Below are 57,671 nucleotides of genomic sequence, written 5' to 3'. Positions count from 1 at the left end.
GGGATGCAGCTTGGCTATCTCCTGGGAGGAGCAGTAATTGTTGAGACAATATTTTCCTGGCCGGGGCTTGGAATGCTGCTTGTGGATTCCATCTTTGCACGGGACTTTGCCCTGGTCCAGGGATGTGTGCTCTTTATTGCCGTTTTGTTTTCGCTTTCCAACCTGGCAGTGGATATACTGTATGCAGTGCTCGACCCGAGGATAAGGTATGGCAAACATGACTGAAGCAAGCAGAATGATAGAAACGGGCAGAATGACTGAAGTGGGAGGAAGTGCATAAATATGACAGGAAAAAGACTCAATATCCGGGAATTCCGGAAAAACAGGCTTGCAGTGCTTGGAGTCCTGCTCATCATCCTGCTCTCTTTTCTTGCGATCTTTGCCCCCTTTGTGTCCCCCCATGACCCTCTTGATCTAAAGCTTGATCGGCGGCTTGAGGCTCCCTCTTTCGAATATCCTTTCGGGACGGATGACCTGGGGCGCTGCATTTTTTCAAGAGTAGTCTATGGAACAAGGTTTTCCCTCGGGATCGGGGTCCTGGTAGTCGCTGCAACCTCAATTGCAGGTACGCTGCTCGGGGTGCTTTCCGGGTACAGGGGAGGCCTGTTTGACGAAATCGTAATGAGGGGCGTGGACATAGTCCTTGCGTTTCCCAACATAATTCTTGCCCTTGTTATTGCAGGGCTGCTTGGTTCCGGTTTTACTAATGTCGTACTTGCCCTTTCCCTTACCCAGTGGCCGGTCTACACAAGGCTTGTCAGGGGGCAGGTCCTGTCCCTGAAAAAAAGGGCTTTCGTGGAAGCTGCAAAGGCGCTTCGGGCTTCGAACTTCTATATCATGCGCCGGCATATCCTGCCAAACTGCCTGGAAAGTGTGGTCGTGCTCGGGACGCTGGAGATAGCCCATGTGATCATATTTGCGGCAGCCCTTAGTTTCCTCGGACTCGGGATCCAGCTCCCTGATCCCGAATGGGGCGCGATGCTCAAAGCCGGGATCCCGTACCTCCGTAGTGCTCCCCACCTGACCTTTTTCCCGGGTTTGATGATCATGCTCACGGTCATGGCCTTCAATTTCGCCGGCGACGGGCTCCGGGACTGCCTTGATACGGAGACGGACCGGGAGGTGATGGCTGGATGAGCCTGCTTTCGGTAGAGGACCTTAACGTCTCTTTCAATACAACCAGGGGTCCCGTGAAAGCCAATGAGGGCATTTTCCTGGAGGTTAAAGAGGGAGAAATCCTTGCTCTCATCGGGGAAACCGGGTGCGGAAAAACGACTTTTGGAAAAGCTCTTCTGAGGCTGCTTTCGAGGAATGTGAAGCTCGAAGGCAAAATCCTTTTCAAGGGGCGGGATTTGCTGGACCTTTCCGAAAAGGAAATGAGGCATCTGCGGGGCAAAGAAATCGGGATCATGCTCCAGAACCCTTCCCTTTCCCTGAACCCAGTGCTTTCGGTAGGGGATCAGATAGCCGAAATCTACCGCTGCCATGAAAACTGCGGAAAAAAGGATGCCGGAAAGAAAGCCGGGGAGCTGCTCGAACTCGTGGGGATCGACCCTTCGAAAAAATCCGAATACCCGCATCAGTTCAGTGGGGGAATGCTCCAGCGGGTCATGGTGGCTATGGGGCTTGCCCTGCACCCCGGACTCCTGATTGCTGATGAGCCTACCAAAGGGCTCGACCCGCAGACAAAGCAGCAGATTGCAGACCTGATTTCCGGGCTTGTCCGGCGGGAGGGTTCTTCCCTGCTCCTGATTACCCATGACCTGGAAGTTGCGGAGAGGGTTGCGGACAGGGCTGCAGTCATGTATGCCGGGGAAATCGTGGAAACCGGGGATGCCGGCGAAGTATTTTCCAGCCCTAAACACCCCTACACCCGTGCCCTCCTGGAGTCCCTGCCCGGAAAAGGGCTTCGTGCCGTCCCGGGCCAGAGCCCGAGTTTTGTTTCTCCTCCTTCCGGCTGCAGATACCATCCCCGCTGCAAATTCCGGATAGAAGCCTGCCCGAAAACCCGGCCCGAGCTCCTGGAACTTGAAGGAGGAAGGCAGGTCAGGTGCCTGCTCTATGAAAAAGATGCAGGACGAGAGATGGGACAAGAGACAGGGCAAGATGCATGGCAGGAGACAGAGCAAGATACTGGAGTGGATACGCAGTGACGCTCTTAAAAGTCGAGAACCTGAAAAAGTATTACAATTCCGGGCTCTTTCGCAGGCAAGTGAACCGGGCTGTAGACGATGTGAGTTTTGAGCTTGAAAAGGGCAAAACCCTGGGGCTTGTCGGAAAAAGCGGCTGCGGCAAATCCACACTCGGCAGAACGGTCCTGAGGCTGATGGAGCCCACGGGGGGAAAGGTCTTTTTCGAGGGCAGGGACATTTCCGGGCTGAAGGGCAGGGAACTTAAAAAACTCGGGACCGAAATGCAGATTATTTTTCAGCACCCGGAATCCACCCTCAACCCCAAGATGAAGATTTACGACTGTATTGCCGAGCCCCTGAGGATCCACGGGCTCTGCGGAAAAGAAGCCGAAGAAAACAGGATTCTGGAACTGATTGATGCTGTTTCCCTGAACAGGGAACTGCTTTTTCGTTACCCCAGGGAACTTAGCGGAGGACAGCTCCAGAGGGTTGCAATTGCCCGGATCCTGGGGCTGAGGCCCAAATTCATTGTGGCGGATGAGCCCACTTCCATGCTCGATCCCCTTGTCCAGGCCCAGATCCTCTCCCTGCTAAAAAGCCTCCAGGAAGACTACGGGATCAGCTTCCTGTTTATTTCACATGACATGGAAGTCGTTGAGTGGATGAGCGATGAGATCGCGGTTATGGAGGGAGGAAAAATAGTTGATTTCAGGTGACTTTTTATTGATTTCCAATAAATTTACATTAATTTCCAACTTATTTCCAATAAATTTACATTAGTTTCCAACTGATTTCCAACTTATTTACAATAAATTTACATTAGTTTTCAACAGATTTCCAACTTATTTCCATAAATTTCCAGTTGATTCTTTCATATTGGGATTTACTTGATGGTAATTACGTTACATCAGGCAATTATGTTAAAGGCGAGGACGAAAAAAGCGTTAAAAGGAGATTGAACTTGAAAGTAAATGATGACATAATGGAAACTCCGGTTCTGGGTGCAGACCGTTTCTTCAAGCTCATGGACGACTCGATCAGGGGACTTAGAGAGTACAGGCTAATTGAAACGGCTCTTGAACTTGGAGTTTTTGAAGCCCTGAAAACCCCTCTACAGGCAGGGGAACTTGCCGAAAGGCTGGGGTGTGACCCTGTGTTAGTTCCCCATTTCTGTGAAGCTCTCGTCAGGCTCGGGCTTCTGGACAGTTTTGAGGAGATAGGTGAGGCTGAGGAAGAGTTGCAGGTGGAAGAGAGCGACGAAAAAGCTGAAAAAGCTGAAAAAAGCCCGGTTTCACCCTGGTATGTGAATTCGGAACTTAGCGCTGCATATCTCCTTAAGGAAAGTCCGTTTTCCCAGCAGCATTACCTTTCCGAAAAGTTCAGGAACGTTGCGCTCTGGGCTCGTTTGCCCGAGCTTATGAGGAAGGGTCCGGAACTTGTCGAAAAAGGCCCGTTTTTTGGGGAGGTTATCAGCTGTATGGCTGAAAATGCCCGTTGTGGGCTGCTCCAGGAAACCGTCAGGACGGTCATGGAAAATGTTGATTTCGGAAATGTTCGGAAACTTCTGGACCTGGGAGGAGGGCACGGGCTCTATGCCATTGCTTTTGCAAAAATTAACGAGCAGCTTGAAGCTTTCGTATTCGATCTTCCCCCGGTAACCGTAAAGACGAAGCAGTACATTGAAAAATACGGGGCTTCCAACGTGGACGTAATTCCAGGGGACTTTTTCAAGGACGAACTCGGGACCGGGTACGACCTGGTTTTCTCATCCTTTAACCCGGGCGGCAAGGTCCCGGAACTTATTCCGAAAATCGCTTCAGCCCTGAATGAAGGAGGAGTTTTCGTAACCCGGCAGGTCCCGGAAGAAAATACGGAATCAAATCCCCTCTTCAACCTGGACTGGAACCTCTGGACTTTTGAAGACACAAAGAAAGGAGGGACAGGATACTGCTTTGAAAACAGCGTACCTTTCAATGAATATGTTGGAATGCTGGGTGATTACGGGCTTGAAGTCTTCAGGACCCTGGATATGAAAGAAGGGTCAAGGATGGTGTTTGCAAGGAAGGTCAATAAATCCAATTAATAAATCCAATTTCAATTTTTTTTCATAAAAATAGGTCATCGTCGCGAACGTAAAAGATGATGTCTTAGCTCAAGGAGTAATTCATATTTTATGGAGAGGCTTCTTGTTGAAGTGCAAACTAAGTGAAGAAAGAAAATACCTCATTTTTCCTTGCCGTGAACCGGACATTTATCCCGTTTTTCGGGGTTGCATTCTACATATTCTCCAGTCCGGGTGAAATGCCTGAAATGTTCAATCCAGATTTTTGATTCGCCTTTGGCATTAACGAATTCGACAAATTTTTCCAGTGTTTCTGCTGTTTTTGGGTCCAGGATATGCTCGATTCTGCAGGCATCTTTTTCCGCGGTTTTTTCGTCAAGACCCAGGCTGGTGAGGAAGGCTTTGAGCATGCTGTACTTTTCCCTTGTCTTCCTGGCGATTTCCTCCCCTTTATCAGTAAGGGTTACTCCTCCGTATTTTTCATAATTTATGTAGCCTTCTTTGTCAAGTTTTTTGAACATGCCCGTTACGGTAGAAGGACCAAGGTCCAGTTCTTTTGCCACATCTTTGACTTTGGCATATCCTTTTTCTTCTACAATTGAAGCTATGATTTTCAAATAGTCTTCATCTCTTTCCGTTGTCATAAAAATCGAACCTTTTTTGGGATGCCGAATCATATTCGATTATGCATGAAAGAAATATAAATATAACTGTTTATTTCAGCCGAATACCCCGTTGCTTGCAGCGGGGTGCGCCAGCGCAACTTTGATTACAGTTACTAATTACTATTTGTTGCAGAGTCCTGAAAAGAAAAATCGAAATAGAAAAGCTGAAATCAAGCCTTCACAAAGGAACAGGTTCACAAAAGAGCAGAAACTCTTTAAGCTACTTTCAAACCCGCCACTACGAAGAAAAATATAATAAAAGTTTCAAATCCTGCTTTCAAGCTTATTTCTTTCATGAAATACGCAGCTCCAGGATCCGTAAATGCTGAAAAAGCAAGTGATGCCATAAGTCCGTATTTCTGGAATATAAGTACCATTGCCACAATTAGTGGAAGAGAAATAAGAGTTCCTGCCACAGCCAGGTAAACGGCATTTATCTGTGAGGAATTTGTGATTATACCTGTCATGCCTGCCATCCGCGGGCAGACTATGAAGAATGAAATGCAAGTGATGAGAGTAAGAAAGTGTTCATTTTCCCGCCATCTCCGGGCATTTTCATTTATTTCACCTTTATATTGGTATTTTTTGGAAAGAAAGGCAGAACCGGGAGTTTTTCAGTTTTCAGTCCGTATAATTTCCCATTAAAGATGGATTTTCATCCAGATAGGAGTTACTCTTTTCTCTGCTCTTTCTTTCCATTGATCCGGAAATTTTCAAAAGCCAGGGACTTTTCTCCTGCACCTTAAAGTTTTACATCGTTTTCGATGCCAGTTCTTGCTATATGAGGTCGTTTTTCTTTGGTCGTCTGTTTTTTAATTTGTTTGCTGTTTGATCTGTTTGTTGTTTGGTCTGTTTGCTGTTTGATCCGTTTGCTTTTATCTATTTACAAAACTTTATGAACAGGTGCGACTGGCCTCAACATTTGAGATTTCCGGCTTTCATTTATCATGTCTACCACCAGAGGGCAGACTATGAAGAATGAAACGCAAGTGATGTAAGCAAAAAGTGTTACTTTGCCTTACATCTCTGGATATTTTTTATTTGTTTCAATTGTTTTATTTTTGTTATGTAGAAAGAAAAGCAGACCAGGGAATTTTTATGTTTTCAGTTTCATGAATTCTATTAAAGCTGGAATTTCATCCAGATAGGAGTTACTCTTTTCTCTGCTCTTTCTTTCCATTGATCCGGAAATTTTCAAAAACCAGGGACTTTTCCCTTCCTGTACCTTAAAGTTTTACATTGTTTGATGCCAGCTTTTGCTATACAGAGGTCATTTTTCATGGTCGCAAGATTTTTGATCCATTCGCTATTCAGTCTGTTTGTAAAACTTTATGGGCAGGGAAGGTTGACCATAGCATTTGAGATTTCCAGCTTTTGTTCATCATGACTTTTTAAAGCTCAACCCGTCTGCTTATTACAGACTCTCCTTCCTTTTTCAGTCAACCTGTAAATCGTGCCGCTAGAAACGGCGTTTCTTCCGCACTGCCCACAGTTTCCGCAAAGAACGCAGGTCCTGAAGGAACCTGAACATGCAGGCTGAGATGAAACAGAAAGGGTGCCGGCATTTTTGTCAACCAGCTTTTCAATGTGCCCTGCTCTTTCCATAATTTCAAACAAGTCTTTAAGCTTCTGAGTACTTGTATTCAATTGCATGGAGAGCTCTTTTAAGGAAATCCCTCCATTCTTTTCCATTTCCACCATCTGTTTTAATGCATACATGTATCCAAGAACCATTGTTTGTATCCCCTTCATCCCCGGAGCCCGAACTTCCCATTCCAGCTCGTGTATGCTACAAGAGAAAGTATGCCCAGGTACAGTGCGGGTTTGAAGCCTGCAAGCAGTGTCCACTTCTCATACCCCTCCGCAAGCAGCAGCCAGGCATGCTGTTGTCCTGACTACCGAAACTCCCAGGAATTTTTCAAACATGGGAATGTCTATTTTATCGCCCCTTTTGTCCGCAAGGTCCGACATATTGAGGGCAAGCACCAAGTTGCTGCCCATTTCCAGAAGCTGGGTGCTCAGGTAGAGGTTGCGTTCCAGATTTGTGGAGTCAATAACCTGCACAACAACATCCGGTTTTTCCTCAAGGATACAGTCCCTGGCAACAACTTCGTCCGCCGAATAAGCCGTGAGGCTGTAGGTTCCCGGAAGGTCCACTATTTCAAGCACGTGCACTGAATATTCCTTTGTGCCTACCTTATTCTCCACTGTTACCCCGGGCCAGTTTCCTACTTTTTGCCTGGCTCCGGTAATGGCATTGAAAACAGTCGTCTTTCCCACGTTCGGGTTTCCGGTAACTGCAACCCTTATCCTGTTCTCAGTCAATTTTTGCCCCCTGATCAAAGTCAGGATTTGCTCTCTGATCAAAGTCAGGTTTTATTTCCCGATCAAATTCGGATTTTATTCCCTGATCAAAGTTGGGTTCTACCATAATTTTCATCGCCATACCTCTGCCAAGGGCATAACACACGCCGTTCACAATCACAAGTAGGGCACCCCTTTCTCTTCCGACAAGCCGGACAGAGGATGAGGGTGTAAAGTCCATCTCTGAGAGTCTTCTTTTGAGACTCCTGCCTGCCGAACATCCCTAACCCTGCAGCCTTCTCCTTTAGGGAGCATTGTACGCGGCATCTGTGCAGCCAAATTCAGCTCTCCTTTACTCATCCATCACTTCATTCATCACTTCATTTATTACTTCAACAATTACCATTTCAGCTTCCTGCTTTCGAAGAGAGAGGTTGTACCCTTTTAACTTGAAATCCACAGGGTCTCCCAGGGGAGCTTTTTTAGTTACCTCCAGAAAGGTTCCCGGGACCATGCCCATCTCAAAGAGCCGTTTTAGGGAACTTCCCTGGCCTTTTACCTGAATAACACGAGCTCTACGGCCTGTTTCCAGCATGTTCAAGGTTTTTTCGATCGTCTCTCTTTTTTTCATTTCACCATAAAATATTCGTAATAACGAAATTTTTTCTATTTTACTAGATGTAGTAGCAATTATTTAAAAATTTCGGATTGACGAATATATTTTCTTTGTGCGAAATAGGTTCGTGAAAATTCACTATCATAAAAAATTTTATTGAAAATATGGCCTCTCTAATGTTTTTTTGTTAAAGGAAAAGGAAAGTTTGAAGGCAACCGTTATTACTCAAAAAAACAATCTCTAACTGGGGATTGCTGTGATTCGTGAAGCCATGTTCTATGAGAAACTCGATGCTGATAAGGTCCAGTGCAAACTCTGCGCCCATAGGTGCAAAATAGCACCCGGAAAAAGGGGCTTTTGCAGGGTCAGGGAAAACCGGGGTGGAGACCTTTATACCCTGATCTACGGCTCCGTATCCAGCGAAGCTGTTGATCCTATTGAAAAAAAGCCGCTATACCATTTTTACCCGGGTTCCTTTGCTTATTCCGTGGGGACAGTCGGGTGCAACTTCCGCTGCAAACACTGCCAGAACTGGACGATTTCCCAGACCTGTGTGGAAGATTCCTTTACCAGGGACATTCTTCCCGAAGACCTGGTGGAAAGGGCGCTGATGTCAGGGTCGAAGTCCATTGCCTGGACCTATAACGAGCCCACGATCTGGCACGAGTACAGCTATGAAAGCGCGAAACTTGCAAAGGAAGCGGGTCTGGGAACGGTGTACGTGACAAACGGGTACATGACCCCTGAAGCCCTTGAAAATATTGCTCCTTATCTCGATGCCGCAAACATTGACATCAAAGCGTTTACCGAAGAATTCTACCACGATGTCGTAAGTGCTAAACTGGCTCCGGTGCTCGAGTCTTCCGTGCTTGCAAAGAAGCTGGGGCTTCATGTGGAAATCACGAACCTTGTCATTCCCACCCGTAACGATTCTCCTGACGAGCTCCGGGAACTCTCCCGCTGGGTCTACAAAAACCTGGGTCCCGACACCCCCCTCCATTTCACCCGCTTCCATCCTCAGTACCAGATGCAGGACCTCTCCCCTACCCCAGTGGAGACCCTCGATACGGCCTACAAAATAGCAAGCGAAGAGGGGATGAATTACGTCTATGTTGGAAACGTTTTCGGGCACAAGTACGACAACACCTACTGTCCGAACTGCGGAAAAATGCTTATTCAGCGCGGGCTCTTCGAGATCGAAAAATACGAAATCACCCCTGAAAAGACCTGTCCGCAGTGCGGGGAAAAAATCCCGATAACGGGAGAATACGCGGGTTCGAGATACGAACTCTAAAGGTGCGGGGAAAAAATTCCGATTACAGGAGAATAAGCGGGTTCGAGATACGAACTCTGAAGGTGCGGGGAAAAGATCCCGATTGTCTGTGAGTATGCGGGTTCGAGGCACGAACTCTGAAAGTGTGGGATTTGAAAGCCTTGACCCCGTGTTCTTGCGTATTCCGGGCCGTGCGTAAAAGAGATAAAAAACTCCGGGATTTCAAAAAGAAATCCGGCTTTTTTTACTTGCAGTTTACAGTTTAATGTTTTCAGTTTAAAGTTTCTTTATTCAGGGCTCTGCGACCTCTTTGGGCTTTTCGGCGGCTTTCTGGATCTCTTCCAGAAGTTCGTCGTCGGTTTTGCCCTTGATGTCGATGCCCAGCTTTTCAGCAGTTTCCTGAACTTTGGTTTTTGCAGCAGGGGTTTCAGCCGTGGGCTCCTTTATGGATTTTTCAAATTCCTTAAAGGACTGTTCGGATTCTTTCTGGGCTTTCTTGAATTCTCCCACCGAACCTCCCATGGACCTGGCAAGTTCCGGTAGTTTGCTTGCCCCGAAAAGGAGCATAACCACTGCAAATATCAGTATCAGTTCACTTGTGCCTATTGGTAGCATGGCTTTTAGACCTCAAGTTTTTCGTTTTCTTAAAGAGTACTGGGGTTCTGGCAGCTTAAAAATGATCTTAAAAAATTATTATGATCTTAAAAGTTACTCTGACCTTTATGTAGGGAATGGATTTTTTATGATATATAAAGTTTCTATTTTTTAATTATTATTTGATCAACTTTTATTATTATCACTGTATATTACTCCCTTCCCAAACGATAATCTGATTTCAATAAACGACAATCTGATTGCCATAATAATATCTGGCTTAATCATATTTAGTATTCTGTCTGCTTGCTGGTTTGTCTGTGGGACTTATCTTTGAACAGCATTTGCTTCGAAAATCCGTTTTGTTTCCGGCGGAAATTCAGCTCTCCCCTTTTCCTTCCTTTTCCGGGAGGGAAGATTTTGCTTCCAGCACGCTTCCGAGGTCGGAATTTTCCTTCTTTTTGTTTTTTTCTTCTTTCTTTACTTCCTTTACTTCCTTTTCCTCTTTTTCCTTATTTTCCCCGTTTTCGCCGGGGCTGCCCTCCTGCCTGACTTTCCGGATGTAGGGGTCAAAGTCGGTAAGCCCGAGTTCTGCCGCACGCTGGGCTTTTTTAAATTCCCCTACGGCACTCCCGAGAGACTTTGCAAGCTCGGGGAGTTTCCGGGGTCCGAAGAGGAAGAGGGCAGCGATTAGAATTGCGATCAGTTCAGTGGACCCTATCATTGTCGGCTATTATTAACCATCAAATATAAAAATTCTTGCAAAAGGAACGAATTTCGGCTTTTTGAGCTGGAGCTACATTTTTTAACCTGGATTTGCTGACGTTCAAAAGAAAATAACGATTTTTCCGGCTTTCAAAAGAGCCGGACCAGAAGCAGGCTGAATTCGAAGAGGATTACCAGCAGCAAGGCGACTAGGAACTGTGCAATGAAGGTCGGGTCCGGGGAGAGGAACAGAGAAAGGGCCAGAATTGCACTGTAGACTAAAATCCTCTGTTTTTTGAGGGTTTCGTACTTTACAAGCTCCATTTTCACGGCAAAGATAACAAGCAGGGGTGCCTGGAACACAATACCGAAACCTGCAAGGATCGTGGTCACGGCTGAAAGGGTGCTGTGGACCGAAAGCTGCGCTGAAGCCAGGTCTCCCGAATAGAAGATCACATATTTGAACATCACCGGCAGAACCAGGAAGTAACCCACGGCTGTTCCCAGGATAAAGAGCAGGAAGGAAGCAGGCACGACTTTGAGGAAGAAGCGCTTCTCATGGGGATAGAGCCCTTTGCCTGCGAACCTGTAGAGCTGGTAAAAAATTTGAGGAATGGAAACCGCAAGGGCAAAGACCAGGCAGAGCCTGAGCCTGGCAAAGACCCATTCCAGGGGTGAGTACACTGCCATGCTAATTTCGGGGCTTATGAATTCTCTCCAGATGAGGAGCATCCCCTTCTCCGAAAACGGGTACGCAAGCATCATTGCCAGGAAAAGCCAGATCAGGACGATCCCCAGCCGGTTCCTGAGCTCATACAGGTGGCCCATGACGGGTTCTTCTATGTCCCCGGGAACCCCTGAAACGGCTGCAGACGGGGATCCCTTTGCGTATGCAGAGCCCTTAGCGTGTACGGACCCGTGGTCGAATAAGTGCTTGTTTTCGGGGCCGGTGGCTTCTCCGGCAGGGGTCTGGTTTCCGGGGTTATGAGAATTCATGATTACTGTCTTTACACTGCACTTAAATAAATATATTAATATCGGAACAGAATATTACATTTATTCCCGACACTACTCCGCGGATATTCCTGCTATCTCTTATAAGGATATTACAAGAAATAAGGATATTACAAGAAATAAGGATATTACAAGAAATAAGGATATTACAAGAAATGGTGTGGAACAAAAGAAAGTGGGTAATAAAAAGGGACAAAAAGAAAGTGGATGAAAAACGATATAAAAGCGCTTTTGCGTTGCAAAAAAGGTACTCCATATGTCTGAAGCTATTGAAAGTTTAAGCGTAATCCTGCTGACCCTGCGAAAAAAACTGGTATTAATCGCGGCAGTCCTGTTTTCGGGCGTTGCGCTGTCTTTCCAGTTTACAGGCCCCCTGATAGAAAGGATGAAAGAGGATCTCCTCCCGGAAGGTGCAAAACTTGTCTACGTCACCCCTCTGGAAGTGATGATGCTCAAGCTAAAGCTCTCTGTCATCATCGGGCTCCTGTTAGCTCTGCCTTTTATTGCCTTTTACATCTACAGGGGCATTTCACAGCGCTTTGCTTTCAGGAATCCGGTAGTTGTCAGACGCAGCCAGTTCGTCTTCTTAAGTTCGGCCTCCCTTGTCATGTTCATCCTTGGGGCTTCCTACGCTTACTTTATAATGCTACCCCTTTTCCTGAAATACCTCTACCTGAACGCAGCAGGATCAGGGATTTCCGCGACCTATTCGGTCTTCAAGTTCATCTCCTTTGCAGCAGCAGGAACAGCCCTTTTCGGGCTGATCTTCGAGCTTCCAATCGTGCTAACCTTCCTTACCAGGAATGGTTTCGTGAAGTATGAAACTCTTGTAACCTACCGAAAGCACATCTACATCATTTTCCTGTTTTCAGGGGCTGCGATAACGCCTCCTGACGTAATCAGCCAGGTCATGGTAGCCATTCCCATGGTTATCTTTTTCGAAATCAGCATGGTGGTTGTGAGGGTGCTGGGAGTGAAGAAAAACAATGAACTGAGGGCGACAGAGGATTTGAGCTAATTTTGCTTGAAAATGAGTGACAGAGAAACGACCATAAAAGTAAAAAAGATTGGAGCTTAAAGCCCCGAATATTTTAAAATTTATATAGATTTAAGATTTTAGTCTTTTCTGCGCTGGAACACAAATGCCAGGCAGAGGATTGCAGCCATCGGGAGTGCAACTGTCGGGAACTCTGGGACTTCTGTCGAGAAGCCTGCATTGTTCACGTCCATGTCGTCTATAGCGTCGATACCCACATCATATATTCCGTTACTATTGACATCAATAATTACATCATATGTGCCAAGTACTGAGTCGTCCCATATTTTTGTAACAGGTAAATTACCTGAGCTATCTGAGGTTACCCATTTAGCGGTTAATGAGACCCTTTCAGGAATTGTCAAGTGATCACTCCATGTGGTGTCTTCGACCACATAGAGATCATACGTAGTGGAAGGATCATAGTTGCTTCCTATAACGTAGATCGACTGTCCTTGAACGAAAGTATCTTTTTTCTTCCCATCGGTGTCAGCGGATTCCACTGAAGGAGTAGCTCCGCAGTTTTCGGAATATTCTATCTGATCATTGAATACATTTGAGAGTTCGCCGTTTGAATCTCTATATTGAACATATACGGTTTTGGTTTCATATCCTGAGGAAAGAGTCCACATTTTATTAGTTGCATAAGGTTCCCAAACTGCTCCTGCAAAAAATGGGTCTTCTGAAATTCTCATTTCAGTAACTAAATTATTAGAACCTCTGTCAAGATCCAGTGTTACATCCTGTGATTCAGTACAATCTTCATCATTCTCTATCACTATAGCTCCACCGATCCAAATTGTCCCACTGTCGAAATATGCATAAAGTCCTCCACCATCAAGCATTGCAAAAACAACACCATCGGATATTATAGGTGAGCACAGATCGAAACCCTGAGGATCAGTTGAAAATGCAAGGTGTTCTTCTAATACTACTCCAGCATTTGCTGTTCCTGCAGCTCCCAGAACTTTCAATTTTTGACTGGTTCCAGCGCCGATGAACACTTTATCGCCTGCAACTGCGGGTGAATTCCAATTACGGTCACCACTTGGATTTAAAATAGTTGACGGGAAACCTGCCATAGGAGTACCTGTATTTTCATCAAATGCATACATTACTCCATCCCAACCGTAAACATATACGACTCCATTATATACAGCTGGAGATCCTGACCAGGTACTATCTCCACCAGAGGGTTGTTGCCAGAGCAAAGCACCTGTGTTAGCATCATATGCATATGTTTGAGTTCCTTTAAAGAATATTTTTCCATTTACAACAGCCGGTACAGAGGCACCAGATGATGTTGAAATAGGGAAGCCTCCGCCTATAATTTCAGCTCCAGTTGCTTTATCATATTTTCTAATTTGACCGTATTCAGAATTTGAATACACATAGTTGCCCATTATTGACGGTTGTGTGTTAGTCCCCGATGTTGTAGAATTCCATTGCAATACTCCTGTAGAACTATATTTTCGTAATTGATTTCCAGCTTTTATATACACATATCCTTCATCAATTACAGGTCCTTCATTATAATTAGTTCCAATAGTTCCTACGGTCTGGGTCCATGCATTAGTTCCGTCCAAATTGAAAGCAAATAATTTGCTACTCGCTAAAGCATATACTTTTTGATTTGAAACGTCAATTGCTGGTGAACCATAGTTGAATCCTGTAGCAACTGGAAATCCGGGTACTACTGTCCCGGTTGCAACTACAAAGGCATATAGTTTACCATCATCAGTAGACATATATATAATTCCATTTGAAACAACTGCACCATTTTCTTCCACAGAAGGTGCACTAGAATGCCATTTTTCTGTCAGTGGTAAATTGATAGTTTCTGCCGAAGCTCCGGTACTTCCCTGGTCATTTCTCCACATCGGCCAATCGGCTGCATACACAGGAATTGCAAGCATACTTATAATTAATATTGAGAAAGTAAATATTACTGCAAAACTACAGTTATTCTTATTTGTTTTACGTTCCATTTTAAATCCCACCCAATTTATAAGATATTTCTCACTTTTTCTTTTAGATTTCATCTTTTAACTGTGCCTTTAAAGCTACCCTCTCTTCTCTCTCTATTTTGTTATCCAGAGACATCATCTAAAAAGCCCAGTTTTAATCCAATATTTAAATATTTTTGAAGTATATATAAATTATATATAAGTTTTAAAGGAATCATAGTTAAAACTATATAGCACTGTGCAAGATTAATATATAATGCATGAGTTGAATTTCTTTAAGGAGTGCCTTTAAAAATACCCTTCATTTTTTCACTATTCTGTTATTCAAAGGCATCATCTAAAAATCCCATCTTTAATCCAATATTTAAATATTTTTGAAGTTTATCTATAAATTATGTATAAGTGTTAAAGGAATAATAGTTGGATTTATATAGCACTGTGCAGGACTAATATATAATTCAAGAGTTTAATATATTTCAGGAGTATATTATTTATTTGAGTCTATACTTTGGCAAAATTCATGTAAGCTAGCGAATCTTAAGGGATAAGAGAACACTTCTCGCAAAAACCAACTTGGAGAATCCTAAATGGAAAATGAGTATGTCTGTTAAAAAATAGCATCACTTCCCAACTTTTAAGCGTGTATGGGCATTTTTACGAATCCATGATCTTCATTGATGCCGATTTTGAAATCCCTCCAAGAGGGTGACGTGCTTAAATTTAAGCGCATAATTCAACATCAAGAGACAGATATGCGCTTAAAAATGTGGAACCCAGACTATTAACAAGAGTTTGCAGGGGCTGCGATAATGCCCCTTACGTCATCAGCCAGTTCATGGTAGCCATTCCCATGGTTATCTTTTTCGAGATCAGCATGGTGGTCGTAAGGGTGCTGGGAGTGAAGAAGAGAAACAGCATCGATGCAGCTTGAAAATCGAAATTTTGGAATTCTAAAGTATGGAATTCTAAAGTATGGAATTCTAAAGTATGGAATTCTAAAGTATGGAATATGGATAGTTGAAAAAGAATCTCATTAAAAAAAGCAACTTGGAAGCCCTGCCGGGCAGGAAGGATTTTAGATGGCTTCTTATTTAGCAGACAGAACAACTAAGGCAGACAGAAAAGTTGACAGCAAATTCCGGCAGGGCTTCTATTTTTTGTCTCTCTTTAATCAGGGTTGAAAAAGCTGTGTGGATTGAAGGGCATGGGCGTGTTTGGGGGTGATGTGATGATAGTCATTAAAGAACCCAAACACGCCCCTAGTTCTCCGTTTCCGCACTCGCCTGTTCATGTAAATAATTGTTTTGGCAGTATTTAATGTTATCGAAACTATTTTATAAAATTGTTTTTATACATCAATTTACAGGGATTCTTGCTAAATTTCGAGGTGTATTTTGTTCAAATACGGGGTCCATGGTACGTTTTTTCACATTCCCTCTTTTCCTTTTCCAATATTTTCTCCCGGAGTATTCCGGAAACCGCGGAGAACAGGAAGCTCAGGATGGTACTTTCAGCACACTCAGGAAAGTATTATTTAATTAAACCCCGTATTGAGCAGGTCATGGAATCCCGGCAAGTAAAGGCCAGCGCCCAGGTTATTGCCGCATCCGTAATCTATGGGTTTGCAGGTATCTTTTTCATGTACATAAAGAATATGGCTGCAGGGCCGGTGGTGTTTTACCAGCTCCTTTTCGGGTTCCTTTTCCTTGCCGCATACATGGCAGCCACGGGCCGGCTTTCCGGGACACGTTTAAAGGGAAAACGAAAAACCCTCTTCCTCCTCGGAGTCTGGCAGGCAGGGGTTCTGCTTTCTTATTACACGGCTGTCCGCTACACCAATGTCTCGATTTCCGCCTTGCTCCTTTACACCGCCCCTATTTACGTGGTTCTTCTGGCTCCCTTTTTCCTGAAGGAGAAGCCGAATATACGAAGCTTTGCAGCTCTAGTCTTTTCCCTCGTCGGAGTGGCAATTGTGGTGGGACCGGAAAATTTCTCTTTCGTTGGGGGAATCTCTGGTTCTGCTTATCTCTTCGGCATATTGATGGGGCTTTCGGCGGGTTTTTTCTATGCCTGTATCATCATGACCTCCCGGCACCTCAGGGATGAATATTCGGGCCTGGAACAGCTTTTCCTTTCGACAGCCGTGACCCTTGTGCTCCTGCTTCCTTATTCACTGGGAGCTCCTGCTTCCTCCCTGCTCGAAAACCTGTTAGTGCTCCTCTTCCTGGGGGTGATGATCACCGCTCTTGGTTCAATCCTTTACTTCACGGGGCTTATGCACGTGAAAGCCCAGAACGCCGGTATCATTTCCCTGCTCGAACCGGTGAGTGCCATTCTCTTTTCATACCTTATTCTCGATGACCCTGTTTACCGGAGCACCCTGCTGGGCTGCGCCCTGATCCTTTCAAGTTCATTCCTGGTGAGCCTGGAAGGGGAGGAGGCTGCCGAAGGGAATTCCGGCGGGGAAGTTTCACTGTCCGGAAAACCAGCCGGCTTATTCAGGCGTTCCGGGGAAGGGCAGGATAAAACCGGGAGTAAATAGCAGGAAGACGGGCAGGTAAAGATCGGTAAGTTAAAGACCTGAGAATAATTACTTGAATGTATTACTGGAATGATTGGCGGATATATTGATAGAAAGTTTTATTTAAAAAATAATTTAAAAGATGAGGTGCAGAAATTATTTCCGGGAAAAACTTTCTTTTCGGAACAGGGAGTATTTTTCTCTCCCCGTAATTTTCCCTGCGTAACATTGACAAAATTTATTAGCAATCATCCTGTATTCTTATCCAGTATCCCAATGTATTTTATTGATTACGTGAAAAATATTTTATTGATTACGTGAAAAATATTTTATTGATTACGTGTTAAATATTTAATTGATTACGTGTTAAATATTTTATTGATTACATGAAAAATATTCATTGATCATGTGAACAGGGCCTGGTATTTCTATGGTAGACGTAGCTCAGGAATTGGAAGCATTAAGGCAGAATTTGCTTGACCTTTCCCTTCGAAACAACCTTCTCAATTACCGCCCTTCGCAGAGACGGACCATTTCGATCACGGGAAAAACGCCTGCAGAGATCTACGAGATTTTTGTCCTGCAGGAAAAGTCGATGAAATTCAGGGCAAAAAAAGGGCCCGGAAAAGGCAGGAAATCCGCTGGTGGGGGGGCTGGAGAGGATGCCGGTCCCGAAGGGGAAAGCAAGCTGTTTAAGACGATCGGGAAAATCTTTACTCCCGATGAAAAAAACAGGGCTCCTTCTTCTCGTTTCGAGCCTTTCCTGGATGTTCCCGAGGACAGTGAAACCCTTGAGAGAAAACTTTTCTATGTCCATAACCAGGCAAATTCCATTTTTGAGGAACAGGGTTACCCCGTACTCTACCTGGCCCTCGGTTTCCTGCAGTGGGGGGACAGCAGGTCTTCCGTGAAAAACCCGAAAGCTCCTCTTGTCCTGGTCCCGGTCGAGCTGAAACGGATCGGGAAAGGGCGTAAGTTCAGTCTGCAGTGGACCGGGGACGAGATATTTACCTCGATTACCCTCCAGGCCAAGATGAAAGAGCTCGGAATCGAACTCTCTGAGTTTGAGATGCCGGAAGAGGGAGCAGGCATTGACAGTTATCTGGGAGACGTCCTCAAGGCAATTGCTGAAAAACCTGGCTGGAAAGTCCTTCCCGAGGTCTGCCTCGACTTCTTCAACTTCAGGAAATTTGTCATGTATAAGGACCTGGACCCTGCCACCTGGCCCGAGGAAATGTCCCCTGCAGAGCATCCCCTGGTACAGAGGATCTTCAATCCGACAGACCCCGAAAGCGTCGAAGCGGGTTTTCTGGAAGAGGACGTGGACCTGAAACTCTCTGCAAAAGACACCTACCATATCCTGGACGCCGACTCTTCCCAGATCGCTGTTACGGAGGATGTGAAAAGTGGAATGGACCTTGTGGTCGAAGGGCCTCCTGGGACCGGAAAGTCCCAGACCATTGCCAATACCATTGCCGAGCTGCTGGCTATAGGGAAGAGCGTCCTTTTTGTCAGTGAAAAGATGGCCGCCCTCCAGGTTGTGAAGAGCAGGCTGGACGCTGCGGGTCTGGGCGACCTCTGCCTGGAAATCCACAGCCACAAGACCCGGAAAAAAGCGGTGCTCGAAGAGTTGTCAAAGACCTTGAACCGGTCAGCTCCGGCGGCTATCAGCCCTGACAGGGATATCAATGAACTGGAAAAGCTGAAAAAGGAACTTAATGAGTATGCAAAGACTCTCGGGGAACCGGAAGGGAAGCTCTATTCCAGCCTCTACACCCTTTACGGCGTAAGGGAAAAGACCAGGGCTTATTTCGAAGCAAAAGACAGGAAAATGCCGGGGCTCAAATTCGAGGAGACCGAGAATTGGAGCCTCGATGCCTGGACTGAAGCCGAGTCCGTCCTGGAAAAGCTGGGCCAGGTGCTGCCTGTTCTTGGGCCTGTCCGGAAAAATCCCTGGTACGGCTGCGAACCCGGGCTGGTGCTTCCCCAGGACTGTGAGGAACTCGAACCCTTTGCAGGGGAATGCGCCGAAACCATTGAAGCTCTGGAAAAAGCGATCAAGGCCCTGAACGACCTTTCCGGAACGTCAAAGCCAGCTTCCCTTAAAGGACTTTCGGATGTGGTCAATGCCGCAAAACTTGTTGCCGCCTCAAAGCCCCTGGACAAAAAGATGCTGGAAAACCGTGAATGGGAGTCCGAAAGTTCCAGGACCGAAGCCGGAGCCCTGGTCTCGAAACTCAGGCAGTACAGGGAACTGCACTCCTTTGTGGAAAAAACTTTTTACCCCTCGATTTTTGATCTTGATTCTTCTGAATTCGAGGAACTGTCCCATGGGCTCTTTAAATTCCTGAACCCGAAGTACCGCAAGCTGAAAAAAGAAATCACAGCCTGTTATGCCTTCGGAGCCCCTTCAAAGGACAGCCAGCTTCTCCTTGACCTCTCCTGCCTCTCCGAGTGCGAAACCCGCAAGTATGAGCTTGAGGCTGCCGGAGCAAAGGGAAAGAAGTTTTTCGGGGAATACTGGAAGGGCTTTGAAAGCGACCCGGCCCTGCTTGAAGAATACGGTCGGTGGATCATCCCATTCAGGAAATATGTGGCTGAGGGCGTATTCACGGATAAGGTATTCGGGCTTGTAACTGCCGGGGTCGAAGCCGGGGAATTCGAGCTTGCTCTTGAAGCGGTGTCCGGGGCGAAACAGGCTTTTATAGAGTCCTCTGGAAACTTCGGGTCTCGGATAGGGGCTGATTTCGGGAAGATGTTCGGGAAAGAGCTTGAAGAAGTAAGTCTGAGGACGCTTAAATCCAGGATTTCCCGCTGGGGAAACGAAACTTTGTCCCTTGTTTTCTGGAGCCAGTACCTGGGGTACAGGAAAGCCGGGCTCGGCACTCTTGCAGCCCCAATGGTCAAGGATATCGAGGCAGGGAAAATCGAACCTGAGGACATGATCCCTGCTTTTGAGGGGAACTATGCCGAAACCCTTCTCCATAACGCCTTTAAGGAAAGGCCCGTCCTTTCCACGTTTATCCGGGAACTCCATGAAGGCAGGATAAACAAGTTCACGGAACTCGATAGGAAGGTCCTTCTGGAAAATCGGAAGAGGATCATCCATTCCGCTTACGAGGAAACCCCTAAACTTACCTCCGGGGCGTCCCGGGCGTCCGAAGCCGGGATTCTCCTTAACGAGTTCAACCGGAAACGGGGGCATATGCCAATCCGAACCCTCATGACAAAGGCAGGGGGCCTGGTCCAGAAGATCAAGCCCTGTTTCATGATGAGCCCCCTTTCGATTTCCCAGTACCTGGACCCCAGGAGCACCCGTTTTGACGTGATCATCTTTGACGAGGCCAGCCAGGTCCGGCCCGAAGACGCGGTCGGGGCTCTGCTTCGCGGAAATCAGGTTGTGGTCATGGGCGACTCAAAACAGCTTCCTCCGACCGCTTTCTTCGATACGGTGATCGATACCCCGGAAACCGAACCCGATGACTATGGGACAGCCGGGGATATGGAAAGTATCCTCAACGTCTGCAAGCGTGGGTTCCCGATAAAGACCCTGCGCTGGCACTACAGGAGCAGGCACGAGTCCCTTATCGCGGTCTCAAACCAGGAGTTCTACGACAACCGGCTCTATGTTTATCCCTCCCCCATGCAGAAAGATGAGCGTCTGGGCCTGAAATTCATGCACCTGCCAGACGCCGTCTACGACAGGGGCAAGAGCGGGGCGAACAGGGTGGAGGCAAAGGCTGTTGCCAGGGCTGTTTTCGAGCATGTGGTCAAGTACCCGGATAAGAGCCTGGGAGTCGGGACCTTCAACGTGAAGCAGCAGGAAGCCATTCAGGAAGAGATCGAAGTCCTCATTAAAGCCAACCCCGGAATCGACCTGAATTCCGGAACCCGGGAAGGGGAACATTTCTTCGTGAAAAACCTGGAAACCATCCAGGGGGATGAAAGAGACGTGATCCTGCTGAGTGTCGGTTTCGGCTTTGACGGGAACCGCAAGCTTTCCCTTAACTTCGGGCCCCTGAACCGGGAAGGAGGGGAGCGCCGCCTGAACGTTCTTATCACCCGGGCCAGGGAAAAGTGTGTTGTCTTTGCGAATTTCACCTCAAGGGACCTTCACCTGGACGAAAATTCCTCTTTCGGGCTCCGGGCCCTGAAAGTCTTCCTTGAATTTGCGGAAAACGGAAGGCTTCCCACCCCTGCCGGAAGCGAGGAAGAATTTGATTCCCCCTTTGAGGAAACAGTCTCGGATTTCCTTCGGGAAAACGGCTTTGAAATCCACAGGCAGATTGGTTGTGCCGGGTACAGGCTTGACCTTGCCGTCCCCGACCCCCGCTATCCGGGCAGGTACCTGCTGGGAATCGAATGCGACGGGGCAAGTTACCACTCCTCTCCGGTAGCCAGGGACCGTGACCGCCTGCGTCAGCAGGTCCTAGAAGGGCTTGGCTGGAACCTTTACCGGGTCTGGTCTACGGACTGGTACCTCCGCCCGAAGGAAAGCAAAGCTGCCCTGCTTGAGGTGGTCCAAAAGGAGTTCGAGGCGGCAAAGATGGAAGTAGGGGACGTTTTTGAACCTGTGGAATTCATAGATCCCGGGGCAGAGGAAGAGTCTGTGGCAGAGCCAGATCTCGGGACAGAGTCAACTTCCACAGCACAGCTTGAAGCCGGGACCTCTTCAGGCGCCGAAATGGAAAACGAAATAAAGCCTGAATCAGAAGAATCTCCTGAACTTAGATCAAATGAAGATACCTCCGAAACCCGAAATAATAAGGGGCAGAGAACTATCACCAGGGTCGGAGAGGAACCCCTGTATTTTGCAGGGGAAAGGGCAGAAGAAGATTCTGACGTGTCCGGGCTTGAACTCGAAAATGACGAAGCTGTGGGAGGGGACTTTCTCCCCGAACTGACTTCTAAAGCAGAGGCAATAGCGCCCCTGACATCAGAAACCTCGAAAACCCGTTCTCCCCGGAAGTCCGGGAAGAGCAAACTCCTGAAGTTTGAAGCGGAAAACGAGTGTGACCCGGATGATGTCTCTGGGAAGGGGGCAAAGTTCGTGCCTGAACCGGACTTTGAAAAGTTGAACTTTTTCGAGGCATCTCCGGAAATCGATCCTATCGACTGGTCCGGAGCCCGGGGAAAGAAGATACGGAAGCCTTTTGTCTACAATTTCGGGTCCCCCGAGGATATGGGACTTGAGCCGGATGTTGATTCTGAGCCTGTTTCCGGTTCTGAACCATATTCCGATACTGAGCCTGTTTCCGGTCCTGAGCCAGGAGCTGAGCCGGAACTTTCCGGGTTGGAGTCCGAATTTGAGCCTGAAAAAAGGTTTGAAACCGGGGAAAGGGTTGAGTTTGAAACTGAAATCAAAGCTGAAATTGAAGCACCCGGTTTTCCAGGCCCGGAATACAGGGCTCGCCCTGAACCCGAACTTGAACCTGAACCCGGGTTTGAACTTGAAACTGATTTTGGCCCCGAAACCGAACCTGAAAACGGGTCTGAATTCCTTTCTTATGAATACGAAGTTTCGGATACAGGGGAATCGGATAAAGTTTCTCCGGATAAAGGGAACGGCAGCAAACTGCCTGTGGATAATGAAGATTCCCTGGAAACGAGGGTGCCTGTTTACACGGTTTGCACGGCTTTCGGGCTTTCGGAGTCCTGCGGCATTCTGGACATTTCGGCTGAAGAGCTCGAAGCTGTCGTGGTAAAGATTGTTGATTGTGAAGGGCCTGTCCATGTGGAAGAGCTGCTCCAGCGGATAAAAATACAGTGCAAAATCCCCCGGATGCTTGGGAAGATCAAGCAGAGTATCCTGGATGCCGTCACCTCGGCTGAAATGGCGGAAAGGCTCAGGGTAAAAGGAGACTTCCTCTGGCCCGTATCCGAACCTGCATACCTCCTCCGCAGGCGGGACGGGGACACTCCTCCGAAGATCGAATGGATCTGTGACGAGGAAATCCGGGAGGCTGTCCGCTTTGTTCTTGACAACCAGTACTCTACTCCCCTGGACGACCTTGTGATCCAGGCTTCAAGGGTACTGGGGATTAAAATCACACGTAAGAATGCACGGGACCGGATCGAGAGTCTGATAAGGTCCGGGATTGAAAGCAATGAGCTTACCCGGATGCCCAATGAAATGATTTATTTTGCGGAATGACGGCGGCATTCCTGAATGAATGAACGAATGATGAATAAATGAATGAATTTTGAGAGGACGCTTCCCCTAATGAAATAATCGGATTAGGGCTGGAAAGATATTTTCAGTTTTTCATTTATTCCATTTTTTAAATTCTAACCCGACTTTTACTTTATTTTTTCCAATAATATCTATTTTCACTTATTTTTTCTTAAAAATCTCCATTTTAACCCATTTTTTCTTAATAATACCGATTTTAACCCATTTTATCTAAATAATATCTCTTTTAACTGCTTTTTATCTAGAAATATCCATTATTATTGCCATTAATTATCTAATAAACAATTATTATCGTTTTTAATAATCAATTAGCAGAGATTGTATCTTTAATTAGGTTTTAATCTTTCATTATTGATTATATTAAAAAATTATATATGCTGGGACTCTTATTCATGCAGCATCATGCCCATAACAGTTTTAAAAACTAATAACCCTTCCTCAACACTTATATTGTCCTGTGTTCTCTTCGGACTGGTTGGAATATTTGTAAAAGGTATAAATGGGATGGGAACAGCCCCTATTCTCTTTTACCGCCTTTTTTTCGGATTTGCGACAATTTTAACATATCTTATAGCTGCAGGAAGGTTTGAAGGGTTCCATCTCGGAAATAAAAAATCTTATCTCTTCTTGCTCGGGGTTCTGAACACTGTAACCATGTTTTCTTACTTTTCCGCAATGAAGTACAGCAGTATTCCAGTAGCAGTGCTCCTTCTTTACACCGCTCCGGTCTACGTGACCCTTCTCTCCCCGTTTCTCCTCAAGGAAAAAATCACGGCTCGAAGCATGATTGCCCTGACTCTTTCCCTGGCCGGAATCCTGCTTACGGTAAACCCCGGGCATATGGGCATTGGGACCGTGGCGTCCGGGGAAGAAGGCACTTATTTCCTGGGCTTGCTTTTCGGGCTGCTTTCAGGCTTTTCCTTCGGCTGCTCAATCCTTACCGTCAACCACCTGAAATCGGATTATTCGGGCACTTCACAGCTGTTGTGGTCCACCCTGGTAGGACTGCTCCTGCTCCTCCCCTTCGGGGTTTCGGTGCCCGGGGAAGTGCTTTTTGAAAACCTCGGGAGGCTCGTGCCCCTGGGCATCATTACTACGGCAGTCGGAACACTCCTCTACATGAACGGAATCGTCCACATCAGGGCGCAAACCGCAGCCGTGCTGTGCCTCATGGAACCGGTAAGCAGTATTTTCTTTGGCTGCACCCTCCTCGGGGACCCGCTTCAGGCAAACACCCTATTTGGCTGCTGCTTCATCCTTTGCGGAGGACTGCTTGTAAGCTTGAAAGGCAGTATCCCTCTGCCCGGAAAAAATAGATTATTCAGGCTGTCACGAAGGCGCAGGCCGGGTCTTTTCCAGACCTTCATGCCCCCGAGACCGGGGAAGCTTTGAGTTTTCTCTCACTTCCCCTTTATGGTTTTTTTAAGTTATTTTAAGTTATTTTCGAGCTTTTTTACCGTTTTAGTATGTAAATTCTGTTACGAAGACCATTGCAGCCACAACGGTGGTCCATTTCCCGCCTTTGGCGCCTCTTGCAGTCTGGCACATGTGCATCGTATCGAATATATGACCGCTTGCCTTGTACACCTGTTCCCTTTCATGCCAGGCCGAATCCACATCAAACTCGATTCCAAGAGTCGTAGCCAGCATGGTTGCGGCCAGGTCTTCTGCGTATTCTCCTGCGGTTTCCTCATCTTCTCCGAAGGAGTGGTGTTCCGAAATATAACCGTAGTTGTTTTCATTAACCGGGACCGCGGTGCCTATGGCTGCGGTTGTTAGGCGTTCCGGTTCATTCGTCTCATTTCTGGCAAGCACGCAGTGGACAATAGCCCCCGGCCTTAACTCTTTTAGACCTTCCTCTTTGGAAACAACTTTGCAATTAGGAGGTAATATGCTTGAAACGCTTACAAGGTTGTATTTCTCAATCTTTGCATCCCTAAGGGCAAGTTCGAAGGAGGCTAATTTGTCCTTGTGAACTCCGGTGCCCTTGGTCAGAAAAGCTTTCTTAGGGATCATGTGAATTCCTCATATGTTTTTCTATATTCGCTGATTAGCCGTGTCTGGACGGCCAATAAACTTTGGTCAGTGGATACTATTTTTAGTATCTAAGTAATGAATGATCGGGATTTAAAAATATCGGAGAAAACGAGTATTCAGGTAGTCACAGTTTCTTTTTCCCCTACGGCTTTTTCATACACATCGGACTTCGAAATCCCCTCGAAAATGAGTTTGGTCTCAAGGGGGACTCCGCCAGAATAGACTGAGATGTCCTTTCTTTCGATGTTGATTTCGATCTGCTCGGGGCTCAACCCGGACTCGGCCATGTAGTCAAGGATCAGCTTTCTCCCAAAGCCCTCGGCATATTCCAGGGCTTCTTTTCTTGTAAGGAAATGCCTTCTTCCCACCGGGGTATATACGAAGATCCCTTTTGTCCTGAGGTCGTACTTTGACTCGCTGTACATGGTCCGGATGGATATCTCGGCCCGTTTGATGCCTTTTCCGACAAGGGCTCCCACAGCGTTTCCGACGTCCGAGTATTCGGGGAGCAGGATTTCGGCATCAATTAGTTCCTTGAGTTCTTCCAGGTAAGCCCTGACAGGCCCTCCCAGGAGCACGACGGGGACGTCCACCTTAAAGCGGGAAAAGAAGTTTCCTTCAAGCACTTTTTCAATTTCGGCCTTATCCACTCCTTCCATCAGGAAAGCAAGGAGGTCTTTTGCCATGTTCCGGGCAAAGAGGCGTTTTACATTAGTGCAAAACTCGTACTTGTCCACCCCCACAAAGTTTGCAAGCAGGGTTGCCCCTATGACCGAGGCTTCGGAGTCCCACTCGTCGTAGTCCCCGAGTACGTGGAGGGCGTCTGTGGGGGTGAAGCCAATTGCCTGGACCAGCCGCTTTTGGATCAGGGAGTCCATCACCCGTCTGGACGGAAGGATTTTCCGATCCCAATAGACATCGTTCAGGGATTTGGGTTCGTCTCCTATCAGGGTCAGGAGTTCCTTTTCTTCTCCACTCAGTTCTATGGGTTTTCGCCCTGTCCGGACAAAGAATTTTGTTGCCTGGATGTGCTCGTTCAGTTTCAGGCGGTCGGGGATCCAGCGCTTTTTCAGGGTGTGCATGAAGTCCGGGTAAAGTACTGCAGCCCTGCAGAGGGGAATGACCCTGCGGGGACCTATACTGGTATTGCTGCCCTGGACCCAGACGTGACTGTCTCCGCCCATTGCCGAGGTCTCCATCCGGAGGGCTCTGACCTTGGTCTGCCAGCCCCCTACAACGGCTCCCGTTTCGCTCAGGTAGGGAAGCCCCTTGTAAATCAGGGAAACGTCAGTGCTTGTCCCTCCGACGTCGATTGCGGCACATGTCTCTTGTTTTGATAGGTAGGACGCCCCGAGAAGGCTTGCCGCAGGGCCTGAAAAGACCGATTCGATGGGTTTTTTCATGGCTTCCTGCATGCGAACGACCGAACCGTCACAACGAAGCATGGCAACCCTTGAATTGATTCCTCTCCTTTCGATTTCACCCACTACGGTTTCCAGGAAGCTTTCGGCTACCGGCAGAAGCTGGGCGTTTAGGTAAGCCGTAACTCCCCTTTCGTAGGCTCCCAGGGACTGGGCAAGTTCGTGCCCGCAGACCACGGGAAGCCCTGTCAGCTCTTTGACCAGGGCTTTTACCTGCAGTTCATGGTCCGGGTTTCGGACGCTGAAATAGGAAGATACCGCAAAAGCCGCAACCCTGTCCTTAAGCCTGAGTATGAAACCCCTGACTCTCTCAAGGTCAAGGGGCTCGATCTCGTTCCCGTGGCTGTCGTGCCCCCCCTTAACCATAATATAATTCTCAATCCCGGAGTCCCGGGGGATTTCATAGTCCCCTACCAGGACCAGCCCGACCGGAAATCCGGTCTTTTCCAGGATAGCGTTGGTTGCAAGGGTGGTGGAAACCGAGACCAGGGTAATCTCCTTTAGTTTTTCCGGGTCCAACCCGTCGATTGAGTTCGTAATCCCTTCCAGAGGATCAGGGTAACTTGTAAGTGCCTTGTTCGAGCCAACGACAGCGCCGTCCGAGTCCCGGATTAAAATTGAGTCCGTATAGGTTCCGCCGGCGTCAATGCCTAAACTGTATGCCATTTTTTAATAACTCCTTTCTGTGAATCCTTTTTTGCAGTAATCTCTGATCCACGGCGTATTCTTTCTCGAATGTATCATAGTAAATTCATCATTTCAAATGTATTGCCATTGAATGCATCATTGTAAACTGTTCTAGTGCGCCATTTTTATGAGTTACAGCCATTCTTACCGTTGGAGCGGGTTTAAATGTCCCATAAGATTGGCCATTAATTTTTTTGCTCCAGAATCAGAAACCTGCTTTTATAGAAATCTTGGTTTTAACCGAAATTTCGGTTTTTACCCGTTTTACGGTTTTTATCTATATTTGTAATATCTGCATAATTGAGGGTAAATATAAATTTGCCGGGGGTCAGGCCCGGCTTTCAGGTTTTAGGCATGCCTACTCCTACGAAGACAAGCTTTGTTTCAACGGGTACTGTTCCTGCTTCGCTGAGGGAAATGTCTTTTCTGTCCACGCTTATCTGGACATGGCCTTTGTCCAGGCCCGCTTCGGTCATGTAATCCATGACGAGTTTTTTCCCGAGGGTGTCTGCACGCTCCAGGGCTTCGGGGAAGCTTCCGAAGGTTTCCCTACCTGCCGGGGAAAAGACAAGGACAAGCCTTTTCCGGTTTTTGGAATGGGTGTTTTTGATAAGGATTTCAACTCTTTTTATGCCTTTTCCTACAAGAGCTCCCACGGCGTTTCCGACTTCCGCGTATTTCGGGACCACAATGTCGGCGTCGAGGATCTGTTTTATCTCCTCCGTGAAAGCGACAACCGGGCCGCCGATAAGGACAACAGGCAGTTTCATCCTAAACTGCGCAAATTTATCCGAGAGGATGATCTTTTCAATTTCCCGGGGGGGCACATCTTTCAGGATATATGACATGAGGTTCAGTGCCATGTTCCTTGCGACTTCCTGTTTTATCTGCTTGCAGAGTTCCAGGGAATCTGTCTGGGTATAGCGTTCCAGGAGCTTTGCCCCCACTCTTGAAGCTTCCGCATCCCAGGCGGTATATTCCCCGAGCACATGCAGGGCGTCGGTTGGGGTGAAGCCGATTGCCTGGACAAGGCGTTTTCTAATCAGGGAATCAAGCAGGTGGGGAGACGGTTTTTTTTCCAGCTTCCAGAATATGTCGCTAAGAGAGGTAGGGGTGTCCTCTACCCGTTCGAAAATCTCCTTTTCGTACTTTCCAAGTTCTGTGGGCATCACTCCGGTTTTTATGAAGAACTTGGTGGGCTGGACGTTTTCTTCAAGCCGGAGGGCAGCAGGCGTCTTGCCCATTTTCAGGGTTTCCAGAAAACCGGGGTACTTGACAGCTGCCACACAGAGGGGTATTACCCGCCTGGGACCTATGTTGATTTTCATGCCCTTTACCCAGACATGGCTGTCCCCGCCCATGGCCGATGTCTCCATCCGGATGGCCTTGACCTTGGTCTGCCAGCCTCCAACGACTGCCCCTTCCGGACAGAGTTCGGGAAGCCCGTCTTCTACCATGGAGACGTCCGTGCTGGTTCCTCCAACATCGATAACGGCACAGGTCTTCAGGCCCGAGAGATGGGATGCCCCTACAAGGCTTGCGGCAGGGCCGGAAAAGATGGATTCGATGGGTTTTTCCAGGGCTTCGTTGATGCCCACTACCGACCCGTCGCATTTGAGCATGAGCAGCCGGGCATCCATTCCCCTGTGCTCCATTTCTTCCTTGATCGAGCGGATGAACTGGTCTGCAATCGGGATCAACTGGGCGTTCAGGTAAGCAGTGACTCCTCTTTCGTAGGCTCCGAGGTCAAGGGATAGTTCGTGCCCGCAGACCACCGGAAGCCCGGTAAGTTCCTGGATACTTTCCTTTATAGCCAGCTCATGAGCAGGGTTCCGGACGCTGAAATAAGAGGAGACGGCAAAAGCCGAGACCTTATCCCCGAGTTTCCGGACAAAGGTTCCCACAGCTTCCATGTCCAGGGGTACCAGTTCCGCCCCATGGTGATCGTGTCCGCCTGCTACCACGGTATAGTAGTCAACAGGTAATTTTTCCGGGAGTTCATAGTCCCCTACAAAAATCAGGCCCACAGGGTACCCGGTTTTTTCGAGGATAGTGTTCGTTGCCAGGGTCGTGGAAACGGACACAAGTTTTATGTCCTTCAGGTATTTCTGGTCCAGCCCGTCGATGGAATTCCTGATCCCGGCCAGGAGGTCCGGGTAGGTGGTAAGCGCCTTGTTCGAGTCAAGTACTTTTCCGTCCGAGTCCCGGATGATGATCGAATCGGTGTATGTGCCTCCCGCGTCAATGCCCATGCTGTATTTCATCTAAAAGTCTCCTCTCTCCCTGAATGGGTTTTTTGCTTGGAAATGTGCTTTATATTATACTCGAAAATATATAATAGTTCTCTGAAATATTACCTTGTTCCATCTAATCTCTTAAAAATTTCTACTCTGAAAAACCATCCATATACTATCGATTTTATAAAATATGACATTTGTATCTATGAATATAGTACCTCAAGATTTTCTCTATTCCGGGTTTCCCTTTCTATCATTTTGGAAAAACTTTTCTTCAAATGTCTCGTTAATGATATCCTATCGGCAAGAGGACGACAGTAGAGGAATGGAAGCTAAATTTTGAATTGAGGTGAATGATGAGGAAAAACGATAGTATCAAAGCCAACGATAGTATCAAAGCCTGTGGCAGGACAATTGCCTATGAAATTATCTACAGCAAGAGGCGGAAAAGCGCGGCAATCGTTGTTCGCCCTGACCTGAAAGTTGAGTTTCGGGCTCCCCCCGGGTTGGACCCTGAAACTATCAGGACGATGGTCAGGAAGAAAGCAGACTGGGTCCTGAAAAAACTTGACGGGTTTGAAGGAAAACGGAACCTTAACCCTGAAAAGCGGTATTTTGAGGGTGAAAAATTCCTGTATCGGGGGAAGGAGTACCCCCTGAAACTGACCTTCGGCGGCAGGGTACTATCGGCAGGCCTGGAAGGTCCGGTGCTTGAAGTCGTGATCCCGGAGAAGGTGCCGGAACCCCTGGGCCCGGCTCCTGTGAAAGAGGCGGTCTGGCAGTGGTACCTCGGGCGTGCCTATGAGAAAGTCGGGGAGCTGGTAGAGGTATATTCTGATAAAATGGGCATATCTCCTCCTTCCTATAGAGTCAAATACCAGAAAAGACGCTGGGGGAGTTGCTCTGCTGACAATGTCCTCAGGATAAATTTCCAGCTTATGATGGCCCCGCCCGAGCAGCTTGAGTATGTTGTGGTGCATGAACTCTGCCATGTTAAGGAAAAAAACCACTCTAACAATTTCTGGGCACTGGTTGAGGAGCTCATGCCGGATTACAGGACCCATAGGGAGGGGCTGAAAAAGGACGGCTGGAAATATGCGCTTTGATGAAAAACTCCGGTCCGGTACCGTATTTCCTGCCGGTTTTGAAGTCCGGGGCTCTTATTACGGATATATTTCAGGAATTTCTTCCTCTTAACAATTAAATAAATTTACTGTACTGCCGGAATAGATGCTATCGTTCAGGATACCTTTAATATTATATACTGAAAAGAATAAGTGGACTATGGGCATCTGAAAAGGTATGCTATAGAAAGCACATTTTTAGCACCTCTTTTAGCAACTCCAATATCTCACCACTTTCTAAACAGATGCCCAAATTCCGGAGTCTTCTCGCTTTTGATGTATTTTTTGGTTTTGACTTTTTTCCGTGTTTGACTTCTTAAGGTAGGGTTATGCCTGATTGCTAACATATTATTATAGGGGGATTTTACCAGCTTAATTTTTAGAAAAGGGCGTTTTAAGTGGAGCTTTTTAAGTGGTGGTGTTCTTCTTGGTGGATAAATTTACCGTGTTGGAGAGGAGGTGCCGGGAAGGCGGATGTTCTGATGAGAGGGGGCCTGGGGTGGGGGAGCAAGGTTCTCTTATGGAGACATTGTCTCAATATCTGGTTTCCAGGCTTGGGGAGTCAAAGCTTGTTTTTATGGCGGCAGGGTTTTTGATTGCCGGTATGATTGCAGCCTTATTCGGTTTCGGGCAGGAATCGGTGGGAAATTTATTGGTTGGTCTGCTGATGCTGGCTATTTCGGGAGTGCTTTTCGGTGTGGAGGACTACTATCAGGTCAGGAAGTGCGAAAAATGTGGCAGGGCTTTTGCTTTTTTACAGGCAGGTGAGCCGGATATCGTTGAAACCGGACCGATAATTATGAAGACCTGTTACTACAGGTGCAAATACTGCGGACATGAGCGGGTAGAAGTAAAAAAAGAGCGTATCAGGAAAAGAGTGTCGTGAGTTTCAGGAGGGAGATTTCTCGGGTTTCAGGAGTAGGGTTCCCTGGGTTTCGGGAGGATGTTCCCTTGAGTTTCAGTAGCAGGATTCGCTGGGTTTCAGGAGTAAAGTCTCTTGAGTTATTCGGAACTTTTTTCGGGTTTTGTTTTACTCCACATGATTTTGTTTTCTCTCATTCCAATAGGGCATAAACAGGGTCAGGGATTTTTTCTTTCTTCTACTGGCACGGGGTCAGCCAGGGTTTTTGTTGCCTCACGTTTCCCTTCCGTGTTGTATGTTGAATGGTAGGTCCTGGTATCTTCATACCCGCAGAGCCCGCATTTCCAGTAAGAGGTTAGGGTGATTGTTACGTTTTCGGGGCTGATTTCTTTTTTAAGGACCGGTTTTTTGAATTCTTCACAGGCAGCGCTCATCCCGCAGTTCCTGCACTGGGTCTCTTTGTGGTACTCAATAACCCTTGCAAATTGTTTGGAGAATAGGAATATTCCGAAAACCAGCCCTATTACCAGGTACCTGTACAGCCTGCTTTCTCCCAGGAAAGCCGGGAAGTACCCGAATGCCAGGACCACGGACGACCATAGAGTAAAAGCTGTCAGCCCGTAGTAGACTACTTCCATGACTCCCCTGTTTCCACCAAAAGCCCTGATTATCGAAGGAGCCGCTCCTTGAAGCAAAAACCCTTTTCTGAACTCCCCTTCAAAGGTGAACACCTGAGTTTCAGGACTGCTGCCAGGGTATGAATCCTTTTCTTTATACTCGTTCTTGTTCCCTTTTTTGTTGATATGGAATCCGAAGTTCATCCGCTCAACCCCCCGTTTCACGGATCCGGCGTTCTAAACAAATATTAATATTTTTTTGTTTATATAAAATGTCTGCAAACCATTTAAAGGTATTTGAAACTACTAAGGAAGCTTCAGGGGTATTCCGAAAAGGCCGGAGAAAATAGCAAATACGTAGTGTGTATATTATTACGGGAAGTTTTTATTGGAGGAATTTAAATTACCCGTTCCTTGTGGGAATAATTATGGGAACAAGTATGGGAACAAGTATGGGAACAAGTATGGGAATAATTATGGGGGTATGACGCCTGCATGGATGATTCGGACAGTAAAGCGGACAAATATGTGCTTTTCTTTTTCCTGGGGATTTTTACGTTTTTCCTGAGCGGCTATGTGCTGAGCGGGGTTCATGCCCCAATGTCAATTTATCTGATGGGTTTGATTTACCTGGCCCTGCTTGCTTTGGGAATCGTCCTTTGCAGAGAGCGCTCGGTCGGTTTTGCATTGAAGGCATTTGCTGTCTCTTTTGCCGCCCTTTTACTTCTCTCGGTGGGTTTCTTTGCCCTGAGCGCTCAGAGCCATTCCAGTGCAAAATGGATCGAGGCTGAGAAACTGGACTTTGAGCCTGATGAATACGCGGTCGTCACTGAAGAAGAACTAAATGAATACCCGGCGCTAAAAGAAGCAATAGAAGCTTCAGGGAGTCCTATTAAAACGGGTCCGGAAGAGTGGACCCGAACAGCTGAATTCCTTGACGAAAAAGGTTTTTACGAAATCAAAGTCAGGGAAGATTATTATGGAATTTTTTTTATGACGGCCTGACCGCACTTATGGTCTCTTGCTATATAGTTTCGGTATTCCGGGAGTTTGGGAATTCGACACTTTTTATTTGAAACGTCTTTAATATTTCCTCGTCTCCATTTTTAAGGGTTTATTTTAAGAGTCTCTCCAGGTCTTCTTCTATGGTGCTGTTCGGTGTTATATTGAACTTCTCCACCAGCACATTGAGGACATTCGGTGAGACAAAGGCGGGAAGTGTCGGGCCAAGGGTAATATCCTGTATTCCAAGCCTCAGGAGGGTAAGCAACACAAGGACTGCCTTTTGTTCGTACCATGCGATATTGTACGAGATCGGGGCTTCGTTAACATCTATAAATCCAAGCCTGGCCATAAGTCCCTGTGCAATGATGATCAGTGAAAATGAATCATTACACTGTCCTGCATCCAGTACCCTTGGAATTCCATCAATGTCCCCAAGGTTAAGCTTATTGTAGCGATATTTTGCACATCCTGCGGTAAGTATGATAGTATCTTTGGGCAATGCTTCTGCGAAATCTGTGTAATACTGCCTGTCCTTGTGGCGTCCGTCACAACCTGCCATGACAATGAACTTCTTTATCTTGCCTGCTTTGATGGCATCAACGATCCTGTCTGCATTAGACAGTATGGAGTTGTAAGCAAAACCGGTCATAACAGTCCCTTTTTCTAATTGTACCGGAGGTTCACAGGTCTTTGCCTGCTCGATGATGGCCGAGAAGTCTTTCTTACCATCTTCAGCCACGATGTGTGTGGCGCCGTCATAACCTACTGACCCCGTAGTGTATAACCTGTCAATATAGGTCTTTTTTGGAGGGACTATACAGTTGCTTGTAAGTAATATTGGTCCGTTGAAGCTCTCGAATTCCTGCCGCTGTTGCCACCATGATCCGCCGTAGTTTCCTACCAGATGTTTGTACTTTTTAAATTCAGGATATGCATTTGCAGGCAGCATCTCACCGTGAGTATAGACATCTACACCGGTTTCCTCAGTCTGATCCAATAGCTGTTTCAGGTCCTTTAGATCATGACCGCTTACGAGAATACCGGGATTGCCTCTTGTTCCAATATTGACCTGTGTAGGTTCCGGATTTCCAAATGTAGTGGTATTTACCGCGTCAAGGGCTGCCATTACATCAAAACCATGTTCCCCACATTTCAGTACCAATGAGATGAGTTTCTCATCGGTCAGGCTGTCATCAGTGGTTGCCAGAAGGCCTTCCTCTATAAACGAATTGACTTTTTTATTGGAATTTCCAAGCATTATGGCATGATGTCCATATGCTGCAATTCCCTTGATACCATAAATCAACAGTTCTCTCAATGATCGGATATCTTCGTTCTCTGTTGCAAGTACACCGGTGTTCCTTTCCTTGAGGTTTTCCGGGGTCAGAGTTGCGATCTCGGGCAGATCGCTCTCATCAAGCAAATTGTTATCCAGAAGTTTCTGCTTGATCTCATTTTGAACTTTGAATCCTCTGTCAATGCGGTCCTGAATTCCGCTCGCTCTGAAATCGGTATTCGTTATGGTTGAGAACAGTGCATCGAGCATAAATTCATCAGTGCTCTTTTCAGAAATTTTTGCCTTTCTTGCTTTCTGGTTGTAGAATGCAATGCTCTTAAGCATATAGATGAGCTCGTCCTGAAGGTCTGCGACTTCCCCTTTCTTACCGCACATGCCGTTATTTGTGCAGCCTTCCCCGTTCATTGTTTCTTCACACTGGTAGCAGAACATTTTGTCACCCCTTTATTTTGTAAATATTATGTGCAGGGGTATCTATTTACTTTTTATCTCCGAAGGCGGGAAGAGACTCTGGTCCAAAATCTAGTGATTTTTGCATTTTTTGATTGGAACAATGAATTTGCAGGAAGAATTCGTTCTTCAATCAAACTCAATATTCGGAATCTAAAGACTTCAATCAAGAGGCCGTGTTCAAAGGACCACAACAAATTTCAAAATCCAGTGATTTTTTAGTTTACACCAATCACTGGATTTTGGAACTGAGTCGCCTGGCACGTTTATGACCCATTGCTGACCCATTCAATTTGATTGAAAAATTACCCTTGACTTAACCGCTCCCTTGACCACTTATCAAACATATTTCATGGTGTGCAGTAAAAACTCTCACAGTACTTCCGCAATACACAAATAATTTCCGTACTCCTTTACTATTATATACAATTATGAATATTTATAATATGGGCATCCGGGAAGGTCATTTCATGACCCCTCTTTTAATTCTCTTTTCAACACCCCCCAATACCCCCACTCCCCAATATCCGGGTGCCCATTCCCCCAACATCATCATTCGCTTTTCTCACCCGAATTCCGATTCGGGAGCACGGTGTCCGTTTCGGTCGCTATGCTCCCTCAAGCGGACTTTATTATTATTATTATTATTATTATTATTATTATTATTATTATTTTTATTATGGGTTCTTTTTTGATTGGAGGGCGTCGTAGAGTTCTATTTATAGTTTTTTCTCCACTGCGGGTGCAAATATTCATATCCTATAGACACCTATAGGAGCCTATATGGCAGCTTCAACAACAATCTGTCTTGACCCAAAAATTAAAGAGATGCTTGCAAGCCTGAAAACACATCCCCAGGAGTCCTACAATTCGGTTGTTGAGAGGCTTGTTAACATGGCAATTGACCCTGAACCCCTGAGTGAAGAAACAATTAAAAGGATTGAAGAGGGGCTTGAGGAGATCAAAAAAGGAAGGTACTACACCGAAGAGGAGATCGCTGCCGAACTGGGGCTTGAGTAATGTACTCCGTGATTTATACCGAGGCAGCCCGCAAGGATCTGAAAAAACTTCCCCACGAAGTAGCCCAGAGAGTTTACAGCGCTGTTAAACAAATAAAGAACGACCCTTATTCTCACGTAAAAAAATTAAAAGCTTCACCCACAGCTCCTTTTTATTCCCTGAGGGTTGGCGAATACCGTGTTATTATGACGATTGAAAACCAGCAACTGGTTATTTTTGTCATTGAAATCGGACACCGAAGCAAGATTTACAGGAAATATTGAATCCCGAGTTGCGCCACCCGAGTTGCGCCACCCGAGTTCCGCCACCCGAGTTCCGCTTCGGGAGCACGGGGTCCTTTTCGCTGCGCTCAAGAGGACGGATTTGGCAGGGGCATCATAACTTCCTTTTTATATTTCACCCGGTACTTCCCTCAGCAACCTTTGAACCATGGCTTCTACCAACTGCCTGTGTCCCTTTCTTCCTTTTTCAAACTTGCAAATACTGCATAGCCGTTCCCCGTACTACATAAAAAATAACCTTTATGGTTCACTGTAATACTTTTTACAGTGCTTCCGTGATATACAACTAATTTCAGTACTCCTTTAATATTATATATAATGGAGAATATTTATAATATGGGCATCCGGGAAGGTCATTTCATGACCCCTCTTTTCATTCTCTTTTCAACCCCCCAATACCCCCACTCCCCAATACCCCCACTCCCCAATATCCGGGTGCCCACCCCCCCAATATCACCATTATTTTTGGCTCCTCGTTTTTTTGTGTGTGAGCCGTTAGAACTTGAGGATGTTTGGTTTTTGCTTCATTTTCCTCTTTTTCATCAATTTCCTGCTACAGCCGCACTTTGTGCGGGACAAAAACGGTTTGATACGGTATTCCGGCCGCCCTGTTCCCTGATAAAATCCGCTTAAGTATCCCGGCTTTGTTTTTTACTTTAGAAACTCATAATCGGCGGCCCTCACCAATTCCAATTCCCGTCAGCAGCCCCGTTCACAAAGTGAACGGCTTTTCCCGCCCGAGTTCCGCTTCGGGAGCTCGGGGTATGTTTCACTTACTCTGCTCACTCAAACAGACTTCTTCTTCTTTTTGTTTCGAGGGCTTCGTAGAGTGTCCCTGGAATGTCGGACTTCTTTATAGCTTCTGTTGTACATATGTAAATAATATTAATATAAATTCTTATTAATTTATAATATTTTATTAATTACTGTTGAATTAATCTCCAAAAGATAGTTATATTTTACATGTGCTATTAACTTATGCAGTTTCTGTTTTTTAAAATGCACACTCTTTTTAAGCGAGACTGCAGATCAAAAGGAGGAAATCTTTTATGGGAACTTTAAAAGGACTTGTTTATGTAAAACATGGAAGGATCGGAAGCAAAAGTGAAGGCCCGGATTATTATCTTCAGACATGGGATCAGGAATATCTACTAAAATATGCAGACAGGAATTTATGGGAACCGGATTACTATCTTGAGTTCTTCTGCCGTAAATTCGTTGATGTTGATGGAAAAATTTCTAAAGAAATAATCGGAGGAAAAGTGGTATACATACTGTATGTTGAGAGTATAACTGAAATCTCTGAATCTTACATTCCTCGACCAGAAATGGAGTTGAAAGCGAAAATAGAGTAAAATTCACTTGAGTTTAGTTAAATCTTTCTCATTTTTACTTTTTTAATTAATCCTGCATCAGCTTTGATTCGAGGAAATTGATGACTTCATGAACCGTTAGAATTTGTGGTTATGAGATTTTTGCTTCATTTTTGTCTTTTTCATTAATTTCCTCCTATAGCCGCACTGCGTGCGGGACAAAAACGGTTTGATACAATATTCCGGCCGCCCTGTTTTCTGAGAATCTTAGTCTGAGTATCCCGGCTTTGTTTTTTATTCCAGCAGTTCAAAACCGGCGGCCCTCACTATTTTCCAGTTCCCGTCAGCAGCTCCGTTCACGAAGTGAACGGCCTTTCCCGCCCGAGTTCCGCTTCGGGAGCACGGCATCCTTTTCGCTGCGCTCAAGAGGACTATCCGTTAAGTTTTATAACTTTTTTATTATATTTATGCGGCGGAACCTTCAATCAACCCCCGAACAACCGTCTCCATCAGTCGCTCGCTCTCTTCCCGCCCCTTTCTAAGTTTCCTTTCAAGTTCATCGCACAAACCCATGAGCTGATCTACTTTTTCAACGATGCGCTTTTGTTCATTGAGGGGTGGGAGAGGAACAGGCATATTGTATATTACTTCTCTGGAGATGTTCTTCATTGAACTACTTGTTCCGGATGCCTCTTTCGAATAATAAAAACGCGCTGTTTGACTGTTGTTGAAAATGTTATAGAATTTTTTATATGCGAAACTGGAAAAAAATAACCTTAGTACCTTGTCATTGATCATTAATTTGGAAGGAGTATCTTCAACAACAACGCTTTTTCCTACAAGTTCTGATGTGTTTGCCCTTGACATGAGAAAATCATTTGTTTTTACTTCATATTCCGGCCTTGGCTTTAGATTCGATGGAAGTGCTTTGTTTTCTGAAGGGTTGAATATATCCCATGAAACTGCACTTATTTTTAAAACGCCCCATTCATCGCCTTCTTTAGGCCTTTTTTCACACATTGGGCTCCAACCTGCTTCTATATATGGAGCAATGTTCCCAAAGCGAGTCCATAACCATCCATTAGGGAGACTATAGGGTGTTTCCTCGGTGCCGATAGGTTGTAATTTTTTTGTTTTCTTAATCATCCCTTCCTTAATCAGTTTCTTATTCTTAGCCTCAATGTTTTTAATCAAAACACTTGCCGGCTCATCCCCTTCATCCTGCTCCACAAGCTTCCCCTGAACCGCAAGCTGAAGAACCGCCTTTCGAAGTTCTTCAACATTTTCAGGGTTATCATAGAGAAGATCAAAGTTTTCGCAAATGCGCCGCCATTTTTCTTCGAATTCGTCCTGATTTTCGGCGCTGAGCATTTTGTCAAGGGCAGCGCTGTTGAGTTTGCTTCGGAGTTTTTTCTTCTTTTGCTGGCGGGCTTCGAGTTGATCGCAGAGAGCCATCAGTTCGTTGACTTTTGAGACGATGCGTTTTTGTTCGGCGAGGGGTGGGAGAGGAATAAGTATATTCCTTATTTTTGATTGATTGATCGATGATTGATTTATAGCATGTTGAGCAATTGAAGCAAAAAAACCAGATGCACGCGTATGTTTCATTACAATATTTATGTAGTCTGCATTAGTGTAATCATTTATTAATCGGATTAGGAGCAAATTTGTTCCATGAATTAAAAAATTTTCATCGTAGTACACTGCAGTTTTACCGAGGTGTTTGTCACTGTTTATGTGGCTAAAAAGTATATCGTACTTTTCGAGTTTATATTTGTTAATAATGTCTTCCGATAAATTTTCAACGTATCCAAATCTAGATTTATCTACTTTTTCATAAGCGATGGTTTCAATTCTTGTAACAGGTATTCCGATTCCATTCTTGTTTTGTTTTCCAGAATAGCCATTTGATATCCTCAACAGAATTTCATCAAATTTTACCCATTTCCAACCGCTTGGAATTTCATGTGGAACCTCTCCATCTTCAGTAATCAGTAATGTTTTTAATTTTTTGATCTTACTTTCAGTAACAAGTCTTTTCTTTTCAGCCTTAATCAGTTCAACTAGCATAGAAGCAGGCTCATCATTTGGATTCTGTTCCACAAGTTTACCCATTACCGCAAGCTGCAAAATAAGCTCTCTTAATTCCTGCACACCATTAGGTGCTTCTGCCAGCATCTCAAAATTCTCAAAAAAAACATCCTGATTCATGCTTTCTTCCCTGCCAACGCATCCATAAGTTCATTTTTGAGGGCGGTTCGGGTTTCTGAGATTTCAGAAAGCAGGCCCCTGTAATCTTCCAGAAGTTCTTCGGGATCGCCGTGGTCATTTTCCACAGTATTTGGGTTTTTGATGTCGAGGTTGTAGTTATTAGCAATAACATCCGCAGCCGAGACTTTCCAGGCATATTCGTTTTCGACCCTGTTGGTCCACCAGGCTTTTTCAGGTTCGAATTCTTCGATGCGCATGGGTTTGGTTTTGGAGTAGGACTTGTAGCCGGCGGGGTAGGGGTGTTCGTAGTACCAGATGTCTTTGGTGGGCTCGCCTTTGGTGAAGAAGAGGAGGTTGGTTTTTATGCCGGTGTAGGGGCTGAAGACGCCGTTCGGGAGGCGGACGATTGTGTGCAGGTTGCATTCCTGGAGGAGTTTTTCTTTTATGCGGTTTTTTACACCTTCGCCGAAGAGGGTTCCGTCAGGGAGGACTATTCCGCATCGCCCTCCTTCTTTGAGGAGCTGCATGATGAGGACGAGGAAAAGGTCGGCGGTTTCGCGGGTCTGGAAGGCTGCGGGGAAGTTTGTTTCGATTTCGTCTGCTTCCATGCCTCCGAAGGGGGGATTTGTGACTATTACGTCCACCCTGTCCTTCGGGCCGTAGCTCCTGAGGGGGCGGGCGAGGGTGTTGTCGTGCCGGACCCGGGAGGGGACTTCGATTCCGTGGAGGAGCATGTTGGTTACGCAAAGCAGGTGGGGGAGCTGCTTTTTTTCGATGCCGTGGATGGCTTCCTGAATTAGTTTGAAATCGTCGATGTTTTTCTTGCTTTTGTCCAGGTGTTCGATTGTGCTGGAAAGGAAACCTCCGGTCCCGCAGGCGGGGTCCAGGACCTGCTCGCCTATTTTCGGATCAACCATGTCCACTATGAACCGGGTAACTGCGCGGGGGGTGTAGAACTCGCCTGCGTTTCCGGCGCTCTGGAGGTCTTTGAGGATTTTTTCGTAGATCGAGCCGAAGGTGTGCAGGTCTTTTGAGCTTGTGAAGTCAATCTCGTTGATCTTGTTGATGACCTGGCGGATCAGGGTTCCGTTTTTCATGTAGTTGTAGGAGTCTTCGAAGACGTCTTTTACCACCTGGCCTCTCGGGTCGTCACCTTCGGAAAAGGAGAGGTTTTTTAGGGTCTTGAAGAGCTTTTCGTTGATGAAGTCCAGGAGGGTGTCTCCGGTAATCCCCTCCGGGTCTTTAGCCCAGTTCCTCCAGCGCAGTTCCTCCGGGATAGGGGTGATGTATTCGTTTTCGTCATCAAGCTCGAATTCTTCTTCTCTCGCATCGAATATTTTCAAAAACAGCATCCATCCAAGCTGGCTGACCCGCTGGGCGTCCCCGTCAACGCCTGCGTCTTTTCGCATGATGTCCTGGATTCCCTTGATTGTGGTACTTAACGACATTTTTTCCTTCCTGCATGATCTGGTAAATCGGATAATTTTGCTGATTTAAGGGTGTTTTTAAGAAGCGTGATTTAAAGCGTGATTCATAGTCTCGAATGTAAATATTTACACATAATTATAACCACGGAAGACACGGAAAGCACGGAAGAACTGTGCCCCTATTTCCTTTATTCCGTGTTTTCCGTGCTTTCGGTGGTTAAACTTCCATTTGAGATTGTTGAAGGAATTTGGGGTATTGACTGTAAAGTGTGACTGTAAAGTGTGACTTAAAGTGTGACTTACGAGTTATTCAAATCGTTATACAAAAATCTCCGGGGATCACTACTGAATAATCCCTGATAAGTGCTTCGAATCAAACCTCGACTGAATAGAGCTGGTTCTCAAGCCCTCTTACCGCATCAAGATAACTTTTCTTGCCGCCAAACATCCTCATTATTTCAAGCTGGCTTCCTATCCTGTCAAAAGGCCGGACTTTGAGCACTTTCATGCTTTCAAGGTTTTCAAGCCCTTCATCCGCGTACTTGTTAAGGAGCGCACTGAGAACTTCTTTTGCCTGCTCTCCGTATTTGCTGAAGTAGTCGCTTTTCCGGACTTTTTCAGCCCTCTCTTTCCGGCTCAGGGGCGGGCGGTCGAAGGCGACATGGCAGATAAGGTCGAAGGGGTCGAAGTCTTTTCCTACTTCCTCGGAAAGGGCGTCAAGCAAAAGGCCCTGCTCTTCAAGTTCGGCAAGGATTGCCTGTTTCTTTTCGGCTTCGTTCCAGTGCTGTAAAAAAGAGTCAAGGGACTCGAAGTCTTCAAGTACTGTCTTCCGTGTATAGTCTTTGAGGGATTCCGTTATCAGCTTGCCGTCCGGGCCAAAGTACTGCCTGCGCTCGGCTATGACATTTACTTCAACGTCGCCCACGAAGTACTTCTCGCTCCCGTCCCCTTCGAGAGGCCCCCTTCCCCTGAAAGGTCCGTCTTCCGGGTCGTAAACCTGCACAGGGTCTCCGTCAAAGTCCGGGTCTGCAAAGAGTTCCGTGGCTTTCTTGAAGTCCATGATGGTAAAATAGAATTTCCCGTAATCTTCCTGGATGCGGGTCCCCCTGCCTATGATCTGCTTGAACTCGGTCATGGACTGGATGCGCTTGTCAAGCACGATCAGTTTGCAGGTCTGGGCGTCCACCCCCGTGCTCATGAGTTTGGATGTCGTGGCAATCACGGGGTAGCGGCTTTCAGGGGTTATGAAATCGTCAAGTTCGATTTTCGCTTCCGGGTTGTCCCCGGTAATCCGCATCACATAGCGGCGATTTTCGGCCGCAAGGTCGCTATTTTCGTTTACAAGGGCCCTTCGCATCCTTTCGGCGTGGTCTATGTTTTCGCAGAACACGATGGTCTTGTCAAAGCGGTCATTTTCCTTCAGAAACTCCGTGACCTTCCGTGCGACCAGTTCAGTCCTTTTTTCGAGCACAAGCCCCCTGTCATAGTCCTTCTGGCCGTAAATCCGGTCTTCAATGAGCCTGCCGTACCTGTCCGTCTTTTCCTTTTCCGGCCTCCAGCCTTCAAGGTCTTTGTCAAGGTCGATGCGGACAACCCGGTACGGGGCAAGGAAACCGTCTTCAATTCCCTGTTTCAGGGAATACGTATAGATCGGCTTTCCGAAATAGTCAGTGTTGGAGATTTCCTTTGTCTCCTTGGGCGTGGCGGTTAGCCCGATCTGCGTTGCTGAACTGAAATAATCCAGGATCTCCCGCCAGGCCGAGTCCTCGGCTGCACTTCCCCTGTGGCATTCGTCCACGATTACCAGGTCAAAAAAGTCCGGGGAAAACTGCTTGTAGATGTTTTTCTCCTCTTCCGAGCCTGTGACCGCCTGGTAAAGCGAAAGGTAAATCTCGTATGCGGTATCGACTTTCCTGTTCTTGATCTTCGTCATTGCCTTTTCGAAGGGCTTGAAATCGTTGATCTTGGTCTGGTCAACCAGGATGTTCCGGTCTGCAAGGTAGAGAATCCTCTGCTTTACTCCCCCCTTCCAGAGCCTCCAGATGATCTGAAAAGCCGTAAAAGTCTTGCCCGTGCCCGTAGCCATCACAAGCAAAATTCTGTCCTGTCCTTTTGCGATTGCTTCCACGGTCCGGTTGATTGCTATCCGCTGGTAGTAGCGAGGGGTCTTCCCGCCGGAGCCTGAGTAGTAGTCCTGGGTCACAACCTTCTGCTTGCCTTCATCAAACCCTTTCCACTCACAGTATTTTTCCCAGAGGAATTCGGGGGAAGGAAACTTCTCAAGCGGGATTTCCTCTTCCACCTGTCCAAGCGTGCCAGTCCTGTCATGCACCAGAAAAGCGTCCCCGTTGGAACTGAAAGCAAAAGGTATGTCCAGCATCTCGGCATACATAAGGGCCTGCTGCATGCCGTCTCCGACGCTGTGCCTGTTGTTCTTTGCCTCTATGACAGCCAGGGGGAGATTTGGTTTATGGTAGAGTATATAGTCTGCCCATTTCGGTTTTCCCCGTCCGGAGGAGTTCCCCTTTACAATTACCCTTCCGTCTGTCAGTTTCACTTCTTCACGGATTTGAGTGCGTATGTCCCACTTCGCATTCCTGAGCGCCGGCGTGATGAACTTCGTGCAGATATCCCGCTCACTCAGTTCTTTTTTGTCTATGTTTTCGCGGGCTTCTTCCTCTGGCTTCTTTCCCCTTTCCTGAACCATAGTTTGCCTTCCGGATTTTCATCATAGCAGACAATATATATTCATATTGTTAACCTGCTCACCCTTAAAATATTTACTGGTTTTCCTGTTCAGGAGTTAAGTTCAAGTCTGGCTTCCTCAAGAATAATTATATTCATAATCATTATGATCATAATTATTCCGCACTTTTAAGCCGAAGCAGGACTTGTCGCGAGGAAAATAGAGGGCAGAAAGGTCCTTGAAGCCGAAAGTTTTCGCATATGGGAACTGGCTGACTTGCTGAAAAACTAAAGATATATTCAGAAAAGGATTCTAACAAAACCCTGGTGAAAAATACTCCGGTAAGAAAAACGGTAATAAAAAAGGTAGCAATAACCGCAGCTGCGATTACTTTACATTAAGGCCCGGGATACAGAATCCGGCATCTTTAAAGAAATCGATTACCCAGGAGCTTTTCAGTATCTTTATACCTATTTTCTCATAAATGCCTGCATGTTCTGTCTCTATGCTTCCGTCCTTCAGCGCCTTTGCCAGGGCTTTGAAAGGTTTCGGAGAGTGATAGATCTCACGCAGGGTCTCCTTATCGGTCCTGCACGTGACGGTTGGCTCCAGACCTTCGGGGTCTTCTATTTTTTCAAACACGACCACCTTGCAGTCTTCTTCGACAGCCCGGATGTACAGTTCTGAGCCGTCATCCTGGGTCATGACTAATAGAATGTCTTCGTCTTTGACCAGCATTTTGAAAATTGCAATGTGTGGGGGGAGATTATCGACGTTCCGGTTGTAAACTTCAACATTATACTTCAGAACGGCAAACTTGTCCGTACTGAATAATTCTTCGTTTATGTCCTCTGCTTTCAGACCATCCGTTTCGAGTATGCCGGTATCGGCGGCATAGGTGTCATCGGCGGAATCGCTGGCAGCAGCTAAAACCGGACTGCAAAGCACTGAAATGAGAATTAAAACATACAAAAAAATATACTTCATTTCTTATATCCCTTAATAAAAAAATGAAACGCTTCTATATATAGATTCGGGATTAATTTTTCTGAATATATCAGATTCGGTACCGTGATATTTTATCTAAGTGGTCTATTGATACGGATATTTTGTGAAAATATCAGACTCTTACAGTAAGGGACATTAAACCTTACATATGTAAATAAACCTTTAACTACAACTGAAAACTATTTCTCAACTTATCTATTCATGGGGCGGCTGAAATTTTCAGCTTTCTCTTTCCCTCTCCCTCTCAACCTCGATAATCCCCTGTGCCGCCATAATTCCGGTTGCTGCCGCATTAACGATATCCCGGGAAAGCCCTGCGCCGTCTCCGGCTGCAAAGAGATTCTTGATGCTGGTCTCCAGCTTGCGGTCCACCCGGAGCTGCATGGCGTAGAACTTGACTTCGGGGGCGTAGAGGAGGGTGTAGTCCGAGGCAACGCCGGGGATGATCCGGTCCAGGGTCTCCAGGCCTTCGATTATGTCCATGACGATCCTGTGGGGAAGCGCCATTGAGATGTCGCCGGGGGTGACGTCTTTTAAGGTATTGGTCACGAGGTTCCGGGCAAGGCGGTCGTCTGTGGAACGGCGGCCGCGCCGGAGGTCTCCCATGCGCTGGAGGACTGGTTTTCCGCCTCCGATTGTGCTGGCAAGCTTGGCGATGGAACGGGCGTATTTCGTGGTGTTTTCCATGGGGTGGGTGAGTTCGATGCGGACCAGAAAGGCGAAGTTTGTGTTTTCGGATTCCGTGTTTGTCATGGAGTGGCCGTTGGTGGCGATGAAGCCTTCGTATTCCTCTTTTACCACGAAACCGTGCTCGTTGGTGCAGAAGGTCCGGACGAAGTCGTCGTAGCGCCGGGTGTGGATGTGAAACTTGGGGTCGCGGTTGATCTTTGTGATCGGGTCCATGATGATCGCAGGGACTTCCACCCTGACCCCTATGTCGATTCCACCGTAGTGGGCATCGATTCCGTGCCCGGTCACAAGTTCGGAGACCCAGTCACAGCCCCGCCTGCCAGGGGCCAGGAGCACGTAGCGGGCACGGATCACTTCCCCGTTTTCAAGGACGATTCCGGAACAGGTCCCGTCCTCAACCAGGAGGTCGGCAACTTCGGTTTCCAGCAAAAAGTCCACGCCTTTTTTCACAAGCTCCTTTTTGAAATTCCCTATCACGGCCGGGGCATTGTCCGAGCCTATGTGCCGCTGCTTGATCTCGATAAAGCGGGCTCCGACCGAAGCTGCCCTTCGCTTCAGCTCTTCGATTTTCGGGCCCACCGTCAGCAGGGCTCCTTCGGGGGCGCCGAAGCGCAGGAAAGTCCTGTCCACACAGTTTACGAGTTCCCAGGCCCTGTCCTGGTCTCCGGTAAGGGCTGCCAGGTCTCCCCCTATGTCCGGGCGCAGGTTCAGCGTCCCATCCGAAAAGGTCCCGCAGCCTCCCACCCCGCACATAATGTCACAGGGGGTGCAGTGTACGCAGTAGCCTTTTTCTTTCATGGGGCAGTGCCTCTTATCGATATCCCTGCCCATGTCCACAATCAGGACTTTCAGCGGCTGCTTTGCAAGCTCGTTAGCCGCAAACATCCCTGCCGGCCCTGCCCCTATGACCAGTACGTCGTATTCGGACCCGTCTCCTTCCTTCGCAGAAACCTGCTTTTCCCTAACCATGGCCGTATCCCCGTTAGAATCCGTAAGAAGTTCCAGCGTATCTCTGGAAAATCAGTTTATTCCTGAGTTCCACTGTTTATTCCTGAGTTTATCCCTGAGTTCATCCCTGGAAACTTAGCGTATCTATGAAAAATTAAGTTTGCCAGATTTTACAACAAGTTTCCTGTTGTCTTTTATACCCTGCTTTTCCTTCCTGAGTATAAAAGGTCCCCTAACATAAAAAACGTGCCTTTTAGCCCGGCTAAAGCCCACTATCCTTATGCTCCGGAACTCCTTTTTATCCGGTAAAATCCGGTCCGGGAAAACATTTGAAGAAGACTTTCAAGTTTACATAGTTATGGTAAACACAAACATGAAAGCCATAAACACCATTACAAACATCATGAATGGAAATAACCTGTTCATATCACTAACCCCTCCCAACTTTTACACTAGTATATTTTGCAATCAATCGAAGGAACTGTAAATAGAAGGAACCATAAATCAAAGGAACAGGCTTTATCATAAGCAAAAAACGGGTCCTTTCACTTGATTAACTACAGTTATTCGATTGGCTGAAATTATTTGATTGATATAACACTACATTAACTATATACTATTGTTGTACTATATGAATCTTTCATTTTTTTTAGAAACTAGGGAGTTATGAACTAAAGTTTCCGATAAGTATTGGCATGTTCCGTATGTAAAACTGTAATTTTTCAATCATAACACAAACTCTATTTTAAATACACAACGTATATTTTGCAAGGGATAACAGGAATCTCCTTCTTCCTCTTCTCCTTTTTAATAGTGCCATGCCTAAAAATTTTATCTCCTTGATTAGAACCCCGGCGCCGGAAGTTTCTCACCGTATTCTTTTAATAACGAGTTTCTTCACAGTTTTTTTCCCGCCGGCTCCTTCGCAGTTCCCGGCTTTTTCAGCTGCCCGGTTCTCTACAACTTCCGTCCAGGCCTGGAAATGGTAGTTGCTGCCTGCTCCAAGGTCCCTTATGCGGATTTCAAAGGGGTTTTCTTTTGTCGCCTTTATTTTCCCGGCAAGCTTTTCCCTGAAAACCTTCGCTGCCGCTTTTTCGGGGGCAGGGGCGGAGATTACCCCGAGCATTCCCCCTTTCACATCCGTCATGACAAAGGTCTTTTCCTTTTCTCTATTCGCGTTTTCGGGGATAACTTCGTCTTTGAGGGCTTCCCGCCTGAGCTGGCGCCTGACCCTGTCCAGGGCGGCTCCTGCGTCCTTCTTTTCCGGCCCGCGGCCTGCGGTGGTTTCGGAGAGGTGTTTTTCTTTTCTTTCGGGGGGGACGTAAGGGGCTTTTCCCAGCAGGTCATGGAGGAGCATGATCGCGGCGTGTTTGTCCAGGGGCTCGTTGTTGTTCCCGCATTTCGGGGACTGGATGCAGCTCGGGCAGCCGCTTTCGCAGGGGCAGCTCTCGATAGCTTTCAGGGTGCCGTCCAGGACCTGACCGATCAGGTCATAGCCTTTCTCGGCATACCCGACTCCGCCCCTGTGCCCGTCGTAGATGAAGATCGCACTTCTGCCCCCCAGGTCGGGGTGGGAAGGGGTGGAAAGCCCGCCAACGTCGCTCCGGTCCACAAGGAGGTGGAGGGGGTACATGGCTATCATGGCGTGTTCCACGGCATGGATCCCGCCTGCAAAGTCCAGCCTGTGCTCCTCTACCCTTTCCTGAAGCCTTTCAGGGAGCTTGAGCCAGAGGGCAACGGTTTCCAGGGTGACCGGGGGCATCTCCAGTTCATGGGCGGCCATGATCTCGTTGCTGTGGGACTGGATCTTCCTGTACCCTATCACCCTGTCCGTAACCTCCACTTCCCCTAGCCCGACTTCCACGTCAGGAGCCTTTTCCAGGGCTTTTGCAACGTAAGCCTCCTGCAGGACAACCGAAGAGTCGATCATAGGCTTAGTATAATAACTGTCATGGGTCTTTACGGCATGGATCTCCTTTTTCTCGTGGTCGATCCTGTTCACGTAGTAGGACTCTCCCCTATGCATGTAGACCGCTCCGGGGTAGCATTCCCGGAAGGCCAGGGCTTCTTCCATATCCTTTTCGATCGGGAAGCGTTTCTTCCCTTCAATGGCCAGGAGAGAATACGTATTATTATCTATCCCACGGAGGGAGACGTGCTTGTATGGGAAGGGGTCTGTTGCATACTTCTTTTCGTCGCCTGCAAGCAGCCCTTCGGCTTCCAGGAGTTCCGTAACCCTGGAAAAGCCTTCTCCGAAATGCTTTGAATCGGAAGCTTTCAGGGGGATTTCTTTTGCCGCGCAGAGCAGGTGCCCTGCCAGGATGTAGGGATTTTTGGGGTTCAGGACGGCGTTTTCACTGTTCCTCCCGAAAAAGTCGCCCGGGTTTCGCATGTAGTACTGGTCAAGGGCGTTTGTCCCGGCCACCAGGACAACAAGGCTTTCGTTTCCGCTCCTGCCTGCCCTGCCTGCCTGCTGCCGCGCACTCATGACTGTTCCCGGGTAGCCGTCCAGGATGCAGGCGTCCAGGCTCCCTATATCTATCCCGAGTTCCAGGGCATTGGTGGAAATCACACCCCGCAGTTCCCCCGAAGCCATTTTTTTCTCGATTTCCTCGCGTTCTTTGTCGAAGTAGCCGCTCCGATAAGAACAGATCGCAGAGGAAAGCGCTCCCTCCCTCAAAAGTTCCCTGCAGCTTTTGTACATCCGCTCCACGCTCTGCCTTGCCCGGGTAAAAGCCAGGGTCTGCAGCCCTGCCTGGACGAAGCGCGTGAAAAGGGTCGAGGCTTCGGAAAAGCTGCTCCGTCTGAGGGTGGTTCCCCTGTTGTTGATGTAGAGGGGAGGGTTCCAGAACACGAACTGCTGGGGGCCTGCCCCTGAGCCGTTGTTTTCGACCATTTCGGCTTTTCGCCCTATCAGGGTCTCAGTGTGCTCTTTCGGGTTTCCTATGGTTGCCGAGCAGCAGACAAACTGCGGGGTCCCCTCCCCGTAGTATTCGGCGACCCGGGCCAGCCTGCGCAGGAGGTTTGCCATGTTGCTCCCGATAACGCCTCTGTAGTAGTGGCTCTCGTCCACGACGATGAACTTCAGGTTTGAGAAAAAACGCCTCCAGAGATGGTGCCAGGCAAGAAAACTCATGTGGATCATCTCGGGGTTTGTGAAGACCACGTTTGTCCTCCCTTCCCTTACCTTTCGCTTTTCGGAATCCGAAAGGGCGCCCGTGTACCGGGCAATCCTGGTCCCGGAGCCCAGTTCCATTTCGAATTCGAGAAAGGTCTTCATCTGGTCGTTTACCAGGGCGTTCAGGGGAGAGATATAGAGAGCGGTGGCTTCCGGGTCTTCAATCACGGCTTCGAAAATGGGGAGCATGTATGTCAGGGACTTTCCACTTGCCGTGGTCGTGCAGAGCACGATGTCTTTTCCGTCCCGGATTTTTTCGATGGCCTCGGCCTGGTGGGTGTAGAGTTCCTTTATTCCTGTTTTTGCAAGGGCTGCTTTTACCGGGGTTTTTAGTTCCAGCGAAGAGTACTGCGCTTCTCTGGGAGGGATTTTTTCTACGTGTACTATCTGGTTTTCGTAGCGTCTTGATTTTTTGATCTCATCTAGCAGGCGGGATATGTCCACTGTCCTTTACTCCGTTTTATTTGCTTGTTTTGTTTGCTTATTCTTCGCTAATTTGACCCGTTTATAGTCAAGGACCCAAATTCCTTCACCAATCTCAAGTGAAAGTTTAACCACTGAAAGCACTGAAAACACGGAATAAAGGAAATCAGGGCATAATTCTTCTGTGCTTTCCGTGTCTTCCGTGGTTATAATGTAAGTGTAAATATTCACGTTTAGGACTATATTTGACTAGTCTAATTCGCCGGTTTATTTGATCAGTTTGTTTTACCAGTCTACTTTACCAGCCTACTTTATCCATTCATTTTATCCATTCATTTTATCCATTCATTTTATCCATTCATTTTATCCATTCATTTTATCCATTCATATTATCCGGGGCATTATATTTTTTTAGTTCTTTTGTGCTTTTCGGTTCCCTGGTTTTTTCCTGGTTTTTTCCTGGTTTTTTCCTGGTTTTTCCAGGACGGGTTTCAGGGGCCGTGGCTGTCCTGAGGGAGTTTTTTTGCGGGCAAAGCTTTAAATCAGATGATTCAGTTCTAACGCATGTTTCATTTTCGGGATTAGCTCCCGTAGGAATGTGGCTCGAGACCCGGGCTGAACCGTGAAACAAGAAGTGAAACTTGGTGTTATAAAATTGTCTAAATCTTTTTACAAATATGTAGCTGATGCATGGAAAAAGCCTGGTGAGACTTACGTAAATGACCTCCGCTGGGAACGCATGCAGGTCTGGAGAAAGCAGGGATCTGTTACTAGGATCGAAAGGCCGACCAGAATTGACAGGGCACGCTCCCTCGGATACAAAGCCAAGCAGGGCATTGTAGTCGCAAGGGTAAAAGTGCGCCGTGGTGGGCTCAGAAAGTCCAGGTACATACGCGGGAGAAGGACCCAGAGGATGGGTAAGAACAAGATCACCGGAGGCATGAGCATCCAGAGGATCGCTGAAGCCCGTGCTGACCGCAAGTTCCCTAACCTGGAAGTCCTGAACTCCTACTGGGTAGGAGAGGACGGAAAGCAGAAGTGGTACGAAGTCATCCTTGTAGACCCCCATCACCCTGTAATCAAGAGCGACAAGAACCTTAACTGGGTCTGTGAAGCTTCAAGTGGCAGGGCAACCAGAGGTAAGACCAGTGCTGGCCGGAAGGGCAGAGGCCTGGCTACGCGCGGCAAGGGTACTGAAAAGACCAGGCCGAGCATCCGTTCGCACCAGAGTCGAGGAAAGTGATTCACCACATAATGCTGCGTGTGCTTGCTCACGCAACCGAAGACACATCCAGAGTCCGCGAGGCTCTGGATTTTTTTTTATCCGGGGCCGGAGTCCGGGACGGAAGCAAGCTGATTGAAGAGCTTTCGGCTGAAGGGCACCACGGAAATCCTATCACTATCATCAGCGTACAGCTTAATAAAAAGGCCGACTGCCTAGGCTTTGCCCGTTTTGTCCGGGAAAACCTTCCCGAATCAGACGTAGAACGGCTCAAGGAAGAGATGCCTGAAAGGCTGGACGATTCTCAATTATTCCATCTTCGCTTTGACAAGCAGGCGGCCTATCTCCAGCAGGTCCGGCTGACGGATTCCTCGGATGCGGTCACCGCAAAAGTCAAGATTGCAACCTATCCGAAGAGCCGGGAAAAAGCCGGGGCTATTGTGGAGGAATTGTTTGGGTAAGCTGAAATTTTACGATTTCTGCGTACACGCCGTTCCTGACGGGGATAATAGTGTCGAGGAACTCGCTTCTCTTGCCCGGCATTTCGGATATGCCGGTTTTGCGCTTACAAACCATTCCGACAAACTTCCTCAAAAGAAACCTGCCCTGCCTTCACTGGAAGGTTTCGAAATTTTCCGGGGCATTGAGCTTGTAGAAGAGAACCCCTCGAAACTACACGGGCTGGTAGGCAAATTCAGGAAGAATGCGGACGTCCTTATCGTGCACGGTGGGTCCGAAAAGGTAAACCGGGCCGCTGTTGAGAACTCCAGTGTAGATATCCTGAACCACCCTTCTTTTGATAAGAGCAGCGGGATTAACCAGGTCCTTGCAAAAGCCGCAGCCGATAATGACGTGGCTATCGGGTTGAACATGAGGCCCCTTCTCCATTCCAGGGGTTCAAGGCGCATCCGCTTGCTAACGGACCTGAGGGCTAACCTCGACCTTGCCCGGAAATACGACGTCCAGCTTGTCCTTTCAAGCGATGCCATGTCCTGTTATGACCTGCGCTCCCCCAGGGAGCTTCTGGCCCTGGCAGAACTTTTCGGGTTGGAGGAAAGCGAGGCCGTTGATGCCCTGAGCACGGTGCCGGAAAGGATCCTTGCGAAAAACCGTCCCTCCCCGGGGAATGTCCGGGCGGGTGTGGAAGTAGTTGAGGAGGTTGATTTCCTTTGAAACACCTGATGCCCTCGCTCCGTTCGAAGAAACGCTACCTTGCCTTTGAACTGTTTTCCGAAGAACCGGTGAACAGAGGTGAACTGGTCCGGGAGGTCCTTTCATCAGCTTCAGCCCTGCTGGGAGATGTCCTTGCGAGCGAATGTGATATCCATGTGCTCGGCTTTGAAGCAGGGAGAGGAATCATACAATGCTCCCATTCGAAGGTAACGGAAACAAGAGCTGCCCTTGCCGCCATTACCCGGGTAAACCGGTTGCGTGCAACCTTGCATGTGCTGGGGGTTTCCGGCACGATAAAAGGGGCAACGGAAAAGTACCTGAATGATTACGTGGTCTTCGAACCCAACCTGAAGGCTATTGAAGAATAACCTAAAAGTTCTCGAAGAATAGCTGAAAGGTTGTTGAAGAATTACTGATTGGCTATTGAAGAATAACTGAAAAGTTGTTGAAGGATAAACAATGGATGCTGGATTATTTATGAGTAATTCTCAAAATAAATCCCGGTTATTAATGCTTTTGAGCGATATGTGTGGTGTAATGGGTGATTAAAGCTGTTTAAAGCTTTCCAAAGCTGTTTAAAGCTTTTAATTTATAGCTCTCCAATACACTGGCTTATATCTCCCCAATACACTAGCTTATAGCTCTCCAATACGCTAGCTTATATCTCCCTAACACCCTTAACGTACAGCTCTCTAACATATAATATGATGAATGGGTATTAGAGGGACAAATGATTATATATTGATTGATACAACAGGTGTAAAAATTCAGACATTGAGGGCCGGAAAAGCTCCGGTCTTTCACAAGCATTATAACTGAGTAAATACACTTTATTAACGGATTAGTTAACGTTGTATCCGGGCCTTCAGCCATGCTGAAAGGTCTTTCAAAGATGCGAATCCAGATTTCGCTTGGAAAAAATACCTTGCAGGGCGTAAATGCCTTTGAATTCCCTTTAGTGGGGGTAATTTCCTCTGGCTTCGTTAAATAAGCCTGTAAGGGCAGGATGTCCCGGAAAAAGGCTTGAAAAAAGACTGTATATCAATAAAACCGTATAAGGTATGAGAAATCGGTATCCTTTCCAGGATGCCCGGACCTGAAGCTTACAGCTTTCAAAACTCTTGAAATTTCGTACAGGTTTTTCGTCCGCTGGCTGGAAATGCTTTTTCAGCCCCGGGCGTTTTCCTGACGATCTGCGGATCTGAGATCCCTTGAAGAGAAAAAAATCCCGGCATGGGGTCGGGAAAGCTTGAAGCGATATGCGTTTATAAAAAATTTAACAAGGAGATACGGAATATGCAGATGGCACCACAGATGGGTTATGACAGGGCAATCACTGTTTTCAGCCCTGACGGACGACTTTTCCAGGTAGAATATGCCCGTGAGGCAGTTAAAAGGGGAACTACGGCCGTAGGAATCAAGGCAGCCAATGGGGTAGTGTTGCTGGTTGACAAGCGAATAACGAGCAGGCTGGTAGAAGCCGAATCAATTGAAAAGATTTTTCAGATAGATGACCATATTGGGGCTGCTACGTCAGGCCTGGTGGCAGATGCCCGCTCCCTGGTTGACAGGGCAAGGGTAGAAGCCCAGGTAAACCGGGTCTCTTATGACGAACTCATAGGTGTGGAGGTTATCTCCAAGAAGATCTGCGACCACAAGCAGACCTATACCCAGTACGGCGGGGTACGCCCTTACGGGACTGCTCTCCTTATCGCAGGAGTGGATGACAGCAAGCCCAGGCTCTTTGAGACAGACCCCAGCGGGGCTCTTCTGGAGTACAAGGCAACGGCCATCGGGGCAGGTAGAAATGCGGTTGTTGAAGTCTTCGAGGCGGATTATAAGGAAGACATGGATATTGATGCTGCAATTCTCCTGGGAATGGACGCTCTCTATAAAGCCGCCGAGGGCAAGTTCGATGCCAGCACTCTTGAAGTTGGCGTGGTGACCCTGGAAGACAAACAGTTCAGGAAGCTCGTGCCTGAAGAAGTGGGAAACTATGTCCAGCAGATTCTTGAGAAGCACAGCGGATCTGAGAGTGAAGAATAAAACCTATATAACATTTCGAGAATGAGTAATCAGAGAAAATCTGATTCTCTATTTTAAATTTTCGGGAAGGTATTCAAAATGGTGTCCCTGGATGAAGCAGTGACTGCACGGCTCAAGCGAGGAAGCAAGCATTTTGAGGTTCTGGTCGAACCTGAAGGAGCCCTGGCCTTCAAGCGGGGCGAGGAAGTAAAACTGGAAGATGTCCTTGCAGTCGAGACCATCTTCGAAGATGCGAACAGAGGAGATCGGGCAGCTGAATCCGATATTATTAATGCTTTTGAGACAAGCGACCCCTTTGAGATTGCGTCCCTGATTCTGAAAAACGGAGAGCTTCAGCTAACCGCAGAGCAGAGAAAGCACATTCTTGAAGAAAAAAGGAAAAAAGTCATCTACACCATTTCCAGGAATGCAATAAATCCCCAGACAAGAGCACCGCATCCTCCTGCCCGTATCGAAAGGGCAATGGAAGAAGCAAAGGTGCATATAGATCCCTTAAAAAGTGTGGACCAGCTGGTAAAAATTACCATGAAAGCCATCAGGCCTCTGATCCCCATACGCTTTGAAGAAATCAATGTAGCTGTAAAAATTCCTCCCGAGTATGCTCCCAAGGCTTACGGAGATATTTCCAGGAGCGGAAGTATTTTGAAGGAAGAATGGCAGAATGACGGCTCCTGGGTTGCAGTGGTCAGGATTCCGGCAGGAATCCAGAATGATTTTTATTCTCTTTTAAATCATCTCACTAAGGGAGAGGCTCAAACTAAACTTTTATAAGAGGACGTTGGATGGTAAAAAAGATAGTGATCCCTGGTGACCTGTTGTCCGAGAATGCTAAAAATGCAGGACACGGGACATATGTCAAGAACGGTAAGGTTTATTCTTCGTTGTGTGGTATTGAAAGCAGCAGAGAGGATAAGGTTGGAGTGATCCCGTTTGCGGGTACCTATATGCCCTCCCCCAATGATATGGTTATAGGGATCGTTGTTACGGTTACCCCCTCCAACTGGTTTATGGATATTGCTGCTCCCTACGATGGGATGTTCCATGTATCCGAGTATCCGCGAAGAGTCGAGTCCGCAGATATGCCTTCAATCCTGAATATCGGCGATGCCGCAATCCTCAGGGTTAAAGACGTGGACGATTCCAAGAAAGTCGAACTTGCCCTGCGGGATTCAAGCCTTCAAAAGCTCAGGACAGGCCAGATTGTTGAAGTTGAGCCTATGAAAGTCCCCCGTGTAATAGGTCACGGCGGCTCCATGATCTCAATGCTGAAGAAAGAGACGAACTGTAATATTTTCGTTGGTCAGAACGGAAGAATATGGATCGACGGAAAAGATGAGGATATGGAGCTTTTGAAAAAGGCCCTTCAGCTGATTCAAGTTGAAGCCCGGCGTTCCGGATTGACAGATCGTGTCTACGGCTTTTTGAAAAATGAGCTGGAAATGCAAAAGCAGCCAAAGCCTGCTGCATTTTTTAAAAGCGAAAAGAAAAAAGTGACCGGCACAAAAGAAGAACCTTCTGAAGAAGGTCATTCTGAGGAAACATACAGAAAAATCGATGTGTTGCTGGACCCGAAAGCTTGAGATCCGGACCGGTTTGGACCTGAAAGGAATATTTCCAGGAAATTCGGTGTTTAGAAGAAGTTTGTTTTAGGATGTTTGGAGATTAAAGTATGAGCGGTAAACCTGAAAAATTAATTACTGATGACGGGCTGCGCCTTGACGGGAGGCGTATGGATGAGATCAGGCCCATGAAAATAGAAGTCGGCGTACTTTCAAGAGCCGATGGTTCCTGTTATCTTGAATGGGGCAGGAACAAGATCCTGGTAGGGGTATACGGCCCCAGAGAAGCACACCCCCGTCGAATGCAGCGTCCAGACTCTGCAGTTATCCGCTACAGATACAATATGGCTGCTTTTTCCGTTGAAGACCGCGCCCGCCCCGGGCACAGCAGGCGGAGCATTGAAATCTCAAAGGTTTCCAGGGATGCCTTCGAGCCTGTGATCATGAGTGAACTGTACCCGAAAGCGGCTATTGATATCTTTGTTGAAGTCCTCCAGGCAGATGCGGGGACAAGGACCGCCGCAATCAATGCTTCATCTGTTGCTCTTGCCGATGCTGGCATTCCCATGAAGGGGCTTGTGACTTCCTGTGCTTTTGGAAAGGTAGACGGTCAGGTCGTTCTCGACCTCAGCAAAGATGAGGATAACTACGGAGATGCTGATTTCCCGGTGGCCCTGACTCAAGATGGGGAAATTACCCTGGTCCAGATGGACGGGCACCTCACCCAGGATGAAATTAAGAAGGGTCTGGAACTTGTGAAGAAAGGCTGCAGCCAGATCTTTGCACTCCAGCAGGCTGCCCTCAGGACAAAGTTCGAGTTTCCGGAAGCAGAGGAAGCCGAAGAGCTTGAGGAAGAGGAAGCCGTTGAAGCTGCAGAAGCCGAAATCTCTGAAGTGGCCGCCAAATATGCGGGCACAACCGAAGTTGAAGAGGCAGCAGAGGCTGATGAAGTAATTTCCGAGGAAGAGGAAGCCGAGGAATCTGAGGGAGAAGCCGAGGAATCTGATGAAGTAATTTCCGAGGAAGAGGAAGCCGAGGAATCCGAAGAAGAATCTGAGGAAGAAGCCGAGGAATCCGAAGAGGAATCTGAGGAAGAAGCCGAGGAATCCGAAGAGGAATCTGAGGAAGAAACCGAGGAATCCGAAGCGGAATCTGAGGAAGAAGCCGAGGAATCCGAAGAGGAATCTGAGGAAGAAACCGAGGAATCCGAAGAGGAATCTGAGGAAGAAGCCGAGGAATCCGAAGAGGAATCTGAAGAGGAAGCTGAAGAAGAATCCTTCGAAGAAGAATTCGAGGCTGAAACCGAAGAAGAGGCTGAGGAAGAGCTCGAAGCTGACGAAGAGGAAGAAGAAATTCCGGCAGAAGAGCTTGAAGAGGAAGCTGAGGAAGAGGCCGAAGGGCCCTGGAAGGTTGTCAAGGACCCTCTCGATCCTGAAGCCGGGAACGGAGGTGAAAACGATGAGTGATGTTATTCCTACCCTGAAGGGAGATTATATTTACAATCTCATGGTCAAAGGTAAGCGCCTGGACGGGCGTGGGTTCGAAGATTTCAGGGACATCAAGCTTGAAACAAACGTTATTGCAAAAGCTGAAGGTTCTGCGAAGGTGACCCTCGGGAAAACCCAGGTCCTTGTGGGCGTAAAGCTCCAGACCGGAACTCCTTTCGC

At 47.1% G+C, this 57,671-nt stretch carries 46 protein-coding genes and 2 pseudogenes (2 of these 48 only partly in view); 27 read left to right on the top strand and 21 right to left on the bottom strand.

From position 1 onward, the window contains the following. The 5 genes from nikB to MSMTP_RS10955 all read left to right on the top strand — a co-directional run. Nucleotides 1-225: the 3' end of a nickel ABC transporter permease gene (nikB, locus tag MSMTP_RS10975; protein ID WP_048179255.1), read on the top strand. It extends 717 nt beyond the left edge of the window; only the last 225 of its 942 coding nucleotides appear in the window; its start codon lies off the left edge, out of view; its stop codon occupies nucleotides 223-225. A 57-nt stretch (nucleotides 226-282) separates the two neighbouring features. Next, nucleotides 283-1,137, top strand: coding sequence for a nickel ABC transporter permease subunit NikC (gene nikC, locus MSMTP_RS10970; RefSeq protein ID WP_048179252.1), 855 nt, complete (start codon nucleotides 283-285; stop codon nucleotides 1,135-1,137). Further along, nucleotides 1,134-2,153, top strand: a complete 1,020-nt coding sequence (locus MSMTP_RS10965; RefSeq protein ID WP_048179250.1) for an ABC transporter ATP-binding protein — start codon at nucleotides 1,134-1,136, stop codon at nucleotides 2,151-2,153. Before nikC ends, MSMTP_RS10965 begins: the two co-directional genes overlap by 4 nt. Further along, nucleotides 2,111-2,848: a dipeptide/oligopeptide/nickel ABC transporter ATP-binding protein gene (locus MSMTP_RS10960; RefSeq protein WP_231582758.1), complete on the top strand. Its 738-nt coding sequence runs from the start codon at nucleotides 2,111-2,113 to the stop codon at nucleotides 2,846-2,848. The genes MSMTP_RS10965 and MSMTP_RS10960 overlap by 43 nt, the downstream gene beginning before the upstream one ends. Nucleotides 2,849-3,114: 266 nt before the next feature. Continuing rightward, nucleotides 3,115-4,215, top strand: coding sequence for a methyltransferase (locus MSMTP_RS10955; RefSeq protein ID WP_082090739.1), 1,101 nt, complete (start codon nucleotides 3,115-3,117; stop codon nucleotides 4,213-4,215). A gap of 140 nt (nucleotides 4,216-4,355) precedes the next feature. Here the strand turns inward: MSMTP_RS10955 and MSMTP_RS10950 are convergent, their stop codons facing one another. The 6 genes and pseudogenes from MSMTP_RS10950 to MSMTP_RS10925 all read right to left on the bottom strand — a co-directional run bounded on the left by MSMTP_RS10950 (nucleotide 4,356) and on the right by MSMTP_RS10925 (nucleotide 7,794). Further along, a complete protein-coding gene (locus tag MSMTP_RS10950) occupies nucleotides 4,356-4,838 on the bottom strand; it encodes a metal-dependent transcriptional regulator (protein WP_048179246.1) in 483 nt (160 codons plus the stop codon). 236 nt (nucleotides 4,839-5,074) lie between these two features. Further along, nucleotides 5,075-5,326, bottom strand: a complete 252-nt coding sequence (locus tag MSMTP_RS10945) for a hypothetical protein (protein ID WP_197076073.1) — start codon at nucleotides 5,324-5,326, stop codon at nucleotides 5,075-5,077. Between the two features lie 931 nt (nucleotides 5,327-6,257). Then, nucleotides 6,258-6,593: a FeoC-like transcriptional regulator gene (locus MSMTP_RS10940; RefSeq protein ID WP_048179240.1), complete on the bottom strand. Its 336-nt coding sequence runs from the start codon at nucleotides 6,591-6,593 to the stop codon at nucleotides 6,258-6,260. Nucleotides 6,594-6,740: 147 nt separating this feature from the next. Continuing rightward, nucleotides 6,741-7,184 (bottom strand): annotated as a pseudogene (locus tag MSMTP_RS10935) (FeoB small GTPase domain-containing protein); the annotation flags it as partial. After that, nucleotides 7,177-7,404, bottom strand: a complete 228-nt coding sequence (locus MSMTP_RS10930; RefSeq protein WP_231582757.1) for a FeoA domain-containing protein — start codon at nucleotides 7,402-7,404, stop codon at nucleotides 7,177-7,179. The gene MSMTP_RS10930 and the pseudogene MSMTP_RS10935, both read right to left, overlap by 8 nt. A gap of 111 nt (nucleotides 7,405-7,515) precedes the next feature. Next, nucleotides 7,516-7,794 carry a ferrous iron transport protein A gene (locus MSMTP_RS10925; RefSeq protein WP_048179234.1) on the bottom strand — a complete coding sequence of 93 codons (279 nt, stop codon included), beginning with the start codon at nucleotides 7,792-7,794 and terminating at the stop codon, nucleotides 7,516-7,518. Nucleotides 7,795-8,035: 241 nt separating this feature from the next. On the opposite strand from MSMTP_RS10925, the gene amrS reads away from it, so the two are divergent. After that, complete coding sequence (gene amrS / locus MSMTP_RS10920; RefSeq protein WP_048179231.1) at nucleotides 8,036-9,073, top strand: AmmeMemoRadiSam system radical SAM enzyme; 1,038 nt, start codon at nucleotides 8,036-8,038, stop codon at nucleotides 9,071-9,073. A gap of 270 nt (nucleotides 9,074-9,343) precedes the next feature. On the opposite strand, the gene MSMTP_RS10915 is transcribed toward amrS, so the two are convergent. From MSMTP_RS10915 to tatC (MSMTP_RS10905), 3 genes and pseudogenes are all read right to left on the bottom strand, one after another. After that, nucleotides 9,344-9,667, bottom strand: a complete 324-nt coding sequence (locus tag MSMTP_RS10915) for a twin-arginine translocase TatA/TatE family subunit (protein WP_048179230.1) — start codon at nucleotides 9,665-9,667, stop codon at nucleotides 9,344-9,346. A 520-nt stretch (nucleotides 9,668-10,187) separates the two neighbouring features. After that, nucleotides 10,188-10,370 (bottom strand): annotated as a pseudogene (locus MSMTP_RS20430) (twin-arginine translocase TatA/TatE family subunit); the annotation flags it as partial. 131 nt (nucleotides 10,371-10,501) lie between these two features. Then, complete coding sequence (gene tatC, locus MSMTP_RS10905) at nucleotides 10,502-11,347, bottom strand: twin-arginine translocase subunit TatC (RefSeq protein ID WP_048179224.1); 846 nt, start codon at nucleotides 11,345-11,347, stop codon at nucleotides 10,502-10,504. Here tatC (MSMTP_RS10905) and MSMTP_RS10900 point away from each other — a divergent pair. Both MSMTP_RS10900 and tatC (MSMTP_RS10895) read left to right on the top strand, forming a co-directional pair. Beyond that, nucleotides 11,346-11,576 (top strand): hypothetical protein, encoded by a 231-nt coding sequence (locus MSMTP_RS10900; protein WP_048179222.1) that lies wholly within the window; start codon nucleotides 11,346-11,348, stop codon nucleotides 11,574-11,576. The two genes, tatC (MSMTP_RS10905) and MSMTP_RS10900, sit on opposite strands and share 2 nt — an antisense overlap. A 45-nt stretch (nucleotides 11,577-11,621) precedes the next feature. After that, nucleotides 11,622-12,383, top strand: a complete 762-nt coding sequence (gene tatC / locus MSMTP_RS10895; RefSeq protein WP_048179219.1) for a Sec-independent protein translocase TatC — start codon at nucleotides 11,622-11,624, stop codon at nucleotides 12,381-12,383. Between the two features lie 98 nt (nucleotides 12,384-12,481). Here the strand turns inward: tatC (MSMTP_RS10895) and MSMTP_RS10890 are convergent, their stop codons facing one another. After that, nucleotides 12,482-14,389: a PQQ-binding-like beta-propeller repeat protein gene (locus tag MSMTP_RS10890; protein ID WP_197076072.1), complete on the bottom strand. Its 1,908-nt coding sequence runs from the start codon at nucleotides 14,387-14,389 to the stop codon at nucleotides 12,482-12,484. A 745-nt stretch (nucleotides 14,390-15,134) separates the two neighbouring features. Here MSMTP_RS10890 and MSMTP_RS19300 point away from each other — a divergent pair. The 4 genes from MSMTP_RS19300 to MSMTP_RS10875 all read left to right on the top strand — a co-directional run bounded on the left by MSMTP_RS19300 (nucleotide 15,135) and on the right by MSMTP_RS10875 (nucleotide 24,474). Continuing rightward, nucleotides 15,135-15,299 carry a hypothetical protein gene (locus MSMTP_RS19300; protein WP_156153799.1) on the top strand — a complete coding sequence of 55 codons (165 nt, stop codon included), beginning with the start codon at nucleotides 15,135-15,137 and terminating at the stop codon, nucleotides 15,297-15,299. Between the two features lie 630 nt (nucleotides 15,300-15,929). Continuing rightward, on the top strand, nucleotides 15,930-16,910 hold the full coding sequence (locus tag MSMTP_RS10885) for a DMT family transporter (protein ID WP_082090738.1): 981 nt from the start codon (nucleotides 15,930-15,932) through the stop codon (nucleotides 16,908-16,910). A gap of 409 nt (nucleotides 16,911-17,319) precedes the next feature. Next, on the top strand, nucleotides 17,320-23,043 hold the full coding sequence (locus tag MSMTP_RS10880; protein ID WP_048179212.1) for a DUF3320 domain-containing protein: 5,724 nt from the start codon (nucleotides 17,320-17,322) through the stop codon (nucleotides 23,041-23,043). Between the two features lie 441 nt (nucleotides 23,044-23,484). After that, a complete protein-coding gene (locus tag MSMTP_RS10875) occupies nucleotides 23,485-24,474 on the top strand; it encodes a DMT family transporter (protein ID WP_048179209.1) in 990 nt (329 codons plus the stop codon). Nucleotides 24,475-24,543: 69 nt separating this feature from the next. Here the strand turns inward: MSMTP_RS10875 and MSMTP_RS10870 are convergent, their stop codons facing one another. From MSMTP_RS10870 to MSMTP_RS10860, 3 genes are all read right to left on the bottom strand, one after another. After that, on the bottom strand, nucleotides 24,544-25,098 hold the full coding sequence (locus MSMTP_RS10870) for a pyruvoyl-dependent arginine decarboxylase (RefSeq protein WP_048179206.1): 555 nt from the start codon (nucleotides 25,096-25,098) through the stop codon (nucleotides 24,544-24,546). A gap of 137 nt (nucleotides 25,099-25,235) precedes the next feature. Continuing rightward, on the bottom strand, nucleotides 25,236-27,206 hold the full coding sequence (locus tag MSMTP_RS10865; RefSeq protein ID WP_048179203.1) for a hydantoinase/oxoprolinase N-terminal domain-containing protein: 1,971 nt from the start codon (nucleotides 27,204-27,206) through the stop codon (nucleotides 25,236-25,238). A 362-nt stretch (nucleotides 27,207-27,568) separates the two neighbouring features. Then, nucleotides 27,569-29,491, bottom strand: a complete 1,923-nt coding sequence (locus MSMTP_RS10860) for a hydantoinase/oxoprolinase N-terminal domain-containing protein (RefSeq protein WP_048179202.1) — start codon at nucleotides 29,489-29,491, stop codon at nucleotides 27,569-27,571. Nucleotides 29,492-29,817: 326 nt separating this feature from the next. On the opposite strand from MSMTP_RS10860, the gene MSMTP_RS10855 reads away from it, so the two are divergent. Together MSMTP_RS10855 and MSMTP_RS10850 are read left to right on the top strand one after the other, a co-directional pair. Then, complete coding sequence (locus MSMTP_RS10855; RefSeq protein WP_231582756.1) at nucleotides 29,818-30,570, top strand: M48 family metallopeptidase; 753 nt, start codon at nucleotides 29,818-29,820, stop codon at nucleotides 30,568-30,570. A 517-nt stretch (nucleotides 30,571-31,087) separates the two neighbouring features. Then, entirely contained in the window at nucleotides 31,088-31,474 is a 387-nt protein-coding gene (locus MSMTP_RS10850) for a hypothetical protein (protein ID WP_156153798.1), read from the top strand. A 194-nt stretch (nucleotides 31,475-31,668) separates the two neighbouring features. On the opposite strand, the gene MSMTP_RS10845 is transcribed toward MSMTP_RS10850, so the two are convergent. Continuing rightward, complete coding sequence (locus tag MSMTP_RS10845; protein WP_048179197.1) at nucleotides 31,669-32,271, bottom strand: hypothetical protein; 603 nt, start codon at nucleotides 32,269-32,271, stop codon at nucleotides 31,669-31,671. 291 nt (nucleotides 32,272-32,562) lie between these two features. Between MSMTP_RS10845 and MSMTP_RS10840 the strand changes: the two genes are divergently transcribed. Next, a complete protein-coding gene (locus tag MSMTP_RS10840; RefSeq protein ID WP_048179194.1) occupies nucleotides 32,563-33,072 on the top strand; it encodes a hypothetical protein in 510 nt (169 codons plus the stop codon). Between the two features lie 109 nt (nucleotides 33,073-33,181). On the opposite strand, the gene hcp is transcribed toward MSMTP_RS10840, so the two are convergent. Continuing rightward, a complete protein-coding gene (hcp, locus tag MSMTP_RS10835; RefSeq protein ID WP_048179193.1) occupies nucleotides 33,182-34,801 on the bottom strand; it encodes a hydroxylamine reductase in 1,620 nt (539 codons plus the stop codon). Between the two features lie 801 nt (nucleotides 34,802-35,602). Between hcp and MSMTP_RS10830 the strand changes: the two genes are divergently transcribed. The 3 genes from MSMTP_RS10830 to MSMTP_RS10820 all read left to right on the top strand — a co-directional run bounded on the left by MSMTP_RS10830 (nucleotide 35,603) and on the right by MSMTP_RS10820 (nucleotide 37,475). Then, nucleotides 35,603-35,839: a hypothetical protein gene (locus MSMTP_RS10830; protein ID WP_048179190.1), complete on the top strand. Its 237-nt coding sequence runs from the start codon at nucleotides 35,603-35,605 to the stop codon at nucleotides 35,837-35,839. Continuing rightward, nucleotides 35,839-36,102 (top strand): type II toxin-antitoxin system RelE/ParE family toxin, encoded by a 264-nt coding sequence (locus MSMTP_RS10825; protein ID WP_048179187.1) that lies wholly within the window; start codon nucleotides 35,839-35,841, stop codon nucleotides 36,100-36,102. The genes MSMTP_RS10830 and MSMTP_RS10825 overlap by 1 nt, the downstream gene beginning before the upstream one ends. Before the next feature lie 1,067 nt (nucleotides 36,103-37,169). Further along, nucleotides 37,170-37,475: a hypothetical protein gene (locus MSMTP_RS10820; RefSeq protein ID WP_048179185.1), complete on the top strand. Its 306-nt coding sequence runs from the start codon at nucleotides 37,170-37,172 to the stop codon at nucleotides 37,473-37,475. A gap of 423 nt (nucleotides 37,476-37,898) precedes the next feature. Here MSMTP_RS10820 and MSMTP_RS10815 read toward each other — a convergent pair whose 3' ends face one another. The 6 genes from MSMTP_RS10815 to MSMTP_RS10790 all read right to left on the bottom strand — a co-directional run bounded on the left by MSMTP_RS10815 (nucleotide 37,899) and on the right by MSMTP_RS10790 (nucleotide 50,025). Further along, nucleotides 37,899-39,644: a restriction endonuclease subunit S gene (locus MSMTP_RS10815; RefSeq protein WP_048179182.1), complete on the bottom strand. Its 1,746-nt coding sequence runs from the start codon at nucleotides 39,642-39,644 to the stop codon at nucleotides 37,899-37,901. Beyond that, nucleotides 39,641-41,092 (bottom strand): class I SAM-dependent DNA methyltransferase, encoded by a 1,452-nt coding sequence (locus MSMTP_RS10810; RefSeq protein WP_048179180.1) that lies wholly within the window; start codon nucleotides 41,090-41,092, stop codon nucleotides 39,641-39,643. The genes MSMTP_RS10815 and MSMTP_RS10810 overlap by 4 nt, the downstream gene beginning before the upstream one ends. A gap of 352 nt (nucleotides 41,093-41,444) precedes the next feature. Beyond that, entirely contained in the window at nucleotides 41,445-43,778 is a 2,334-nt protein-coding gene (gene hsdR, locus MSMTP_RS10805) for an EcoAI/FtnUII family type I restriction enzme subunit R (RefSeq protein WP_197076071.1), read from the bottom strand. A 366-nt stretch (nucleotides 43,779-44,144) separates the two neighbouring features. Further along, nucleotides 44,145-44,729, bottom strand: a complete 585-nt coding sequence (locus MSMTP_RS10800) for a hypothetical protein (RefSeq protein WP_197076070.1) — start codon at nucleotides 44,727-44,729, stop codon at nucleotides 44,145-44,147. 255 nt (nucleotides 44,730-44,984) lie between these two features. After that, a complete protein-coding gene (locus MSMTP_RS10795) occupies nucleotides 44,985-46,424 on the bottom strand; it encodes an NAD(P)/FAD-dependent oxidoreductase (RefSeq protein ID WP_048179174.1) in 1,440 nt (479 codons plus the stop codon). Between the two features lie 847 nt (nucleotides 46,425-47,271). Continuing rightward, complete coding sequence (locus MSMTP_RS10790) at nucleotides 47,272-50,025, bottom strand: DEAD/DEAH box helicase (protein WP_048179170.1); 2,754 nt, start codon at nucleotides 50,023-50,025, stop codon at nucleotides 47,272-47,274. A gap of 634 nt (nucleotides 50,026-50,659) precedes the next feature. On the opposite strand from MSMTP_RS10790, the gene MSMTP_RS10780 reads away from it, so the two are divergent. The 9 genes from MSMTP_RS10780 to rrp42 all read left to right on the top strand — a co-directional run. Then, nucleotides 50,660-51,247 (top strand): 50S ribosomal protein L15e, encoded by a 588-nt coding sequence (locus MSMTP_RS10780; protein WP_048179162.1) that lies wholly within the window; start codon nucleotides 50,660-50,662, stop codon nucleotides 51,245-51,247. Further along, complete coding sequence (locus MSMTP_RS10775; protein ID WP_048179160.1) at nucleotides 51,244-51,687, top strand: RNA-binding protein; 444 nt, start codon at nucleotides 51,244-51,246, stop codon at nucleotides 51,685-51,687. The genes MSMTP_RS10780 and MSMTP_RS10775 overlap by 4 nt, the downstream gene beginning before the upstream one ends. Beyond that, nucleotides 51,680-52,399, top strand: coding sequence for a ribonuclease P protein component 3 (gene rnp3 / locus MSMTP_RS10770; protein WP_048179159.1), 720 nt, complete (start codon nucleotides 51,680-51,682; stop codon nucleotides 52,397-52,399). The genes MSMTP_RS10775 and rnp3 overlap by 8 nt, the downstream gene beginning before the upstream one ends. Beyond that, on the top strand, nucleotides 52,396-52,767 hold the full coding sequence (locus MSMTP_RS10765) for an Rpp14/Pop5 family protein (protein WP_048179158.1): 372 nt from the start codon (nucleotides 52,396-52,398) through the stop codon (nucleotides 52,765-52,767). Before rnp3 ends, MSMTP_RS10765 begins: the two co-directional genes overlap by 4 nt. A gap of 928 nt (nucleotides 52,768-53,695) precedes the next feature. Next, the gene (psmA, locus tag MSMTP_RS10760; RefSeq protein WP_048179157.1) at nucleotides 53,696-54,445 is read left to right on the top strand and encodes an archaeal proteasome endopeptidase complex subunit alpha; all 750 of its coding nucleotides are present in this window, start codon (nucleotides 53,696-53,698) and stop codon (nucleotides 54,443-54,445) included. A 78-nt stretch (nucleotides 54,446-54,523) separates the two neighbouring features. Then, entirely contained in the window at nucleotides 54,524-55,216 is a 693-nt protein-coding gene (locus tag MSMTP_RS10755) for a ribosome assembly factor SBDS (protein ID WP_048179156.1), read from the top strand. 11 nt (nucleotides 55,217-55,227) lie between these two features. Further along, complete coding sequence (rrp4, locus tag MSMTP_RS10750) at nucleotides 55,228-56,025, top strand: exosome complex RNA-binding protein Rrp4 (RefSeq protein WP_048179154.1); 798 nt, start codon at nucleotides 55,228-55,230, stop codon at nucleotides 56,023-56,025. Nucleotides 56,026-56,114: 89 nt separating this feature from the next. Further along, nucleotides 56,115-57,470, top strand: a complete 1,356-nt coding sequence (rrp41, locus tag MSMTP_RS10745; RefSeq protein WP_048179152.1) for an exosome complex exonuclease Rrp41 — start codon at nucleotides 56,115-56,117, stop codon at nucleotides 57,468-57,470. Then, nucleotides 57,454-57,671 carry the start of an exosome complex protein Rrp42 gene (rrp42, locus tag MSMTP_RS10740; protein WP_048179150.1) on the top strand. Its footprint extends 583 nt past the window's final position, so only the first 218 of its 801 coding nucleotides appear in the window; the start codon lies at nucleotides 57,454-57,456; its stop codon lies beyond the right edge, outside the window. Before rrp41 ends, rrp42 begins: the two co-directional genes overlap by 17 nt.

Source organism: Methanosarcina sp. MTP4, assembly GCF_000970045.1.
Taxonomy (GTDB): domain Archaea; phylum Halobacteriota; class Methanosarcinia; order Methanosarcinales; family Methanosarcinaceae; genus MTP4.
The sequence above is the reverse complement of the archived record's forward strand: the minus strand, read 5'-3'. Positions and strand labels throughout refer to the sequence as shown.

Bases quoted from the DNA above. Each gene is read 5' to 3' on its own strand.
- rrp41 (WP_048179152.1), top strand. From the start codon at position 56,115: ATGAGCGGTAAACCTGAAAAATTAATTACTGATGACGGGCTGCGCCTT.
- psmA (WP_048179157.1), top strand. From the start codon at position 53,696: ATGCAGATGGCACCACAGATGGGTTATGACAGGGCAATCACTGTTTTC.
- MSMTP_RS10965 (WP_048179250.1), top strand. From the start codon at position 1,134: ATGAGCCTGCTTTCGGTAGAGGACCTTAACGTCTCTTTCAATACAACC.
- MSMTP_RS10845 (WP_048179197.1), bottom strand. From the start codon at position 32,271: ATGAACTTCGGATTCCATATCAACAAAAAAGGGAACAAGAACGAGTAT.
- MSMTP_RS10865 (WP_048179203.1), bottom strand. From the start codon at position 27,206: ATGGCATACAGTTTAGGCATTGACGCCGGCGGAACCTATACGGACTCA.
- MSMTP_RS10755 (WP_048179156.1), top strand. From the start codon at position 54,524: ATGGTGTCCCTGGATGAAGCAGTGACTGCACGGCTCAAGCGAGGAAGC.
- MSMTP_RS10795 (WP_048179174.1), bottom strand. From the start codon at position 46,424: ATGGTTAGGGAAAAGCAGGTTTCTGCGAAGGAAGGAGACGGGTCCGAA.
- MSMTP_RS10960 (WP_231582758.1), top strand. From the start codon at position 2,111: ATGGCAGGAGACAGAGCAAGATACTGGAGTGGATACGCAGTGACGCTC.
- MSMTP_RS10830 (WP_048179190.1), top strand. From the start codon at position 35,603: ATGGCAGCTTCAACAACAATCTGTCTTGACCCAAAAATTAAAGAGATG.
- MSMTP_RS10820 (WP_048179185.1), top strand. From the start codon at position 37,170: ATGGGAACTTTAAAAGGACTTGTTTATGTAAAACATGGAAGGATCGGA.
- MSMTP_RS10875 (WP_048179209.1), top strand. From the start codon at position 23,485: ATGCCCATAACAGTTTTAAAAACTAATAACCCTTCCTCAACACTTATA.
- hsdR (WP_197076071.1), bottom strand. From the start codon at position 43,778: ATGGTTCAGGAAAGGGGAAAGAAGCCAGAGGAAGAAGCCCGCGAAAAC.
- MSMTP_RS10900 (WP_048179222.1), top strand. From the start codon at position 11,346: ATGATTACTGTCTTTACACTGCACTTAAATAAATATATTAATATCGGA.
- rrp4 (WP_048179154.1), top strand. From the start codon at position 55,228: ATGGTAAAAAAGATAGTGATCCCTGGTGACCTGTTGTCCGAGAATGCT.
- MSMTP_RS10940 (WP_048179240.1), bottom strand. From the start codon at position 6,593: ATGGTTCTTGGATACATGTATGCATTAAAACAGATGGTGGAAATGGAA.
- tatC (WP_048179219.1), top strand. From the start codon at position 11,622: ATGTCTGAAGCTATTGAAAGTTTAAGCGTAATCCTGCTGACCCTGCGA.
- MSMTP_RS10955 (WP_082090739.1), top strand. From the start codon at position 3,115: ATGGAAACTCCGGTTCTGGGTGCAGACCGTTTCTTCAAGCTCATGGAC.
- MSMTP_RS10855 (WP_231582756.1), top strand. From the start codon at position 29,818: ATGATGAGGAAAAACGATAGTATCAAAGCCAACGATAGTATCAAAGCC.
- nikC (WP_048179252.1), top strand. From the start codon at position 283: ATGACAGGAAAAAGACTCAATATCCGGGAATTCCGGAAAAACAGGCTT.
- MSMTP_RS10885 (WP_082090738.1), top strand. From the start codon at position 15,930: ATGGAATCCCGGCAAGTAAAGGCCAGCGCCCAGGTTATTGCCGCATCC.
- MSMTP_RS10950 (WP_048179246.1), bottom strand. From the start codon at position 4,838: ATGACAACGGAAAGAGATGAAGACTATTTGAAAATCATAGCTTCAATT.
- MSMTP_RS10930 (WP_231582757.1), bottom strand. From the start codon at position 7,404: ATGGACTTTACACCCTCATCCTCTGTCCGGCTTGTCGGAAGAGAAAGG.
- hcp (WP_048179193.1), bottom strand. From the start codon at position 34,801: ATGTTCTGCTACCAGTGTGAAGAAACAATGAACGGGGAAGGCTGCACA.
- MSMTP_RS10860 (WP_048179202.1), bottom strand. From the start codon at position 29,491: ATGAAATACAGCATGGGCATTGACGCGGGAGGCACATACACCGATTCG.
- MSMTP_RS10915 (WP_048179230.1), bottom strand. From the start codon at position 9,667: ATGCTACCAATAGGCACAAGTGAACTGATACTGATATTTGCAGTGGTT.
- MSMTP_RS10815 (WP_048179182.1), bottom strand. From the start codon at position 39,644: ATGAATCAGGATGTTTTTTTTGAGAATTTTGAGATGCTGGCAGAAGCA.
- MSMTP_RS10925 (WP_048179234.1), bottom strand. From the start codon at position 7,794: ATGAAAAAAAGAGAGACGATCGAAAAAACCTTGAACATGCTGGAAACA.
- MSMTP_RS10945 (WP_197076073.1), bottom strand. From the start codon at position 5,326: ATGACAGGTATAATCACAAATTCCTCACAGATAAATGCCGTTTACCTG.
- MSMTP_RS10880 (WP_048179212.1), top strand. From the start codon at position 17,320: ATGGTAGACGTAGCTCAGGAATTGGAAGCATTAAGGCAGAATTTGCTT.
- MSMTP_RS10810 (WP_048179180.1), bottom strand. From the start codon at position 41,092: ATGTCGTTAAGTACCACAATCAAGGGAATCCAGGACATCATGCGAAAA.
- MSMTP_RS10825 (WP_048179187.1), top strand. From the start codon at position 35,839: ATGTACTCCGTGATTTATACCGAGGCAGCCCGCAAGGATCTGAAAAAA.
- MSMTP_RS10890 (WP_197076072.1), bottom strand. From the start codon at position 14,389: ATGGAACGTAAAACAAATAAGAATAACTGTAGTTTTGCAGTAATATTT.
- MSMTP_RS10840 (WP_048179194.1), top strand. From the start codon at position 32,563: ATGGATGATTCGGACAGTAAAGCGGACAAATATGTGCTTTTCTTTTTC.
- tatC (WP_048179224.1), bottom strand. From the start codon at position 11,347: ATGAATTCTCATAACCCCGGAAACCAGACCCCTGCCGGAGAAGCCACC.
- MSMTP_RS10870 (WP_048179206.1), bottom strand. From the start codon at position 25,098: ATGATCCCTAAGAAAGCTTTTCTGACCAAGGGCACCGGAGTTCACAAG.